At 51.4% G+C, this 49,811-nt stretch carries 46 protein-coding genes; 17 read left to right on the forward strand and 29 right to left on the reverse strand.

Translation table 11 applies throughout. The annotated features are described in order from the left end of the window. Window positions 1-124 precede the first annotated feature (124 nt). Complete coding sequence (locus QT231_RS20190; protein ID WP_308338600.1) at window positions 125-1,060, reverse strand: LysR family transcriptional regulator; 936 nt, start codon at window positions 1,058-1,060, stop codon at window positions 125-127. A gap of 250 nt (window positions 1,061-1,310) precedes the next feature. On the opposite strand from QT231_RS20190, the gene rhmD reads away from it, so the two are divergent. The 11 genes from rhmD to QT231_RS20245 all read left to right on the forward strand — a co-directional run bounded on the left by rhmD (window position 1,311) and on the right by QT231_RS20245 (window position 11,495). Continuing rightward, entirely contained in the window at window positions 1,311-2,495 is a 1,185-nt protein-coding gene (rhmD, locus tag QT231_RS20195) for an L-rhamnonate dehydratase (protein WP_308338601.1), read from the forward strand. Between the two features lie 72 nt (window positions 2,496-2,567). Beyond that, on the forward strand, window positions 2,568-3,572 hold the full coding sequence (locus tag QT231_RS20200; RefSeq protein WP_308338602.1) for a TRAP transporter substrate-binding protein: 1,005 nt from the start codon (window positions 2,568-2,570) through the stop codon (window positions 3,570-3,572). Window positions 3,573-3,592: 20 nt separating this feature from the next. Next, window positions 3,593-4,072 carry a TRAP transporter small permease gene (locus QT231_RS20205; RefSeq protein ID WP_308338603.1) on the forward strand — a complete coding sequence of 160 codons (480 nt, stop codon included), beginning with the start codon at window positions 3,593-3,595 and terminating at the stop codon, window positions 4,070-4,072. Further along, entirely contained in the window at window positions 4,069-5,352 is a 1,284-nt protein-coding gene (locus QT231_RS20210; protein ID WP_308338604.1) for a TRAP transporter large permease, read from the forward strand. The genes QT231_RS20205 and QT231_RS20210 overlap by 4 nt, the downstream gene beginning before the upstream one ends. 26 nt (window positions 5,353-5,378) lie before the next feature. Then, entirely contained in the window at window positions 5,379-5,714 is a 336-nt protein-coding gene (gene rhaM, locus QT231_RS20215) for an L-rhamnose mutarotase (protein ID WP_308338605.1), read from the forward strand. Further along, window positions 5,705-6,589, forward strand: coding sequence for an amidohydrolase family protein (locus QT231_RS20220; protein ID WP_308338606.1), 885 nt, complete (start codon window positions 5,705-5,707; stop codon window positions 6,587-6,589). Before rhaM ends, QT231_RS20220 begins: the two co-directional genes overlap by 10 nt. A gap of 30 nt (window positions 6,590-6,619) precedes the next feature. Further along, the gene (locus tag QT231_RS20225) at window positions 6,620-7,390 is read left to right on the forward strand and encodes an SDR family NAD(P)-dependent oxidoreductase (RefSeq protein ID WP_308338607.1); all 771 of its coding nucleotides are present in this window, start codon (window positions 6,620-6,622) and stop codon (window positions 7,388-7,390) included. 31 nt (window positions 7,391-7,421) lie between these two features. Next, the gene (locus QT231_RS20230; RefSeq protein WP_308338608.1) at window positions 7,422-8,219 is read left to right on the forward strand and encodes an HpcH/HpaI aldolase/citrate lyase family protein; all 798 of its coding nucleotides are present in this window, start codon (window positions 7,422-7,424) and stop codon (window positions 8,217-8,219) included. Between the two features lie 76 nt (window positions 8,220-8,295). Then, window positions 8,296-9,732: an aldehyde dehydrogenase gene (gene aldA, locus QT231_RS20235; protein ID WP_308338609.1), complete on the forward strand. Its 1,437-nt coding sequence runs from the start codon at window positions 8,296-8,298 to the stop codon at window positions 9,730-9,732. Between the two features lie 33 nt (window positions 9,733-9,765). Next, window positions 9,766-11,310: a hypothetical protein gene (locus QT231_RS20240; protein ID WP_308338610.1), complete on the forward strand. Its 1,545-nt coding sequence runs from the start codon at window positions 9,766-9,768 to the stop codon at window positions 11,308-11,310. Beyond that, window positions 11,310-11,495, forward strand: a complete 186-nt coding sequence (locus QT231_RS20245; protein ID WP_308338611.1) for a hypothetical protein — start codon at window positions 11,310-11,312, stop codon at window positions 11,493-11,495. Before QT231_RS20240 ends, QT231_RS20245 begins: the two co-directional genes overlap by 1 nt. A 73-nt stretch (window positions 11,496-11,568) precedes the next feature. Here QT231_RS20245 and QT231_RS20250 read toward each other — a convergent pair whose 3' ends face one another. From QT231_RS20250 to QT231_RS20275, 6 genes are all read right to left on the reverse strand, one after another. After that, window positions 11,569-12,405: a sugar phosphate isomerase/epimerase gene (locus tag QT231_RS20250; RefSeq protein WP_308338612.1), complete on the reverse strand. Its 837-nt coding sequence runs from the start codon at window positions 12,403-12,405 to the stop codon at window positions 11,569-11,571. Between the two features lie 138 nt (window positions 12,406-12,543). Continuing rightward, window positions 12,544-13,545: a TRAP transporter substrate-binding protein gene (locus QT231_RS20255; protein WP_308338613.1), complete on the reverse strand. Its 1,002-nt coding sequence runs from the start codon at window positions 13,543-13,545 to the stop codon at window positions 12,544-12,546. Between the two features lie 56 nt (window positions 13,546-13,601). Further along, the gene (locus tag QT231_RS20260; protein WP_308338614.1) at window positions 13,602-14,741 is read right to left on the reverse strand and encodes a glycoside hydrolase family 88 protein; all 1,140 of its coding nucleotides are present in this window, start codon (window positions 14,739-14,741) and stop codon (window positions 13,602-13,604) included. A gap of 30 nt (window positions 14,742-14,771) precedes the next feature. Then, window positions 14,772-16,070: a TRAP transporter large permease gene (locus QT231_RS20265; RefSeq protein ID WP_308338615.1), complete on the reverse strand. Its 1,299-nt coding sequence runs from the start codon at window positions 16,068-16,070 to the stop codon at window positions 14,772-14,774. After that, a complete protein-coding gene (locus tag QT231_RS20270; RefSeq protein WP_308338616.1) occupies window positions 16,067-16,558 on the reverse strand; it encodes a TRAP transporter small permease in 492 nt (163 codons plus the stop codon). The genes QT231_RS20265 and QT231_RS20270 overlap by 4 nt, the downstream gene beginning before the upstream one ends. Before the next feature lie 107 nt (window positions 16,559-16,665). Further along, on the reverse strand, window positions 16,666-17,406 hold the full coding sequence (locus QT231_RS20275; protein WP_308338617.1) for an oligogalacturonate-specific porin KdgM family protein: 741 nt from the start codon (window positions 17,404-17,406) through the stop codon (window positions 16,666-16,668). Window positions 17,407-17,672: 266 nt separating this feature from the next. On the opposite strand from QT231_RS20275, the gene kdgR reads away from it, so the two are divergent. Further along, complete coding sequence (kdgR, locus tag QT231_RS20280; protein WP_308338618.1) at window positions 17,673-18,482, forward strand: DNA-binding transcriptional regulator KdgR; 810 nt, start codon at window positions 17,673-17,675, stop codon at window positions 18,480-18,482. Window positions 18,483-18,573: 91 nt separating this feature from the next. On the opposite strand, the gene kduD is transcribed toward kdgR, so the two are convergent. The 4 genes from kduD to QT231_RS20300 form a co-directional block, all read right to left on the reverse strand. Beyond that, window positions 18,574-19,335 carry a 2-dehydro-3-deoxy-D-gluconate 5-dehydrogenase KduD gene (kduD, locus tag QT231_RS20285; protein WP_308338619.1) on the reverse strand — a complete coding sequence of 254 codons (762 nt, stop codon included), beginning with the start codon at window positions 19,333-19,335 and terminating at the stop codon, window positions 18,574-18,576. A gap of 16 nt (window positions 19,336-19,351) precedes the next feature. Beyond that, the gene (kduI, locus tag QT231_RS20290; RefSeq protein WP_308338620.1) at window positions 19,352-20,188 is read right to left on the reverse strand and encodes a 5-dehydro-4-deoxy-D-glucuronate isomerase; all 837 of its coding nucleotides are present in this window, start codon (window positions 20,186-20,188) and stop codon (window positions 19,352-19,354) included. A 175-nt stretch (window positions 20,189-20,363) separates the two neighbouring features. After that, window positions 20,364-20,612 (reverse strand): hypothetical protein, encoded by a 249-nt coding sequence (locus tag QT231_RS20295; protein ID WP_308338621.1) that lies wholly within the window; start codon window positions 20,610-20,612, stop codon window positions 20,364-20,366. Window positions 20,613-20,920: 308 nt separating this feature from the next. Beyond that, window positions 20,921-21,634, reverse strand: coding sequence for a response regulator transcription factor (locus tag QT231_RS20300; RefSeq protein WP_308338622.1), 714 nt, complete (start codon window positions 21,632-21,634; stop codon window positions 20,921-20,923). A gap of 169 nt (window positions 21,635-21,803) precedes the next feature. On the opposite strand from QT231_RS20300, the gene QT231_RS20305 reads away from it, so the two are divergent. Both QT231_RS20305 and QT231_RS20310 read left to right on the forward strand, forming a co-directional pair. Further along, window positions 21,804-22,319, forward strand: a complete 516-nt coding sequence (locus tag QT231_RS20305; RefSeq protein WP_308338623.1) for a molybdopterin-dependent oxidoreductase — start codon at window positions 21,804-21,806, stop codon at window positions 22,317-22,319. Between the two features lie 18 nt (window positions 22,320-22,337). After that, window positions 22,338-24,578, forward strand: coding sequence for an ATP-binding protein (locus QT231_RS20310; protein WP_308338624.1), 2,241 nt, complete (start codon window positions 22,338-22,340; stop codon window positions 24,576-24,578). Here QT231_RS20310 and QT231_RS20315 read toward each other — a convergent pair. From QT231_RS20315 to QT231_RS20355, 9 genes are all read right to left on the reverse strand, one after another. Beyond that, entirely contained in the window at window positions 24,542-25,738 is a 1,197-nt protein-coding gene (locus QT231_RS20315; protein WP_308338625.1) for an EAL domain-containing response regulator, read from the reverse strand. The two genes, QT231_RS20310 and QT231_RS20315, sit on opposite strands and share 37 nt — an antisense overlap. A gap of 132 nt (window positions 25,739-25,870) precedes the next feature. Beyond that, a complete protein-coding gene (locus QT231_RS20320) occupies window positions 25,871-27,541 on the reverse strand; it encodes a methyl-accepting chemotaxis protein (protein ID WP_308338626.1) in 1,671 nt (556 codons plus the stop codon). A gap of 193 nt (window positions 27,542-27,734) precedes the next feature. Beyond that, entirely contained in the window at window positions 27,735-29,603 is a 1,869-nt protein-coding gene (locus QT231_RS20325; RefSeq protein WP_308338627.1) for an ABC transporter ATP-binding protein, read from the reverse strand. A 154-nt stretch (window positions 29,604-29,757) separates the two neighbouring features. Further along, on the reverse strand, window positions 29,758-31,365 hold the full coding sequence (locus tag QT231_RS20330) for a gamma-glutamyltransferase family protein (RefSeq protein ID WP_308338628.1): 1,608 nt from the start codon (window positions 31,363-31,365) through the stop codon (window positions 29,758-29,760). A 45-nt stretch (window positions 31,366-31,410) separates the two neighbouring features. Beyond that, entirely contained in the window at window positions 31,411-32,925 is a 1,515-nt protein-coding gene (locus tag QT231_RS20335) for a tripartite tricarboxylate transporter permease (RefSeq protein WP_308338629.1), read from the reverse strand. 13 nt (window positions 32,926-32,938) lie between these two features. Beyond that, complete coding sequence (locus QT231_RS20340; protein WP_308338630.1) at window positions 32,939-33,409, reverse strand: tripartite tricarboxylate transporter TctB family protein; 471 nt, start codon at window positions 33,407-33,409, stop codon at window positions 32,939-32,941. Window positions 33,410-33,466: 57 nt separating this feature from the next. Beyond that, window positions 33,467-34,447 (reverse strand): tripartite tricarboxylate transporter substrate binding protein, encoded by a 981-nt coding sequence (locus tag QT231_RS20345; RefSeq protein ID WP_308338631.1) that lies wholly within the window; start codon window positions 34,445-34,447, stop codon window positions 33,467-33,469. Between the two features lie 123 nt (window positions 34,448-34,570). Continuing rightward, a complete protein-coding gene (locus QT231_RS20350) occupies window positions 34,571-35,101 on the reverse strand; it encodes a chromate transporter (protein WP_308338632.1) in 531 nt (176 codons plus the stop codon). Further along, complete coding sequence (locus QT231_RS20355) at window positions 35,098-35,667, reverse strand: chromate transporter (protein WP_308338633.1); 570 nt, start codon at window positions 35,665-35,667, stop codon at window positions 35,098-35,100. Before QT231_RS20355 ends, QT231_RS20350 begins: the two co-directional genes overlap by 4 nt. A 179-nt stretch (window positions 35,668-35,846) precedes the next feature. Between QT231_RS20355 and QT231_RS20360 the strand changes: the two genes are divergently transcribed. Both QT231_RS20360 and QT231_RS20365 read left to right on the forward strand, forming a co-directional pair. Next, a complete protein-coding gene (locus QT231_RS20360) occupies window positions 35,847-36,524 on the forward strand; it encodes an FCD domain-containing protein (RefSeq protein WP_308338634.1) in 678 nt (225 codons plus the stop codon). 75 nt (window positions 36,525-36,599) lie between these two features. Continuing rightward, window positions 36,600-37,169, forward strand: a complete 570-nt coding sequence (locus QT231_RS20365; protein WP_308338635.1) for a DUF1415 domain-containing protein — start codon at window positions 36,600-36,602, stop codon at window positions 37,167-37,169. Here QT231_RS20365 and QT231_RS20370 read toward each other — a convergent pair. From QT231_RS20370 to QT231_RS20410, 9 genes are all read right to left on the reverse strand, one after another. Next, window positions 37,166-38,821: a diguanylate cyclase domain-containing protein gene (locus QT231_RS20370; protein WP_308338636.1), complete on the reverse strand. Its 1,656-nt coding sequence runs from the start codon at window positions 38,819-38,821 to the stop codon at window positions 37,166-37,168. The two genes, QT231_RS20365 and QT231_RS20370, sit on opposite strands and share 4 nt — an antisense overlap. 345 nt (window positions 38,822-39,166) lie before the next feature. Then, a complete protein-coding gene (locus QT231_RS20375; protein ID WP_308338637.1) occupies window positions 39,167-39,661 on the reverse strand; it encodes a GNAT family N-acetyltransferase in 495 nt (164 codons plus the stop codon). 23 nt (window positions 39,662-39,684) lie between these two features. Then, window positions 39,685-40,677 (reverse strand): LLM class flavin-dependent oxidoreductase, encoded by a 993-nt coding sequence (locus tag QT231_RS20380; protein ID WP_308338638.1) that lies wholly within the window; start codon window positions 40,675-40,677, stop codon window positions 39,685-39,687. A gap of 140 nt (window positions 40,678-40,817) precedes the next feature. Next, window positions 40,818-41,504, reverse strand: a complete 687-nt coding sequence (locus tag QT231_RS20385) for an SDR family oxidoreductase (RefSeq protein WP_308338639.1) — start codon at window positions 41,502-41,504, stop codon at window positions 40,818-40,820. 120 nt (window positions 41,505-41,624) lie between these two features. Then, on the reverse strand, window positions 41,625-42,902 hold the full coding sequence (locus QT231_RS20390; RefSeq protein WP_308338640.1) for a nitrate- and nitrite sensing domain-containing protein: 1,278 nt from the start codon (window positions 42,900-42,902) through the stop codon (window positions 41,625-41,627). Between the two features lie 95 nt (window positions 42,903-42,997). Further along, window positions 42,998-44,350 (reverse strand): NarK family nitrate/nitrite MFS transporter, encoded by a 1,353-nt coding sequence (locus tag QT231_RS20395; RefSeq protein ID WP_308338641.1) that lies wholly within the window; start codon window positions 44,348-44,350, stop codon window positions 42,998-43,000. Window positions 44,351-44,739: 389 nt separating this feature from the next. After that, window positions 44,740-45,759 (reverse strand): patatin-like phospholipase family protein, encoded by a 1,020-nt coding sequence (locus tag QT231_RS20400; protein ID WP_308338642.1) that lies wholly within the window; start codon window positions 45,757-45,759, stop codon window positions 44,740-44,742. 102 nt (window positions 45,760-45,861) lie between these two features. Then, a complete protein-coding gene (locus QT231_RS20405; RefSeq protein WP_308338643.1) occupies window positions 45,862-46,986 on the reverse strand; it encodes a CZB domain-containing protein in 1,125 nt (374 codons plus the stop codon). A gap of 168 nt (window positions 46,987-47,154) precedes the next feature. Beyond that, window positions 47,155-47,877: a murein L,D-transpeptidase catalytic domain family protein gene (locus tag QT231_RS20410; protein ID WP_308338644.1), complete on the reverse strand. Its 723-nt coding sequence runs from the start codon at window positions 47,875-47,877 to the stop codon at window positions 47,155-47,157. Window positions 47,878-47,983: 106 nt separating this feature from the next. On the opposite strand from QT231_RS20410, the gene QT231_RS20415 reads away from it, so the two are divergent. Next, window positions 47,984-49,618 (forward strand): L,D-transpeptidase family protein, encoded by a 1,635-nt coding sequence (locus QT231_RS20415; protein WP_308338645.1) that lies wholly within the window; start codon window positions 47,984-47,986, stop codon window positions 49,616-49,618. Window positions 49,619-49,811 lie beyond the last annotated feature (193 nt).

A 49,811-nucleotide genomic window follows, 5' to 3' on the forward strand; every position in this document is an offset into this window, starting at 1 on the left:
AGGGACTGATCTCGATACTGGACGCGGTAAGATGGCTCAAGCGTTCTTCATGAACCGCCGTGGTACGGAACCGTATGCCCGGTGGTGTGAGAGGACAGGGGAGGCGACTCCCCTTCCTACTCGATTACTCCCACTGCACGGCATTGCGACGCAAAATATCGCAAAAGCCGGTCACCGGTTCGCCATAAAAAGTATCTTTTCGAGTCAGCAATCCAAACGGCGAAAGCGTTCGTCCAAGGGTCAGTGGTAGCATCTCAATAAGCCCTATATTGAGGTGATCTCTGAGAACGGATTCAGCCATTACCAATAGTGCATCGCTTTTTTGTACTAGCTGTAAGGCAGCAAAGATTGAACCGCATTCGATGATATCGCGTGGCGACATTAATCCTTCCATCTCCAACTCTTTCTCTAGCGCTTGGCGTGCAGGCGTGGTTAACGGTTGAAGTATCCAGGGCCAGTGTTCTAGTAGCTTCTCAAGGGGCGGCAAAGGAGCATCGGTTAAAGGGTGACCACGGCGTACCACAGTAACCATGTTTTCGTTACCCAGTGGCTCAAAATCGAACTGATTATGCTGAATAGAGGTCGCATAGCGAGCGATTGCGATATCTACTTTACCCTGTTCCAGTAGCGCTACTAATTGATCGCTAGTTTCACCCATCAAACGAATTTGTAACATGGGACGCTGGCGTTTCATCTCAATGATCGCCTGAGCCACCAAGTCAGGTGCGGCCCCCATAATGGCGCCAACGGTTAACTGCCCGCGTCCACCAAGCTGGTAGCGATGAACTTCTTCGGCGCATCGATCCAAACGGGTTAACGCGTTATCAGCAAATTCCACCAACATTTCGCCCACTTTGGTCGGACGCATTCCCTTTGCCATACGTTCGAATAACTGGCACGCAAACACCCGCTCAATTTCACTCAGCATACGTGTCGCGGCTGGCTGTGACATATGCATAGCCACGGCAGTTTGGTGTAGGTTGCCCACTTTGCCTAAGGTCGAGAGCATAAGAAGGTGCTTATAACGAAGCCTTGCTACCAGCATTTGAAAGCTTTCCATTCTCATCTCACTATTGAATTGATACCCAAACGGTATGGTGTTTGCGCTCCATTTGGCTGTGCGACATTAGTCTAGTTATTCGGATTCTTATTATTGATCGGTTTCGCGCAAGCTGGCGCCATTGCTGGCTTCACGCTATCTGATAACTTAAAGGTATCGGGACGAACCAGATAATCATTGGCTACCTTGCTCGCTTTTACTTAGAACTTCCTCAACAAGACTACGTTAACAAGCATAACGAGGAGTGCTTATGAGCGAGCCCACCATCAAGCAAGTGCGCGCCTATACCGTCCGGGGGGGCGGTGCTGACTACCATGACCAAGCCGAAGGTCACTGGATCGATTCCCAAATCGCCACACCCATGAGCAAGTATCCAGAGTACCGCATGACACGCCGAAGCTTTGGTCTCAACGTTCTGGGAACCTTAGTGGTTGAGATAGAGGCGAGCGATGGAACCGTAGGGTTTGCTGTGACAACCGGTGGCGAAATTGGTGCTTGGATTGTCGAGAAGCACCTTGCCCGCTTTCTTGAAGGGAAGCAGGTAACTGAAATCGAAAAAATGTGGGATCAGATGTTTAACGCCACGCTCTATTACGGTCGTAAAGGGGTGGTGATTAATACAATTTCCTGCGTTGATCTGGCGCTTTGGGATCTGCTGGGTAAGGTACGGCAGCTTCCGGTACACCAGCTATTAGGTGGCCCGGTTCGCGATGAATTGATGTTTTACGCTACTGGTGCACGCCCTGATCTCGCCAAGGATATGGGGTTTATTGGTGGCAAGATGCCCCTCGTTCATGGTCCAGCTGAAGGCGATGAAGGGCTACAGAAAAACCTGGATCACTTGGCGAAGATGCGTAGCGCCGTCGGTGATGACTTCTGGCTGATGTACGACTGCTGGATGAGCCTGGATGTTAATTACGCCACTCGGTTAGCTCAGGGAGCGCAGGCGTACGACCTGAAGTGGATCGAAGAGGCGCTTCCGCCCGATGATTACTGGGGCTACGCGCAGCTCAAGCGCGATGTGCCCAAGGGTATGCTGGTTAATACCGGTGAGCATGAGGCCACCCGTTGGGGCTTCCGCATGCTCCTGGAAATGGAGTGCTGCGATGTTATCCAGCCGGATGTGGGGTGGTGCGGTGGTATTACAGAGTTGATCAAGATTTCAGCACTGGCCGATGCCCACAATAAGCTGGTGGTACCTCATGGCTCGTCGGTTTACAGCTACCACTTTGTGATCACTCGACATAATAGTCCGTTCGCTGAATTCTTGATGATGGCACCGAAAGCCGATGAAGTCGTGCCTATGTTTAATCCGCTGCTGCTGGATGAGCCGGTGCCTGAAAATGGCCGTATGGCGGCTTCCAAACTGGACAAACCAGGGTTTGGCGTGCGCCTTAACCCTGACTGTGAACTTTCTAGGCCATATCAACATTAACATTGGCCTACCGCGCAATGTCTTTGCTAATAAGCAAGGACATTGAATTCTGTAATACCAGGGGAAACTACAATGATAACGAATAGCACCTCACGACGCTTTATCTCCAAAATGACCACTATTGGTGCTGCCGGGTTGCTCTTTATGATGCCCTTTGGCAGTGCTTATGCTGAAACGAAGATTCGTTTTGCACACCACATTTCGACTGACTCTGAGCAGCATTTAGCGGCAGAAAGATTTCGTGATCTGGTCGCTGAATACAGTGACGGTGAAGTACAGGTTGAGATCTTTCCCGCCGGACAAATGGGAGGGCAAAGAGAGATTATTGAGTCTGTTGAGTTTGGCGTACTAGAGATGGGGTACGGTGAGTCAGGTCTATATGCCAACTACGTTCCCGAATTTGGCTTATTGACGCTACCTTACCTTTATCGCGACGTTGATCATTGGGAAAACGTGGTGACAGGTGAAATAGGCGACCAGTTGATTGGACAATTGGTTACTACTTCCGGAATCAGGCCGCTTAACTGGATTCTGGCAGGCTATCGAGATACCTATCTAGCCGAAGGGCAAATTGATGGCCCCGATGATTTCAGAAACTTGAAGATTCGCGTACCAGAGTCTCCTGTATTTGTGGGCACCTTCTCTGCACTGGAAGCTCTGCCGACGCCTGTGCCCATGCCGGAGGTTTATACCGCGTTACAGGCAGGTGTTGTCGATGCCATGCAAGGAACCCCAGAAGTTGGTTACACCTTCCGCATTTTTGAGGTCGCTGAGTCACTGTCCAAAACACGTCATATTCTTTTCGATGGCAGTTTTGCCATTAATGAGTCCTTTTACAACAACCTTTCTGATAGTGACCGTGAAGCGGTAAACCGGGCCGCACGGGAAGCGGCCGAAATGCAGCGCAGTGAGTGGTTTGAGCGTGAGCAGTCCTGGTTTAGCCGGCTAGAAGAAGAGGGGATCGCTATCAATGAGGTGGATCCAGTGCCCTTCCAGGAAGCGCTGGCAGGCTTCCGTGAGGAGTTTGCTGGCAAGATTGGTGCCGTAGAACTCCTTGAGTCCATTGGCCAGCAGTGACTCTGATAAGGAGCTCGCAAATGCGTCGTTATCTGGATACTGCATTTGCCACCCTTGGCGCCATGACCGTCGCCATATTTGCGGCGATCATGGCGTTAATTTTCATACAGGTCATCAACCGGTTTCTCCTGGGTCTGCCACTTTTTTGGACAGAAGAAGTGGTGAGGATGCTGCTGGTTTGGTTGGTACTTATGGGAACCCCTGTGGTGGTTTACAAATGTGATGAAATAAAAGTGGAGCTGTTTCAGTTTAAGAGTGACCGCTTTGAAAAGGTAAGGCGTTTCGCAGTGGCAGCCATCTCAATTATTTTCTGTGCCTTTTTAGCTTACTGGGGATACTTGTTCACACTCCGCGCGTTGGGAACCATGCAGCCCTCGCTGGGTATTTCTAGAGCTTGGTTGTATGCCCCCCTGCCTATCGGGGCTGTGCTGACGATCCTTGCTTTCATTGTTCGTCGTGATGAAGCGAAAAACGCATCAGACGTAGAGAGGCCAGTATGATCGTTGCCTTGATGTTTGGATTATTTACAGCTCTCCTCGCTTTCGGCGTGCCCATCGCCTTCGCCATGGGGCTTAGTGCCATTGCTGTCCTGGTCATTGATGGCGGGGTGCCACTTTTGGTGTTGCCTCAGCGCTTTTTCAGTTCTCTGGATAGTTTCCCTTTGCTGGCCATCCCGCTTTATATCTTTGCCGGGAATCTAATGAATTATGGTGGTATCACCTCGTCAATTGTTGGCTTTTCCCGCTCCTTAGTGGGCCATATACGGGGCGGGTTAGGGCAGGTGAATATCATGACGAGTGTGCTTTTTTCAGGGATCTCAGGTTCGGCTTCAGCTGATGTGGCTGCGGTCGGCGGGATGATGATTCCTGCGATGAAAAAAGAGGGCTACAAGCCAGAATGGGCGGTAGTGATTACCGCCGCTTCGGCAATCTTAGGGCCCATTATTCCGCCTAGCTTACTTATGGTGATCTATGGAGCGATGACGGGGCTTTCCATTGGCACACTGTTTTTGGCCGGTATCGTTCCGGGCCTGTTTCTCGCCATGATCATGATGGCGTTGGTTTACTGGAAAGCTGATGAGATTGGCGCGCCGCGCCATCTTAGAGTAAGCCTAGGTGAAACCGGCAAAGTGTTTTTAAAAGCCGCTCCTGCGATGGTTATGCCGGTGATCATTGTAGGCGGTATCCAGAGTGGTTTGTTCACGCCTACCGAGGCAGGTATTGTGGCCGTCGCCTATGGGCTCGTGTATGGCCTGATTTCTCATCGCCTGAATGTCAGAAATACCTACCGGTTCGCTCTTCAGTCTGTCGTCACTTCCGCCAGTATTCTGATCATCCTAGGCAGTGCTGCCTTGTTTAGCTGGATTATTGCGCGAGAGGGCGTACCCGCCACATTAGCTACTTGGCTCTCTAGTATAACCAGCGAGCCAGCCATCGTACTGCTGCTTATCGTGCTGGTACTGATCCTCGTCGGCATGTTTATCGAAACAATTTCAGCGCTGATATTGATGGTGCCGATACTGACGCCGATTGCCCAAATGTTCGGGTTCGACATGATCCACTTTTCAGTCGTGGTCATTATTGCCCTGCTGTTAGGTTCGCTGACGCCACCAGTGGCTTTAATCGTTCTATTGGGGTGCAAGATCGCTGAGGTTGATTATATGAAGACAATGCGTCCACTCGTGCCTTTTTTCATGGTTCTCGTCATTGGGTTGCTTTGCATCATGTATTTACCCTTCTTAACACTTGGACTACCTGACCTGCTTGGGGCTTTTGACTAAAGCCACTGAAATAGAAGGAGCAGTTTATGCTAATCAAGGCACTGCGTATGACCCTCTATCCTGGTCAGGCAGATGAATATCGGCGTCGGCACGATGCGCTCTGGCCGGAACTTTCTGACGCTTTGGCCGATGCCGGCATTGAGGAGTACCGCATTTTTTTGGATCCACATAGTCACCACCTGTTTGCGATTATGACCATGCGTGACGATCACCAGGTCGATCAGCTTGCAGAGCTACCGGTAATGCAGCGTTGGTGGGCCTATATGGCAGACATCATGGAGACAGAAAACGATCATTCGCCGGTCAGTGTACCGCTTGATGAAGTGTTCGCCTTTTTACCAGGAGAGCCGCCGTGCAAGTAGTCGACCCGCACTTACATTTCTGGGCGCTTGGCCAGGGCAATCAGCCGTGGCTTGAGCACCCAACCACTAATTTGTTGGGGGATTATTCCCCCATGGCCCGCGATTTTGGGCCACCGACATTGCTTGAAGAGCGTGGTGATATTGAGCTGCTAGGGCTGGTGCATGTGGAAGCCGATGCTGTTGACCCTATCGCCGAAACTCAGTGGCTAACCGGTGAACTGGCTGAGCACAATAAGCTTAACTGGGCGCTAGTGGTAGGCGTGGATCTTTCCCAGTCCAATGTTCAAGCTCAGTTGGAGACCCAGTGCGCACTTTCTGAACGTGTGCGTGGCGTTCGCCAGATTCTGAATGTGCATAGCGACCCGCTGTATGACTATGTAGGCCGTCACTATATGCAAGAGTCCCAGTGGAGAGAGAATTTCTCACAGCTCGCTCGCCTAGGGCTCTCGTTTGATTTACAGATTTATCCCTCGCAAATGGCTCAAGCCGCCGCCCTGGCTGCCCGCCACCCTGAGACACAGTTTGTGCTCAACCATGCGGGTATGTACGTCGACCGTCAGGGAGTAGAAGGCTGGCGAGCTTGGCGCGATGGTATGCGTTTATTGGCCGCCCAGAACAATATCGTCGTTAAGCTGAGCGGCTTTGGGATGTTGGATCATCACTGGTCGCTGGGCAGTATTCGCCCGCTGATTCTTGAGTCGCTGGATGCTTTTGGTACCGAACGCTGCCTATTTGCCTCCAATTACCCCGTCGACGGCCTGTATGCGCGCTATGCAGATATTTGGCACGCCTATGCCGAAGTGATCGCCGATGCCAATAAAAAGGAACAGCACGCGCTGTTTGTGGGTAACGCGCAGCGTATTTACCACTTGTAAACAGAACCTATCACTGAAAAGGAATTGACTATGCTGCTGACCGATAAAAACGTCATTATCACCGGTGCCTCACGGGGCATTGGCCGCGCTGCCGCTCTGGAGTGCGCGCGGCAAGGGGCTAATGTCGTCATTGGCTATAGCGGAAGCCCCTCCAGCCGCTCAACGGTTGATGAACTGATTAAAGAAATTGAAACATTAGGGCAGAGAGCCGTCGCCGTTGGCGCCCCAGCGGGTGATCCGGAGACCGGTGAGCTACTGGTAGAAGCCGCCGTTAGCAATTTTGGCGGCGTTGATGTCTTCGTTAATAACGCGGGTATTTGTCCCTTTCACAGCTTTCTCGATATGCCGCGCGAATTGTACCTTGAAACGGTCAATACCAATCTTAACGGCGCTTTTTTTGCCGTGCAGGCGGCAGCGAATCAGATGAAACGCCAGGGCCGCGGTGGTGCCATCATCGCGGTCAGTTCTATCAGTGCTCTGGTGGGCGGCGGCATGCAAACCCACTACACCCCCACAAAAGCCGGGCTGTTATCGCTGATGCAATCTTGCGCTATTGCATTAGGCCCCTATGGCATTCGTTGTAACGCACTCCTGCCGGGAACTATCGAAACAGATATCAATAAAGACGACCTTGCCGATCAGGGTAAGCGCGATTACATGGCAAGCCGTACCCCCTTGGGGCGTTTAGGGCGCCCTGAGGATCTTGCAGGCCCTATCGTTTTCCTCGCCTCAGAGATGGCGCAGTACGTCACCGGTGCCTCGCTGCTGGTTGATGGGGGCATGTACGTCAATCTGCAGTAAACGGTTTTTATCGCTTTCAAGGAGTTACTGCATGCAAATGCCCGTTAATACATTTAAAAGCGCGTTGGCCAAAAGCGATCCCATGTGGGGTTGCTGGGCTGGTTTTGCGACTGGTTATGCCGCTGAAATAGTGGCGAGTACTGGTTTTGATTGGTTGCTGATTGATGGTGAGCACGCACCCAATACGGTGCCAACTATTTTAGCTCAACTACAGGCAGTGGCCCCTTATTCAGCTGCGCCGGTGGTACGTAGCGTTAACCAGGACGCTGCGTTGATCAAACAACTACTCGATATTGGTGTTCAGACACTGATGGTGCCCATGGTGGAAAGCGGTGAGCAAGCTGCAGCGCTGGTGCGTGCTACTCGCTACCCACCCCATGGCATACGCGGCGTCGGCGGCGGCTTAGTACGTGCAACCCGTTGGGATGGCGTGGATGACTACCTAAATCAGGCGCATGAGTCGCTGTGCCTAATCGTGCAGGTGGAATCACCTAAGGGTGTTGAGCAGGCGGAAGCGATTGCGACAACTGACGGCGTTGATGCGGTCTTTATTGGCCCGGCAGACCTCTCGGTGGGAATGGGGTATCCAGGCAATCCGGGGCATCCAGACGTTCAAAAAGCCATTGAGAAGGTTATTAAAACAGTGCAGACAGCGGGTAAACCAGTGGGCATTCTGGCGCCGCTTGAAGACGACGCGCGCCGCTACCAGTCGCTGGGCTGCCAGTTTATTGCGGTGGGGATCGATATAAGCCTGCTTCGCCAGGGAGCGCTGGCAACCGTTGCACGCTACAAGGGGCAATCCGCGAGCCAGTCTTCCAGCACTTATTAACGAAGCATTTCTTAACTCAGCTCTTACCAGCAGGTGGTCTCTGTGAGGCCAATATAATGACAATAGGAGAACTAAGATGACACAGCCAACCATTTATCAAAACTATATCAATGGTGCATTTGAAGCGGCCCAGCAGCACCTGGAAGTATTTAACCCTGCCAACCAGGCATTACTATCACGTGTTCCCGCCTCCAGTTCTGACGATGTCGAGCGAGCGCTAGATGCTGCGCGTGGAGCGCAAAAAGGCTGGGCAGCGACACCTGCCGTCGAGCGTGCTGCCTTTCTACACCGTTTAGCCAATAAGCTTCGTGATAACGTTGCCCATTTGGCACGTACCATTACGGAAGAGCAGGGAAAAATCAGTGGGTTGGCCGAAGTAGAGGTCAACTTTACCGCCGACTATTTGGATTATATGGCCGAATGGGGACGCCGCATTGAAGGTGAAATCATTCAAAGCGATCGCCCTAAGGAGAACATTTTCCTTTTCCGCAAGCCACTTGGAGTGGTGGCCGGCATTTTGCCTTGGAATTTCCCGTTTTTCCTGATCGCACGCAAGATGGCTCCGGCATTAGTCACGGGTAATACCATTGTGATTAAGCCCAGCGAAGAAACGCCTAATAACTGTTTTGAGTTTGCCCGTCTGCTCGATGAAGTTGACTTACCAAAAGGTGTCTTCAACGTGGTTAGTGGCACTGGAGCTGAAGCGGGTAACGCCCTCACGGCGAGCCAGCAGGTTGATATGATTAGCTTTACGGGCAGTGTGGAAACGGGGTCACGCATTATGGCCAATGCTGCTAACAACATCACCAAGCTCAACCTGGAGTTGGGTGGTAAAGCCCCTGCTATTGTGCTGGATGATGCGGATCTCGACCTAGCGGTGAATGCGATCCGCAGTTCACGGATTATCAATACCGGGCAGGTATGCAATTGCGCCGAGCGCGTTTACGTTCAGCGGGGCGTTGCGGATGAGTTTATTGCGCGTATTGCTAACGCAATGGAAGCCACACGCTATGGTGATCCACTAGCGGATAGCAATGTTGAGATGGGCCCCATGATCAACCGAGCTGGCCTGGATAAAGTGGCCCAAATGGTAGAAACCGCACGTGGGAATGGGGCTGTATTAATCACTGGTGGTAATGTCGCGGATCTTGGGGCCGGTTTCCACTACCAGCCTACGGTGCTGGCTGGCTGCAGCGAAGATATGGCCATTATGCGCCAGGAAATTTTTGGCCCGGTTCTGCCCATCCAAATCATTGATACCCTTGATGAAGCCATCGCACTGGCCAATGACTGTGAATACGGTCTTACCTCCTCGATTTATACCCGCAGCCTTAATAACGCCATGCAGGCCTGTCGCGAGCTTGATTTTGGCGAAACCTATATCAATCGCGAGAACTTTGAAGCAATGCAAGGCTTCCACGCTGGCGTTCGTAAGTCCGGTATCGGCGGGGCGGATGGTAAGCACGGTCTATATGAATATACCCATAGCCATGTAGTGTATCTGGAGGCCTGATACTCAACGCTAACAACAATAGAGGTACACGCTATGAGTAATGCAAATTACTTCGCCCCAGCGGCAGCAGCGCCTGCTGTTGGGGGTGGGGAGTACGAGCGTACGCCGGTGCCTGAAAAGGCCCGGCTGGGCTTCAAAAGCTTTATCGGTATGTACGCAGGAGAACACACTGCCGGTACCGAGTTGATGATTGGCCCGCTATTTGTTTTGGCAGGGGTAGCCGCTTTCGATGTGGTGATAGGACTGTTAATCGGTAACTTGTTGGCTGTATTAAGCTGGCTGTTACTCACCGCGCCGATTGCAACACGGGTTCGGTTAACACTGTATTGTCACCTCGAAAAAATTGCTGGCCGCTATACAGTCATACTCTATAACTTAGCTAATGGGCTGGCATTCTGCTTTCTGGCTGGTGCAATGATTACCGTATCTGCCACGGCAGTCGGTGTCTGGTTTGGTTTTCCCCTTCCAACACTGGCTGATTTGCTGCCCAACAGCCTGGGCTGGGCACTTAGCGTTGTAGCCGTTGGCATCGTGATTACCTTAGTGGCTGCCTATGGCTACCGCTTTGTTTCCTGGTTTGCCAACATCGCGGCTCCATGGATGGTGCTGATGTTTCTGGGTTTTGGAATTGTTTCTTTAAAGTGGTTTATTGATGCCACTGGCGCCGAAACAAGCTCGGCAAGCGATCTATGGATGCTGGCGGAGACGGCTATCTGGACGGGCGTTGAAGTGCCAGGTCAACCTAGCTTTTCAATTTGGCACGTGATCTTCTTTGCTTGGTTTGCCAATATGGCCATGCACGTGGGGATGTCTGATTTAACGATACTGCGCTTTGCCCGTAAGAGTTGGTATAGCATCGCCTCGGCCGCAGGAATGTATGTGGGCCACTTTATGGCTTGGTTATCGGCTTCGATGCTCTTTGCCTTTCAAATGTACGAGGCAGGCTTGACCAGCGATGCTGCGGTTATTGCAGCTTCTGAAGCGGGTCAAATCCCCAATCCTTTGCCAGGGCCGCTTGCTGACCAAGCGCTCGGTGTGGCTGGGCTAATCTGCGTGATCATTGCCGGCTGGACAACGGCGAACCCAACTATTTATCGAGCGGGATTAGCATTCCAGGCGGTTATACCCACCGTTTCTCGCTTTAAAGTCACAATAGGCACCGGCCTTCTTACTACCTTTGTAGCGCTATTCCCGGGTGTCGCAATGCAGCTATTAGGTTTCGTTGCTCTTTACGGCTTATTGCTGATGCCCATTGGTGCTGTGATCTTTGTCGACTATTGGATATTGCCAAAACTTGGCTTAAAAAGCTTTTACGCAGAGTATGCGGGCCATAAACTCACGGTGCCGGTGATAGGTACTTGGCTAAATACCTTGGTTATTTGTTTATTCATGGCGCAGTTTGCCGGTATTGAGATATTTTTTGTGGCCTTGCCTGGCTGGTTTATAGCAGCGGCTCTCTTTATTGCGCTCAGTTTTATCACGCAGCGCCAACGAGCTGGGCAAGTTGATAGATCAACGGTAAGGGCTGATCGATCTTCTGATATTGCCCCTACTGTATCAACACAGGAGTCAACTTAATGCGCACGCTGCTGCAGGTTATTTCAAGTTCAATGCTTATCTTAACGGTAGCATTTCCAATGCTTTATCTGTTCGATGTAATGGGTGAATCAACCATGAAAGGAACCATTCTGATGGTTACAGTCGTTTGGTTTGTCGCAACGCCCTTATGGATGAGATGGGAAGGCCAAGGCACGGTAGACTAAGAGAGCGCCAAATAACGTTTGTTGCCACTTAATCAGCGACGGATGGCATCCGTCGCTTTTTTAGCTCTGTAATTCAAAGAAATTTACTGTTTAGTTTTCTAATGAATTCAGAGCTTTTCCGTATATCATCCTGATCGATTTCATCCATGATAATATTCATATGCGGTTTTCTTGAGACAAGTCCCTCAAAGATATGATCGTAATCCAGCCAGCCTTGCCCTAAGGGCACAAAATGTAGATTCCCTTTTTCCACAATGAAGTCTTTGGCATGGAGAACGGCGACTCTATCGCCCCATGAGTCGATGGCCTCTTGAAGTATATTGTTTTGGTCAAGATAATTGTCACTTGTCAAAAAGTTGACGGGATCGAAGATTATTTGCAAATTGTTAGAATTTACCTCTGCAAGCAGTCGACTTACTTTCTTTGGACTATGAAGAGGGTGGTTAACACCAGGCTCTATACCCACAATCGCACCAAATTTTTCTGCCTCTGCTACCAGTTCCTTAATGCTCTCTACCATCGCCAGAAAAGGTGCTTCTGCAAAGTTTTCTTCAGTATAAATAATGTCAGCGTTTATGTTACCCGTTTCAGTGCCAACTATGCTGCAGCCAAAGTCGCGCACATATCGCAGGTGTTCTTTAAAGCGCTCTAAGGCTTGCCGCCTTTGATTGATATCAGGATGGATGATATTGACATAGCAGCCTAAAACAGCGATTTGAATATTAGCTTGGCGAAAAGCGCTACTAATATGATTTGCCAACCCTGGTGTTAAAAAACCAGGCTCCGTTTTAAAGTTAAATGATTTATTTAGCGCTAACTGTACTGAGCTAAGGTCTCGGTAAGAGAGGTCTTTCACAAGGTTTTCAAGTGACTGCATGGGTAAATCATGGGCTCTAATGCCAATGTTCATAAAATCTCCGAAATACAAGCACGCACGCAATAGTGAACCCTTTGATGCAGTTTGCTGATGGGAATCGTGAGAGGAACGTAATAAAAGTGGAGGAGGCATGACGCGATGATCCGCGCCACACCTTCTAGCCCAGTAGGGTTACTGAGTATTCACCGCTTTAATTTGCTGATAAATAGCATACTGCTCTGGCGTATTTTCAAGCTCTTTATACATGGGCTGTACGGCTTCTTGGAAAGGAGCGATGTCTACTTCGTTAATTTCGACACCAAACTCTTCTCTAATTTGAGTTCTAGCATTAGCAACGGCTTCCAACCACTGCTCAGTTTGGAACTCAGTCGATTCCTGGATGGCTTCCATGACCGCATCGTGTTGTTCATCAGAGAGTGACTCCAGCACTCTGTTACTAATGAGGATAATATCGGGAATACGCGTATGGCCATCAAGCGTGTAGTGATCGACGACTTCCCCATGTCGAGCAGTGGTAAGGGCAAATTCATTATTTTCTGCACCATCTAGAACGCCTTGCTGTAACGCGGTGTAAACCTCTTCTTGAGCCATAACAACAGGAGAGGCCCCAAGTAGCTTCATCGTGTCAATAGCGGTTTGGCTTTGCATAACGCGGATTTTCTTACCCGCCAGATCCTCAACGCTCTCTATTGGATCACCGGTAGTATAAAAGTTGCGCTGGCCTGAGTCGTACCAGCCAACCCCAACAAAACCTTGGTCTTCTGTGGAGTGATAAACATTTTGCATGATCTCCTCATCATTCATGACTTGGTAAAAATGAGCCTGATCATCAAATAAATAAGGCATTGAAAATACATCATAAAGGGACGAGAAGCTTCCCATTAGCCCGCCCGAAACCTTGGTCATATCAATAGCGCCTGCTTGGAGTAACTCAACCAGTTCGCTTTCGCCCCCTAATTGGCTATCAGGGAAATAAGATACGCTGATGGAGCCATTCGATTTCTCTTCGACAAGCTCTCCAAAGAGGGCTAAGGCATCTTTCACCGGCTGTGAATTTTGTGCATAGGCTAGCTTGAGATTGATATTGTCCTGGGCGTTTACAGCCCCAGCACCTAGTGAAAGTGCAGCAATCGCAGCAGTTAAGATTGTTTTTGCATAATGTGGCGTGGTCATGATCGACTCCTTGGTTTGATATTATTGGTGTAGAGCGTCCTATGGACTTACGGCAGTTACAGATATGTCCGCATATATTCAGATAAGCTCAAAATAGCCATGGCCTGACCATAAGGCATTGAAGTTAAGGGAATATTTCTGTAGTAATCGAGGTTTTCCCCCATCGCTGTTCCGAAGGAAACCTGTTCTAGTTCTCCTTCTGAATTGATATTCTCGATGACGCCCTTGACGGCTTTTTCAGCCACCTGGAAATGCGCTGCATCGATGTAGCGCAGCCGTACTGCCTTTAGAAGCCCATAAGCAAATCCTGCTGTGGCTGACGCTTCAAGATAAGAGTCAGGGTCGTCCAGCAGGGTATGCCAAAGGCCAGTGTCTGATTGCCACTTAACCAGCGCATTCACTTGAGATTCAAGAACTTGAATAAGATAACGGCGGAAAGAATCATTTTCTGACAAATCTAACAGTTCTAAAAATTCAGGGATAACAATAGTTATCCAGCTGTTGCCTCGAGCCCAAAGGGCATTGGCATAATTATGATTGCCGTTAAATGTCCAGCCGTGAAACCAGGCGCCAGTTTTTCTATCCATTAAATACTGGATGTGAATTAAGAACTGATATTTGGCTTCCTCGACATACTCAGGTTTATTAAGCAGGAGACCAATCTTAGCTAACGGGAGAACACTCATCATTAATGTGTCATCCCACATTTGCTGATGGTTCTCGTTGTTGTAAACAATATGCTGCAAGCCCCCTTTCTCTGTACGTGGCATTTCATACATCACCCACTCTGCCCAGGCCTGCAGGTAGGGGAGCCACTCCTTACGCCCTGTTTCTTCATAGCGGTAGGCAAGGGTCAGAAAAGGGCACACCGTGTTTACATTTTTTGTTGCCAACCGCTCGTTGAACCGCTCTTTGAACCATTCGTCAATAATGGCCAGGGCATTGTTATCACCAGTTTGCTCGTAGTATTTATAAATACCGTACAGACCAATGCCATGTGTCCATTCCCAACCAGCCCAACCTTTGGTATCAATGGTGCGGCCATCATCAAGATGCAGCAGGAATTCACCTGTTTCATCCTGTATGTTAACCAGGTTGTGAATGGTTTTATTGATGAGGTTAGTCACCTCATTTTTTTCCATAAACCGCTCGTCCTGCCTTAAAAGAGAACTGTGCTTTACACTAAATACTTGCATTGAATATGCTCCATAAATAATATTTTGAGATTAAAGGCCCATAAGTCTGGGTAGGAACAACGTAATTTGAGGAATGTAGGTGATTAAAAGTAGCGTTGCCATAATGACAAGATAAAAGGGTAAAAGCGGAATGATTAAGTTTTCAACCTTCTCTCTTGCGATGCCTGCGCCTACAAATAAACCAGTTCCCACAGGGGGAGTAATTGTTCCAATGCAAAGGTTGAATACCATTACAATGCCAAAATGAACCGGATCTAGACCTATCTGATTAGTGATGGGTAGTAGTATGGGAGTGAAAATTAAGATGGCTGGGCCGATATCCATGAAGCAGCCGATAGCTAACAGCATCAAAGTGATGACTAGCAATACAATGGCATGGTTATCAGATAGTCCAAGAATAATGCTGCTTAAGGCAGAGGGTAGCCCGGTAATCGACATGGCGAATGACATGGCGGCAGAGGCCGCCAGCAAAAACATAATAACGCCCGTCGTTTCCAGTGCTTTTATAAGCGCCATTTGAAATGCCGAAAAATTGATGGTTCTATAAAAGCAGATAGTAAGCAGCATCGTGTATATTACTGAAATAGCGGATGCTTCTACGGCTGTGAAAACGCCAAGTACGATCCCGCCAATAATTATTACAATCAAAAACAGGCTTGGAAGAGCATCCGTTATTATCTTTAAAACTGATGAGTTCCTTAAATCTATCTTGGTGGTATAGCCACGGGACTTAGCTGTTATATAGGCAACTAGCATACATCCTATCCCCCACAAGCAGCCTGCTACCAGGCCGCCTGCAAAGAGAGCAGAAATAGATGTACCCCCGCTTGCTAGCGCGTAAAGGATAAAAGCAGTGGTTGGGGGTATCAGCATACCTGTTGGTGCGGAAGCAATATTGGCAGCTGCGGAAAAGGGGCGACTATAGCCCTCTTTCTCACTCATGGGCACCATCACTCCTCCAATCGAGGTAGAGGCAGCAATCGCTGAACCTGAAATAGCACCAAACATCATATTACCCATGATATTAGTATGTGCCAGTGAGCCCGGAATCCGGCCACTGAATAATTTGGCAAAATTAACCAATCTTAAGGCGATTCCTCCATGGTTCATCAAAACCCCGGAAAGAATAAAAAAAGGTACTGCCAAAAGTGTAAAGCTATCTAAGCTTGATACCATTTTCTGAGCAGTCGTAAAAATTGCAATGTCAGGTGGTAAGGCAATTAGTATGGTTGCCATTGAAGAGACAGCAATACAAATGCCGATCGGTACGCCTATGATTAGCAGGCAAAGAAATGTTGCTACTAATATAATGCCAGCATCTAACATCATAGCGCCTGACTCCGGACAAAAAAGATATTTTTATAAATAAGAAGACAGTTGTTAAGACAATAGATGATGATAAGTGCCCCAGAGACGGGAAGTGATAAGTAAAGAAGGCCTTTGGGTATGTTGAGCATTGGATAAATTTGACTCATGCTGTTTGAGGTAGCTTGCATGCCTCCATAAATAAGTACCACAGCAGAAAACCCAATAAATAAAAGCTCCATCAAAAAATTACAACCTATTTTCCATTTTCCAGACAGCTTGTCTGTGAGTAACGTTAAGCTAACATGCTCTCGTTGCCCTGTTACATAAGCAATTGCTAACATGGATAGCCACACCAATGAAAATCTGAGCAGGGCCTCCGATACAGTACTGGGGCTGTTGAGTACATAACGTGCTATAACTTGCCAGCTAGCAACCCCGACCATAGATATAAAAAGCAGGCAACATATAATCTTTAATATTTTGTCCATGGCAGCATGTATCATTAGCATTGTAATTTCTCTCTTAGCTCTAAGCGTTTTTCCTATTTAGCTATCAATTTAGCTAGTCTGGAGATAATAGTCGGTAGGAGGAGTTAAACCTCCTACCTGTTTATACGCTAAAATTTATACTGATAGCCAATTAGCCAGGAGCTGTTACGTTGGCCAGGATCCATACCTGCATCTGAGCTATTGCGGTCTCTATGAACATAACCACCAAAGACAGTGTTATTAGCGTTCAAATGGTTGAAAACAAGCAATTCATGTTCTATGTAATCGCGATCGCCGGTGCCGAAGTTTGGGGAGCTACTTTCATGTTTGAAGTGGTAATGGGGGTTGTAGAGGAGCATCCAGTCGTCATTAACGTTATAGGTAGCATATAGATCAATGCGTCCCGCACGGCCCTCTATCGCAGTCTCATGGCTGGTGTCATGTTCGTAACGGTAGCGTCCTGCTAAGCCCCAGCCGTCTCCCTTGTAGCCTAATCTTAAGCCTGCAAGAGCGCGGGTTACGTTAGATCTGAATTTTGCCCCAATTTGAGGCGTTAACGACCATTGATTTTGCTGGTCGAGCTGAAACGAGGGGAAAGAGTAATTCACGAATGCTTCATCGTGTTTCGGCCAGCCGGTTTCATGAACGCCATCTTGCCAGAACCAAGACTTTTCGAACATTAATGATGAGGAGTCCTCAAATATCCGTGTGATAGCTATTTTGGGAAGTGTTAAAGCATGATCATTGGTCGTTTGCTCTAATTTCATAGTCAGGATGTTTTCTGCCGACCATGCGGTATTGGAAAGTGTCAGTGCAGTACAAGCTACCGCAATGCCCGCTACCCATTTCCCTTGGCGGAATATAGTCATATTTTCTCCGTTGTTAGTGTTATTAGATCGTGTCCGACCCCGTGGCGTAACCAAACATGATTAATGGCAATTCCATTTAATGGCCCGCAGGTTCGCATTAAATGTATCAGCGTATCTTTAAAATTGAAACGGCGTTTCTTTTATACTTTGGTCGTGTTTTCGTCTGGTTATGATCGGCTTGCTCACGCATGAAGATGGTAATTGGATGTTTTTTGGGGTAGATTCAGACCAATAGTCCAATTTTTATGAAACGAGGTATGAGATATATGGCCGCTTCGCAAAAGCCTGACAATGTGGCAGCCGTCATGAAGGTTTTCGCTATCCTTGAAGGACTTGCTGAGCAACCGAGCATAGGCCTTTCTGAGCTCTCGCAGCGCTCTTTTACTTCTAAAAGCACGGCGTACCGTTTTCTGCAAACCATGAAGGAACTAGGGTATGTGGTACAGGAAGAAGAGTCGGAAAAATATGCGCTTACTCTTAAGCTCTTTGAACTGGGGGGGGCTGCTCTCGAAAATGTTGATATGATTCAACTGGCTAATACCGAAATGCGGGCACTGTCTGAAAGCACCCATGAGGCTATTCATTTAGGCGCCCTGGATGAGGATGGTCAGCATATTGTGTATCTGCATAAATATGACTCCCATTTCAACCTGTGCATGAATTCACGTATTGGCAGACGTAGCCCTGTTTACTCAACGGCCATGGGTAAAACCTTATTGGCCTGGATGGATGAGAGTAAAGCACGCCAGGTTCTGGAAACCACAAAATTCATAGCACGTACTCCACATACGTTGACTAGCGCTGAAGCTGTTATGAATGAATTGCCTGAAATTCGTAGAACAGGTGTTGCTGAAGATCGTGAAGAGGCAGAATTAGGGGTACGCTGCCTTTCCGTGCCTGTATTCGATAGGTTTGGCAAGGCGGTGGCGGCGCTAAGCTTGTCTTTCCCTGTTGTTCGTTACGATGAGCAAAAGCGCGACGAGTATGTCCAGCTACTGTTTAAGGCTGGGCAGCGTGTTTCTTCTGGGTTGGGTTTTCATGAGTACACATTTTCTGGCCCAGTAGAAACTTCTTAAATTTAGTAATGCGGGAAGCAGAGCACATAACATCAAAATAATTAGGCGCCGACTTAATAGTTGGCGCCTTTTGCTTGAAGAAACGTTATGGCTAGCGGGCAAGCCAGCCGCCATCAACAGCGAGTGTATGGCCGTGTACATAATTGGATGCGTTTGAGGCCAGAAACACCGCAGCACCAGCAAGATCCTCGGGCGAGCCCCACTGACCAGCTGGAATACGGTTTAAAATTTCCTTACTGCGCTCTGGGTCATTTCTTAACGCTTCTGTATTGTTTGTAGCCATATAACCAGGGGCGATAGCATTAACATTTATGCCTAGATGGGCCCACTCATTCGCCATTAGCCGAGTGAGGCCCAGCACACCGCTTTTAGAGGCGGTATACGATGGCACCCGTATGCCGCCCTGAAAAGATAGCATCGAAGCAATATTGATAATTTTTCCCCGGCTTTTTCGTTGAATGCAGGCTTGCGCGAATGCCTGGGAAAGAAAGAAGAGGCCCTTGAGGTTCACGTCGAGAACGTCGTCCCAGTCTTTCTCAGTAAATTCCAACGCATCTGCGCGACGAATAATGCCAGCGTTATTAATTAAGATGTCGGCTGTTCCAAAGTGCTGCTCTGTTTGGTGCATGATCTCAGCGATAGGAGTGGTACTGCCCAAGTCGGCTTCAATCGCCAGAAATTTTACTCCCATCGCTTCGACACGTTGTTGGGTTTCTACTGGCGAACGTCGATTTACTCCAACAATGTTACAGCCTGCTTCTGCAAGACCTAAAGCCATGCCTTGACCAAGCCCTGTATTACAGCCAGTAATAATCGCTGTTTTGCCACTTAGGCCGAATAGTGTATTGCTCATGATTTCACCCCATGCATTAGCGCAAATCATCCATCGCAATGTGATCCATGTCGGAGAACGTCTGATTTTCACCCGCCATTGCCCAGATGAAGGTGTAGCTACCTGTCCCAACGCCGGTATGAACGGACCAACTGGGCGAAAGCGCTACTTGTCGGTTGCGGACGACCAAGTGACGCGTTTCTTGTGGCTCGCCCATCATATGAAAGACCACGCTATCGTCAGCCATATCGAAATAGAGGTAAGCTTCCATACGGCGCTCATGTGTGTGGCAAGGCATGGTATTCCAGAGACTGCCTTCTTCAAGACGTGTCATACCCATGAGTAGCTGACAGGTTGGCAATACATCAGGCACCAGGTACTTGTAGATAGTGCGTTTGTTGCTATTTGCGGCATTACCTAGCGTTTGGGGGGAAGCTTCGTCCAGAGTGACTTTACGTGTGGGGTAAGCCTGATGAGCCGGGGTGCAGCAGATATAAAAAGCGGCAGGGTTGGAAGTGTCGTTGCTCTCAAACGCCACCTCCCGGCTTTCCTTGCCAATGTAAAGTGCTTCATGGGTGTTCACCGAATACGTAGTACCATCCACGGTAATCTTGCCTGGCCCACCTATATTGATAGCACCAAGTTCTCTGCGTTCTAGGAAATAATCGGTGCCGGTATGCTTACACATGGTCGTAGATATAGGGACGGGCTGATCGACGGGTATTACACCACCCACGATAAGTCGATCAAGGTGGCTGTATACCAGTGTCAATTGATTTTGGACGAATAACTCTTCAATTAAGAATTGGTCGCGAAGCCCTTGGGTGTCTAGTTGCTTCGCATGTTCACTGTGGATAGCTTGCCGAAATTCCATAGATGCTCCGAATCGTTGTTCTCTAAAAATAGAAATGACGGTTCAAAATAACAAGACCTCTATTTTTTTTCAATGACTAGAGCGCGGCTGATTCTTTGCAAGCGTGGAGTAGTTCGCTGGTATGGCGGCTTAAAACTGAAAGCGCCCCGGTCATTTCCTGTGACCGGGGCGTTGGCTACGCCAAACTACTCCCGCAATGTGGACATTTCTCGTAGGCGTCGCGGGTTTCAGCCTGATGGCGCTGGTTGCGCTGGCTTGGCTCCTCTACACCATGAATGGATACCAGCTGGCCCTGCTCCCAGCGTAGGCCGATATCTTTCAGCAGGTGCGCGTCATGAAAACGTGGGTCTTCGTAAAAACGCCGTTGGGCGCGCGAGTGCTTTAACGCGTTGAGTAGCTTGCGAGTAATGGTTGCAATTGCCATGGGGTCGGTCTCCTGGGTTAGGAGGCCGGGCAACATCGCGATCAGGGAGTATCAAACGTAACGATAAAACAACATGGCCGCGACACCTGCCGCGGCCAGTTTTTCTCTACATGTCTGGCGCGCGACAATAATAAGTTGATACCGCATTATTAATAATGCGATGCAGCTTATTCATTCGTGTCGCGGGGATTTGCCAGCGCATGATGAGATCTCTAAAAAGTTTTACTTTAAGAACATTTCGTTAATAAAAAAGCTATCTTTTAAAGGCAGCTCTTATCTTTTAACCGATGTTTATGAGAGCGTCAACCCTAATTAGCCACTTGTTCTAAGTTGTTGGTTGGGCAGGTCTCCATCCGATATCCCGATTGGTAAACACTGCGCAGACGTAGGCCATGACGACCATCCAGTTCAAGCTTACGACGTAGGCGGCTTACGTGGGTGTCCACGGTGCGCGTCGAAACGTCCCCCTTGATACCCCACACCAGCTCTAGTAAATGCGCGCGGGTAATCAGCTCACCAATTTTTGAGAAGAAGAGCGCGGCTAAGCGATACTCGCGCTCGGTTAAATCAACGGCGTTGCCCGCGACGCTGATGTAGTGCTCCTCGGTATGCAGAGTAAAGGTCTCGGGGCAAGCCGGTGCCGGGCGCAGTGTGGCATACCCTGACCGTCTACCTAGTGCGCTTACTCTGGCAATAAGCTCACTGGGTCGAAGGGGTTTAGCGAGGAAATCGTCGGCGCCCTGTTCCAGTGCTTTAACGACGTCGTCTTCACCCTGGCTAGCGGTAATAAACAGGATTGGCCCCCGCCAACTGTCATGTTGGCGCAGATGGGCAACGACATCCATGCCGTCACTGTCTGGCAACCACCAGTCGATAATCAGAAAATCAAATGACCGTTGCTGGGTCGCGCGACGCAGCTCGTTGGCGCGGGTAAATAAAGAAACCTGGTGGCCTGCCGTTAGTAGACACTGCTCAATAAAAGCCTGCTGGTCGAGATCATCTTCAAGTACGCCAATATGCATGGTGATTTCCCGTATTATCGTCTTATAAGCGTCACACGCCTAGTAGCAACAAACTCATACGTTAAGTTTAGTTGATGATGGTGCGTTGACACAAAGGTTCACAGTTTGTCCGCAGACGGCCGATATATACTTCTTGCACTCTTAATCGCTAATACCGAGGTGCAGCTTAATGCGAGGTTCTCTGGTTTCTAAATGCAGGGTTTTAATCGCCGTAGTGGGGTTTGCCTTGCTGTCGCCCCTGGCTTGCGCTCTGGAAGTACCTGAAGGCCCAGTGATATTAGTGGTAAGTGGCAAGATTGGGCTGCCAAATGTGGGTAACGAAGCCCATTTTGATAAAGCGATGTTAGAAGCCTTGGGGCAGCATGAAACGATTACCCGTACGCCCTGGTACGATGGCATGACGCGCTTTTCTGGCCCATTGGGGCGAGCGATCTTGGAAGCTGCTGGCGCCGAGGGGGAAAGTATACGTGTGGTAGCGTTGAATGAGTACGCGGCCACCATACCCGTTAGTGATTTTGAGAATTACGATGTAATTTTTGCCATGCAGGCGAATGGCAAAGCACTACGTGTTCGAGATCAAGGGCCGCTGTTTGTTATTTACCCCTTTGATACACACCCCGAGCTGCTGAATGAAGAAATCTTCTCGCGATCGGTGTGGCAGGTGGCGCGTATCGTTGTCGAATAATGTAACCGGGTAATTGCTATGCTGGCCTTTTTTAAGTTCTATTTTTCCCGCAGCACGAGGGCCGCTACATTTTCGGCGATCCTTTTTTTTCTTTCCGCGCTAACCACCGGCGGGGTTATTTACCACCGTCAGCATGCGCTGGAAAATCGCCTGCTCGAAAACTTATTATGGGCCGGGTATCAGTTTGATCGTGAGGTGCGCGAGTTTCGCTTAACGTTAATGGAATCAAAAAGATCCGATAACGTGATGGTTGACGATGTATTGCTGCGTTATGAAATTCTCTTCAGTCGGCAGTCACTTTTTTTTCAAGGTGAAATAGGCAGGATTGTGGCGCAACTTGAGGATATTGAGGAGGTAGTTAAAGAAACTCAATCCCGCATTTTAGAGATGGAAACCCTACTCGAAACGCTATGGGATAACCCTGACGGGTTAAATAGCGCGCTAATAGCTACCCTCCTGCAGGATACGGTTGAGCTACAGCAGCTCACTGGTACCATTCTGGTCGAAACCAATGCCCATGTTTCACATATGCGCAGCGAAGAACGCCGCGTATTAACGCATCTCTACGGATTGGTGCTGCTGCTTATTATCTTGCTTATGTTTTCTGGTGGGATGTTAGTTCGCGCGCTGATTTTAGAAGGACGCTCCAGTCATCACAAAGCTCAAGCGTTAGAAGCCAAGGGGCAAGAGTTAAATGAGGCTGCCAAGCGAGCAGAGAAAGCGAGCCTCGCAAAATCAGAGTTTATGGCGGTCATGAGCCATGAAATTCGTACCCCGTTAAATGGCGTAGTGGGTATGGCGGATTTATTAAGCGAAGAGGTAAAAACACCAAGCGCGCAGACTTATTTAGCGGCTCTGAAGCGCAGTGCGGAGAGTTTACGTGCGGTAATTAACGATATTCTTGATTACACCAAAATCGAATCTGGGCGTCTTGACCTGGATGTTCAACCGTTCGATCTTTATCAGTGCATCGACCAGCTATGTGAAAACTACACGCTGCGCGAGCCGAAGGCAAAGGTCACCTTCAGTTACGCTATCGATCCCACTTTGCCTCGCTATGTGATAGGCGACGTCGCTCGTTTGCGTCAAGTAATGATGAACTTAATCAATAATGGATTGAAGTTTACAGAAGAGGGTTTCGTTAAATGCCAGGTAAAGCCACTGGGAGACGATAATATTCTCGTTGAGGTGCACGATACGGGCTGTGGAATAGCGGATGTGGATCATGCTCAGCTCTTTTCGGCTTTCTCGCAGGTGGATACCTCCATGGCGCGGCGTCACGAAGGTACGGGACTTGGGCTGGTGATCTGTAAACGGTTGGTCGAAGCCATGCAGGGAGAGATAGGGGTTAACAGCCAGCAGGGGCTGGGTAGTCGATTTTGGTTTACCGTTAGAATGCCTAGAACTGAACCTCTGGCTATCCACCAAACCGGTGAGAACCCGCTTGCACTCACCGCCGAGCACCAAATTTTAGTGGTTGAGGATAACCCGCTAAACCAAACGGTTGCTCGCGTCATGCTTGAACGCCTTGGCCAGCGGGTGACCATTGCTGAGAACGGTCTGGAAGCACTCGAACAGCTTAAAGTGGATCATGGTCGGTTCGATTTGGTCTTGATGGATATGCAGATGCCTAAGCTGGATGGAACCGAAACCACCCAACGCTGGCGGGATTACGAAGCCGTGCATCAGCTACCCCGGCTGCCGATTGTGGCGATGACCGCCAATGTTATGCCAGAGCACCGCGAACGCTGTATGCAAAGTGGTATGGACGATATGATCCATAAACCCTTTACTCGGGATGAGCTGAACCTGGTGGTCTGCCGCTATCTTTCTAACGATGAAATCTTAGCGGTTGATAACGTTGACGGTTATTCGCCTAAAAGCCACCAATCACTGGGTGACACCGTCGGCGCTGTTCAAGTACTCGATAAGCGCCTTTGTGAAGAGCTGAAAAGCACTTTTGAGCCAAGAGCGTTGGGGGCACTGCTGTCTACATTTTTAATGCGGCTTAGTGAGCGCAGTGCCCGTCTTAACGCCTACTGGCAGTCAGAAGATCGCTCTGCCTTGTGCCAAGAGGCGCACTCACTGAAGGGAGCCGCCTCTTCGCTAGGTTGTGCGGCGATTGCTGAACAAGCCAGCCAATTGGAGCAGGCAGCGCTAGAAGCCCCATTAAACGAATTGGCTATTTATCTGGAGCGTTTAGTTTCTCTCCAAGTCACTACTCAGCAGGCTTTAGAGCAAGAAAACATGCTCATTTGATGCGCTATTAGAGCAGAGGGTGAGTACTCGCGTAGCCATGTGTTGAAAGCGCCAGCGGTTAACGGGTGAGCAATACAGTAGCCTTGTCCAACCGTACACCCAGCTTCAGCAAGCAGGGTGAACTGCGCCGATGTTTCGATACCCTCGGCGACGACAGTCAATCCCAGGCGTCTGCCTAAGTCGATAATCGACTCGGTGATCACCAGTGCTTCTTGATCCCGGTCAATCTGCGAGACAAAGCTACGATCAATTTTGAGCTCGCTGAAAGGCAACCGATAGAGCTGCTTCAGCGAAGAGTGACCGGTACCAAAATCATCTAACGACAGTTTACAGCCTCTTTGTCGTAACGCTTTGAGTACATAGCAAGCGTAGCCCAAACACTCCACCCCCACCGTTTCGGTGAGTTCCAAGGTGATCTTGCTAAGAACAGCATTATGCACTTGGGTGAGTTGATCAAATGTCTCCAGGACGCCTTCTGCTTGAATAAAGGCCGCCGGTATATTAATCGAGATATTTAGATCCCACCCTTGCGACAGCCATTGGGCTTGCTGCTTCATGGCAAGCTCAATAACGTACCAGGTGAGGGGAAGCATCAGCCCGCTCTGCTCTGCCAAGCGGATAAAACTATCGGGGTAAAGCACCCCGCGTTGGGGATCTTGCCAGCGTACCAGTGCTTCGGCACTGATGACTTGGTTTTTTTGAAGGTCTATTTGGGGTTGATAGACGAGAAACAGCTGTTTTTCATGAATGGCTTTCGCCAACTCATTGCTTGTAGGCGCTTTGGGCGCTTTTTTGAATGGCTCAAGAAATGATGCTAGATCGGTGAATAGCTTTGCTTTGGGTAGAAAGCCGAGCATGTGAAAACCAAGCGCCTTGCCTGCTGCAATAGCCCGTCCTGCGGTATCTTGCGCACAGCTGCTGATGAGCAGAATTGATGCCTTTATGCGTAAATCGTAAAGGTAGTCGAGTATATCTAGGCCGGTAAATTCACCCAATCCAAAATCAAGTAGGATTAGCTCGGCATTGAGTAATGCAGGCTGGCGAACCAGCTCTCCCAGGCTACCCGCTGTTTGCACTTCATAGCCGTGTTGGCTTAGCAGTTCCTTGCCCAGCAGTTGAACCTCAAGATCATCATCAATAATTAACGCATTCGACAGCATAGAGATTCCTTTGATGATCCTTACTATTAGCTATTACGTGGCGCGGTAGTTGGAAAAGCAAATGCCTTGTAAGCAAGTGGCTAAACTCCTTGGGCTTTATAAGAGCCCAAGGAAGAAACAAATCGAGAATACTTAGAAAGACTCCCACTCGGGTGGCTGGGTACTCGCCAAACGGCGTGGTGCAGCGGGCGGGGATTTATTTGCCTTGGCGGTAGGTGCTGCTTTGCTAAGTGCCGGCTGTTGGCTGGCATTACTGAGCTTGAATGCACCCACTAGCACGCCCAGCCGGTCGGCTTGCTCTCTTAGCTCAGCCGCTGCAGCGCTGGACTCTTCCACCATAGAGGCATTGTGTTGTGTCATGCTATCCAGCTCATTGACCGCGTCGTTGACTTGCCCTATGCCCACACTCTGCTCTTTAGCACCGGCGCTAATTTCGGCGATTACATTGGCTACGCGCTCGATGCTTTTTACCATTTCCTGCATGGTTACGCCGGTTTGCTTGACTTGGTCAACGCCGGACTTTGTGCGGCTTAATGAGGTGTTGATCAGCGTGGCAATATTTTTCGACGCATCACTGGAGCGGCTGGCCAAGATCCGTACCTCTTGGGCGACCACCGCAAAGCCTCGACCATGCTCACCTGCGCGAGCGGCCTCTACCGATGCATTCAGCGCCAGGATATTAGTTTGAAAAGCGATGCTGTCAATCAGACTGACGATATTACTGATTTCAGATGACGAGTCGTTAATGGTATCCATGGTCTGCTCAACGCTATGCATGGAGTGTAATCCCTGCTGAGCGAGATCGCGGGTTGAAAGCGCCAGTTGGTCGGCCTGCTGGGCAGAGTCAGAGGCGTTGTTTACCACTGCCGCGATTTGTTCCATCGAAGCAGAGGTTTGCTGCAGATTGGCCGCGGCCTGCTCTGTGCGGGCCGCAAGCTCCTGACTGCCTTTGGCTATTTCACTTGACGCATGCTGAAGGCTAACGGTGCTGCTGCTAACTGATTGAAGCGTATCGTCAATGCGTTTGATAAAGGCATCGAACTGTTGTGCTAATTCACCAATTTCATCGCGGCGTTGGCTGTTAATACGGGCGGTTAAATCGCCATCACCTTCGGTGATCTCTTTAATACGTCCACTAATTTGCCGAATAGCTCGGGACATCATTAATGGCCCTAGTAGAGCAATAAGTGATGCGGCAATAAAGATGATTAATGCGATAATAATAGTAGATGTTTGTTGTACTTGAATTCTGTCGACAACGGCTTCTTCTGCTTGATAAGTAGCGGTTTCAACATTCACGCCCGAGAGGTCGTAGACATCCCTAAGAGTATTAAATCGATCTAGCGAAGAGCCCGATAACAGGTTTAAAGCTTGGTTGGTGTTACCGTTCTGGTGTAGTTGAAAAACTCGTGAGGCCTCTTGTTTCCAATCATTATAGAGCGTTTCGAAATTAGCTAACTGAGTGGTTAGCTCAGGGTAATTTTGCATCAGTTCGGCATACTGACCCATACGGTCGTAAGCTTGCTGAGCATTTTCCTCGAAGTCAGTGATTAGCACTGATGCGCGCTCTGAGTTGGGATCGGATAACAGGTACTCGATCTCAGCTACCCGTGCTTGGTAAAGGTCTCTATCCGCGTTGAGTACGGTAGAGGTGGCAGGAATATAATTGTTAATAAAAGTGTCTAGACGACTTTTCACCATGTTAACGAGCAGCGCATCGGCTACCACAGTTACTAATAGTGATAAGGCAACACTAATAAAGGCGATAGCATACTTAACTTTTATCTGATGGAGGCGGTTCATATGTGCTGCTCCTGTGGTGAAAAGACCATAGGAGCACACTACCTTTAAAGTATTAGCATGGTCGATAGCTTTGTGACGTTTGTCACTTTTGTTTACGTTCCGAATTTTAAGTGGCTATTTTTAAGTGGCTATTTTTAAGTGCTATGCAACCAATTAATAGTAGTTGTAATAATAATGATTGGTGTTTAGGTGGCTATTTGTAACCTGCCGCCTGTAGGTGAAATAGCTTGGCATAGCGACCTTCCGCTGCGAGCAATTCCTCGTGGGTGCCGCGTTCAATAATATGCCCTTGATCGATCACCAGAATCAGATCGGCGCTACGCACTGTTGAGAAGCGGTGGGAAATTAAAATCGCCATCTTATCGTGACTGTGCTCGCGAAAGCGGGCAAAAATTTCGGCTTCTGCGGCGGCATCCATGGCAGCGGTGGGCTCGTCTAGCACTAATATGTCGGCGTTCTCGCGCATATAAGCCCTTGAAAGAGCTATTTTTTGCCACTGGCCACCGGAAAGCTCTTGGCCATTTTTAAACCAACGGCCAAGCTGTGTTTGGTAGCCGTTAGCCATGCGGGTAATAAACTCATCGGCCATACCGTGGCGGGCGGCGCGTTGCCAGCGCTGCTCGTCGTTAAAGGCGTGGGTATCGCCAACACCCAGGTTTTCGCCCACCTGGAGTTGATAACGCACGAAGTCCTGAAAAATAACGCCGGTACGCTCGCGCAGGGCTTGGGTGCTCCACTCCCGCAGGTCGCTACCATCAAGCAGAATCTGCCCCTGGGTCGGGTGGTAGAGGCGTGTTAGCAGCTTAATAAGGGTCGTCTTGCCTGAGCCATTTTCGCCGACTAAAGCCAAGCTTTGACCAGGGCATAGGTGCAGCGAGATATCGTGAAGAACCGGATCTTGGAAAACAGAGTCGCCGCCAGGATAGGAAAAGCTAACGTGTTCAAAGCGCAACCCATCGCCGGGCAAAGCGCCCTGGGTGAGCGTACCGCTCTCTCCTTCCACCGGCTGCTCCAGATACTCATAAAGATTGGAGAGGTAGAGATTATCCTCATACATGCCACTAATAGCAGTCAGGCTGGCGGAGAGTGCGGCCTGGCCCTGCTTAAACACCATTAGGTACATGGTCATCTGGCCCAGAGTAAGTGCACCAGCAATGGTTTCAATCACTACCCAAGCGTAAGCGGCGTAAAAGGTGAGGGTGCCCAGCAATCCGAGCAGAAACCCCCAGCTTTCCCGGCGTAACGTTAAGCGACGGTCTTCGGCAAATAGTTGGGTAAAGATATCCCGGTAGCGCTTGAGAAATAGCCCCTCAAGGCCAAATAGCTTTACCTCTTTAATGCTGTCTTCCCGTGCCAGCACCGTTTCTAAATAGATCTGCATACGGGTTTGCGGTGAGCGCCAGCGGAACAGCCGAAAGGCATCGCCGGAGAATTTGGCTTCAGAGATAAATACTGGCAGGGCGCCGGCCACCAAGATCAACAGCGCCCAAGGGGAGAACTGCACCAGCAACACCCCGAAGCTGCCCAGCGAGATAGCATTTTGCAGCAGTCCAAAGGTTTTATTCACCAGGGCAAGCGGGCGCGTAGACGCCTCACGCCGAGCGCGCGTGAGTTGGTCGTAAAGCTCTGAATCCTCAAACTGGCTAAGTGACAGTTGGCCAGCTTTCTCCAGGATCATCACATTGACCTTCTGACCCAGCAGTGCCCGCAACAGCGATTGCTGGGCCGAAAGGCCGCGCTGGGCTAGGGCAATAAACGCAATAATCACGGCTTCAATACCCACCAGCTTTAGCACCGGTGCAATGGACACTAGCAGGTTGGGATCAGTGGCTGCTTGATGGGACTCCATCGCGCTCACTACGCCATCCACGATCAACTGGCCCACCCAGGCGGCCACGGCAGGCAGAACCCCAGCGACCAGAGTGCACAGCGCTAACCCAAGCATCATCCAACGAGAGGTTTCCCACACTAATCCGAGTGCGCGGCGGCTATAACGAAATACGCCAAAAAAGCCGCTTAGTGGAGAGGCGGAAGATGTGCGAGAAGAGGGCGGTGAAGACATAGTGAAAAAGGCAGAACCCTAATAAAAAAGAGCAGCCATAATGCGGTGATTGAGGGGAGATAGCTAGTCGAAATAGCTAGTCGAAATAGCTAGCTAACAACCGCCGGTTGCCTTCAACGGCAACGCGGCGGAGAGGCAGTTTAGTAGTGAGGTATTACCAGGGCAGCACAGCCCCATCGGTGCGTGGCTCGGTGCCGCCTTGGAGCACGCCGGTATCAGGATTGCGCAGAATGATTTGGCCACGGCCAAAGCTGATTGAATCGGCGACTTTAACGATGTCGTGGCCTCGGCGGGCCAGCGCCAGTGCTAAGTGATTGGGGAAGTCGGCTTCGACTTCGATTGTTTTGCCTTGAGTCCACTTCCAGCGCGGCATATCAAGCGCTGCCTGAGGGTTGAGCTGATCCTCCAGCATGGCCGTGACTACCTGCACATGACCCTGAGGCTGCATATAGCCACCCATTACCCCAAAGGGCCCAACGGCTTGGTTATCTTTGGTGATAAAACCCGGGATAATAGTGTGATAGGTGCGTTTGCCAGGCGCCAGCGCATTAGGGTGCTGCGGATCCAAAGAGAACGACCAGCCACGGTTTTGCAGGCTGATGCCGGTGCCTGGTACCACCATGCCAGAGCCAAAACCTTTAAAGTTGCTTTGAATCAGCGACACCATATTACCGTCGTCGTCTGCTGTGGCTAGATAAACGGTGCCGCCCTTAATTGGGTTGCCGTGTACGGGGTCAACGGCCTGTTCGCCGATCAGTGAAGCGCGTGATTTTAAGTACTCATCGTCAAGCATCTGCGCAATGCTGGGGCGCATGGCGTCAAGATCGGTAATATGAGCAAAGCCATCGACATAGGCCAGTTTGGTAGCTTCAATACGACGGTGAAGGATTTCGACTTGATCGCACCCCGTTTCGCCCAGGCGCTCCAGCATACCCAGCGCTTGTAGCGCAATCATGCCGCTGCCATTGGGTGGGATCTCCCAAATATCGTGGCCTTTGTAGCGCACGCTAATCGGGTCGACCCACTCTGGCTGATAAGCGGTTAGGTCTTCTTTGCGTAACAAACCGCCATGCTCACGGGAAAAAGCGTCAATGGCTTCGGCCAGCTCGCCTTCATAGAACGCTTTAGCATGGGTGTCAGCAATCGCTTTTAGGCTGTTTGCATGGCCTTCAGAGCGCCACAGTTCACCGGGCTCTGGTGCTCGACTTTCAGGTGCAAACGTATCAAACCAAGGTTTGAAAGAGGCATCACTATAAGCAGAGTACGTATTGAAAGCCTCCTTCCACATTTGATGAATAACGGGAGAGACGGGGAAACCTTCATCGGCCAACGCAATGGCAGGCGCTAGCAGTTCAGCAAATGGCAGCTTGCCGAAGCGCTCAGACAGCGCCACCCAGGCAGCCGGGGCTCCAGGGACTGTGACAGGCAGCATGCCGTGATTGGGCACTGCGTCATGGCCGAGTGCTTTCAACGCTTCAATGGTTGCCGCTCGTGGAGCAGGGCCACTGGCATTGAGGCCATGTAGCTTGCCGTCGACCCATACAATGGCAAAGGCATCGCTGCCGATCCCATTAGAAGTCGGTTCAACCACCGTCAAGGCGGCTGCCGTGGCAATGGCGGCATCAATAGCATTACCCCCTTGCTGCAGTATGCTAATACCCACCTGCGCTGCTAATGGCTGTGAGGTGGCGACCATGCCACGTTTACCGAATGTGGCCATACGGCGCGAGGCGCTGGGATAATAGAGTGCATCTTGTTGCATGCCAGAGTTCCTTTGAACGGAGTTGTCAAATAGCGTAGTGGTGTCTTAAATGTTTTCTCGTTGAGCGGCATTTTTTAACCGCTGAATCTTGCGATCCTGATAGAGCGAAAACAAAATTGAAGCGACGGCTAATGCCAGGAAAAGCGCAGAGAGCGGCCGAGTTAAAAACGTCAACCAGCTTTCGTTAAGCTCTAGGGCGCGGAATAGTTGACGCTCAAGATTGTCGCCAAGTACCACACCGAGTATCAGTGGCGTTAGGGGAACTTCCGCTTTCCACAGCAGGTAGCCGATAATGCCGAAGATAAATAACACCCAAATATCGAACAGGTTGTTATTCAGGGCATAAGCGCCAATGGCGCATAGCATTAGTACGACTGGAACGAGAATTTGCTGGGGAATCAACGATATTTTGGCGAACCAGCGCACTAGCAGCAGGTTGCAAAGCACCATGACCACCGCACCAATTAGCAGGCTGGCATAAATGGCACCAACCAATACGGGGTTCTGCTCAAACATCATCGGCCCCGGCGTAATGCCGTGCAGAATCAGTACGCCCATCATGATCGCCATGGGCAAATCGCCCGGTATCCCCAATGCGAGCGTGGGCACAAAAGCACCGCCCGCCACCGCACTGTTGGAGGCTTCAGAAGCCACAATGCCACTCGGCGTGCCGGTACCAAACTCTTCCGGATGACGGGAGAATTTTTTTGCTTGGTCGTAACTCAAGAAGTTGGCAACGGTGCCGCCGGTGCCAGGGAGCGCTCCCACTAGGCTGCCAATCAGAGAAGACCGAAGGGTGTTGAGTTTTTGCCCCGCCATATCTTTGAGTATTTGGCCGTAGGGAATAGTGACATTGGTGTCGATCTTTTTTGGGTCGCTTTTCTCATCCTTCAGTTTTTCGATATTTCCAAGCAACTGTGAAAAGGCAAAGATACCGATCATAACGGGCAGGATTTCAAACCCTGAGCCCAGAGCGGGTAGGCCAAAATCAAAGCGCAAGTTGCTGTTGCGGTCATAGCCAACAGTGGTGATCAAGAGGCCTAACGCCGCGGCCATCAGACCTTTGAGCAGAGCACCACTTGAAAGTCCTGCCACCAGCGTCAGGGCGAAAACGATTAATGCGGTGATCTCCCAGGGGCGGAAATTCATGCTGAAACTGGCAATCAACGGGCCGAAAAAAACCAGTACTGCGACGCTGATCAGCGTGCCTAGAAAAGACGATGCAACGCCGATGCCCAAGGCGCGGCCAGGCTCGCCTTTTTGTGCCATGGGGTAGCCATCATAAACGGTGGTAATTGATGAGGGCGTGCCAGGTATCCCCAGCATGACGCCAGACACAATACCGCCAGAGTAGCCACCCACAAACACACCGACCATCAGCGAGACGCCGCTTACCGGATCCATGGCAAACGTGAACGGGAAGACCACCAAGATAGCCATGGTGACGGTAAAACCAGGAATGCTCCCGCCAACAATCCCAAACAGTACGCCAATGACGATCAACCCCAAGACCGATGGCGAGCCGACCTCAGCGAGCGCTTGGAGGAAAAAGTTGGTCATTATTTGCTCCAGGTTAAGGCAGCCAAACATTCAGGCCATAGCGGAAAACGACAAATATCACGATAGCTAAGGTGCCGCTAAGAGTGAGATTAATCATCCATTTACGTCGCGTATTGAAGCCCATCAGTAGTGCAAGAGAGGCGACTAAGAAGCCAATAGTGGCTGCGATATACCCCACCACTGGAAGTAAGGCGGCATAAAGCCCGAACAGTAAAAACAGAGCGAGGATGGTGCGTCGGCGTTGAAACCACTCCTTAATGAGCTGTTTTGCGCCAGGCCGTTCAGGCACTTTGACCAATAAGGAACGCACCAAAATCAGCAGTGATAACAACCCAAGCACGACTAACAAAATGCGGGGGAAAAGCGCTGACCCATAAGGTTGCCAGCTGGTCGGCGGACGAATATCACCCGACTCCATCCACATGACAGCCACAATCAAGAGCAGCGCCAGCGCCAAGGCGCGGTCTTTAGTTAGCGTAAGCATTAGCGATGCCTCCGGCAGCTCTAGCCCCCGCATTAACAAGGGCTAGAGTGTGTGCCCTCAGTTCTGGAAGTCGATGTTCTCGGCAGCAGCGGATAGTGCAGCTTCGTTTTCATCCAGAAACGTTTGGTAATCATCACCGGCCAGAAAGCGAACAACAGAGCCAAATTCATTCTCAATACGGCTCTGGACTTCTTCATTTTCCAGGGCTTGGCCATAAGCATCAGCAATGGTATCGATCACTTCTTGAGGCGTGCCTTTAGGCGCGAAAATGCCGCGGCTGGTTGAGTGATCCATCTCGATGCCTTGCTCACGCAGGGTGGCTACATCGGGCATGCTATCAAGGCGCTCCGGATGAGCGATGCCGAGCGCGCGGAAGGTGCCATCTTCAAAAAACGCACCACCAGAGGGTAGATTGAACATTGCGAAATCAACTTCTTCCGCCATCAGTGCCGATACCTGTTCGCCAGTATCTGGGTAACCGACTAAGCGCACGTCGGCCATATCAATACCCGTCTCCTGAAAGAATTGTGCCCAGAAGAAGTGATCAGTGGAGCTAGGGATCATGCTAAAACGCACTTGGCCAGGGTTTTCGCGAACAAAGTCAGCGATTTCATCAGCGCTCTGTACAGGGTGATTAGCATGCGCAGTTGGAATATTAATGGTTTGGGTGAGTAGCGCGATGGGCTCGAAGGCATCGTACGAGTAGTCGACAGTGCCTGCTAGTTTGGAAAGCGCAATGGTGTCGTGGCTGCCAAGCAACGTGTAGCCATCGGGATCAGCATCTTTCACGTTGCGTGAACCCAGCGTTGCCCCAGCGCCTGCCATATTGACGGGCACAATGGATTCGCCTAGCGTTTTCTCAGCTTCCTGAGAAATCAGCCGGAACAGGATATCTGTTGCTCCCCCAGGCCCGTAAGGGATGATTAAGCGAATATCCTGCTCGGGGTAGTCAGCTTGTGCGGTGGTGGCAATTGCCAAACTAGACGCAAGTCCGATGGCGGCGAGGGTAGTGCTTAGAGTTAGTGTTGAACGCGTCATTCTTATACACCTTTATGATTTGAGGTTGGTGTTGTGGGATGCCGCCCTTACTGCAGCGGCGTGGTGAGCGCGTGATCCCGTTATCGGGTTCTTGTTGTTTTATGAATGCACCTGCAATGAGCGTTAGCCGAGGAAGAAACCTCCATAAACCAAGGCGCCCATGACCACAAAGGCGGGGTGCGTTTTGAAGCGAATCAATGCAATAGCGGCGACTATTCCAATGATCAGGGTGTGAATAGTGCCGCTGCTGTCCAAACTTTCGAGCAGAAACCCCAGGGTTAGCCACGCCATCATCATGGCGATGACCGGGCGAACCCACTGGCTCATGCGCTTAACCCTGGGAGAGTCGCGATGGCGGTAGAGTAGCCCCAATGCACCCAGCATTAGCAGCAGCGTGGGAATCACCGTGGCAGCTACGGCGATGAAAGCGCCGCCAACGCCTGCCACTTCATAGCCCACGTAGCCGGCCATTTTGGTTGCGATAGGGCTAGGCAATGCATTGCCAAGGGCTAATGTTTCCGCGAAAGTTTGTGCGGTCATCCAGCCGTAACGGCCCACCACTTCCGCCTCAATCAATGGAATAATGGCTGGGCCACCGCCGTAACCGATAATGTTGGGAATAAAAAACGCTAAGAAGAGATCCCAGTAAATCATGCCGCCCCCTCCGCTTTTTTCTTGCCGGCAGGGCGCAGTAGGGCGGCAACGAGAATGGCGCCGATTACCCAGCCTGGGTGAATGCCAAGCCAGTAGATTAGCCCGGCGGCAATAATGGCCATGGCAATACTGACCAGCCAGCCAAGGGCGGCCTGTGACTTATCGAAAAAATCCCAGGTGAGCTGTGCCATCATGACCATGACCACAGGCACCACCGCCTGGCCCATACCGCGAATCCATGCCACATCGCGGTAGCGGCTGAAAATGCCTAACATGACAATCATCGCTACAATCATTGGCACAATGATGGCGATGACGGCAGCGATACAGCCTGTTACACCGCCCACTCGGTAGCCAATGTAGCCGGGCATTTTGGTGGCAATGGGCCCCGGTAGGGTATTGCCAATCGCCAGCACGTCGGCAAACTCTTCATCGGTTAGCCAGTGGTGACGGGTGACGACCTCGGCCCGTACTAAAGGAATCATGGCAGGGCCGCCACCGAAACCGAAGATGCCAACGCGGAAAAAGGCCCAGAATAGTTGCCAGGAGACAGCAGGTGGTTTCATGGGCGCATAGTCCGCAAAGCCAGCGAGGGGAGTAAAAGCATACTCAAGCCTTATTTATCGTTTGTAGATTAAAAAATCGATTATCTTGTATAAAATAGAATATAGGTAGTGCCTGATCCAACGTCAACAACGAAAAATAGAATGGACAGCGAGAGCTGAGATAAATAAAGGACATCGCCATGAGTAATTCTTTACCGACACCAGCAGGGCCAGCAGGTACTGCATCAAGCCGTGTGTTTGATCATTTACGTAAAGATTTGGTGGGCGGGCGTTTTGTCGCCGGCGAAAAGCTCGCGATCAATGCGCTTAAAGATCGCTACCAAGTCGGTTTGAGCCCGCTAAGAGAAGCGCTCAATAAATTGGCGGCTTATGGGTTGCTGGTGCAGGAGAATCAGCGCGGCTTTCGGGTTCCGAAGCTGTCCCGGGATGAGCTGGATGATATTGCGCAGATGCGCTTGGAAATGGAGGGGATGGCGCTCGAACGGGCGATTACTAACGGTGACTCGCTTTGGGAAGCTGATTTGCTGGCTGCCGCGCACCGCTTGAAGCGGGCCGATATTACCCTGGATAAAGGCGAGGAGTGGGAGCATCTGCATACCCAGTTTCACCGAACGTTGGTCGCGCCCTGTGGGTCAGTCTGGTTATTACGGTTTATTGAGCAGTTGCATGACCAGTTTGATCGCTACCGGCGTCTGGGGCCGAAGATGCCGACGATTCGCCAAGAGCTTGACGAGCAGCATCACCAACTGGTGGAGCTGGCGCTGCAGCGTGATGCTAAAGCGGCGCGTGAATTAATGGACGACCATATCCATAAATCTTATGAAGTTGCCCTGAAGCGCTATCAAGAGCACGTGTAGTTGGTCATGAACAGTTGGTAAACTGCCGTGCTCAGTGTGTCGGTCATCGCCGACCAGATAAGTGAAGAGGGTGCTATGCACGCAGATAACCAACACGCAGATTACCAAGTAGCCGCGCAAACGCTGAACTGGGTGCGTACCTTCATTGTGGCGCATGATATTTGCCCGTTCGCTCAGCGGGAGCTGGCGCGTGAAACCATTCGCGTGGAGGTAGTGCGCTCCAAGAAAATTGAAGTGGCGCTTGAGGAGTTGATGGTTGAGGTGCAGTGGCTGGATGAGCATCCGGAAACAGAAACCACGCTGCTGGTATTCCCAACGCTATTCAAAAGCTTTGATCACTACCTGGATTTTGTTGAGCTCGCCGAAAGCATTCTTATCGACCAGGGATACGAAGGGATCTATCAGCTCGCCACTTTTCATCCTGACTACTGCTTCGACGGGGCTGAGCCCGATGATGCCGCTAACTATACCAACCGCTCCCCCTACGCCATGGTGCACCTGCTACGCGAAGAGAGTGTCGAAAAAGCGATTGAGTTTTACGGTGATACTGACGCTATCCCCGAGCGCAATATCGCCAAGTTAACGGCAATGGGCAGTGAAGCCGCTGAGCAGCAACTGCAGCACTGTTTTAACGTGAACGACTAAGGCTTGTGAATCACTAGCTGATGCTTGCCTTTGCTTTTGGCCGCATACAGGGCGTTATCGGCAAGTTGTAGCACCGTATCAATATGCAGGCCATGGCGTGGCCACCAGGCGGCGCCTAAACTACAGCCCACGTGGGCGCGCTTGTTTTCGGGTAACAAAATCGGCTGGGCGATAGCCGTAAGTAAACGCCTACTAACCTCGTGAGTAAGCATTTCCAGGTACTCCTGCTTGGTTTTGAGCACCATCACGAACTCATCGCCACCCATGCGCGCCACCACATCGCCACTGCGCAAAGCGTTTTTCAGGCGCTGAGAAATTTCAATAAGCAGCAGATCCCCTGCATGGTGGCCAAGCTCATCGTTGACCTGTTTAAAACCATCCAGGTCGATGTACATCACCACCATGCTTTGCTGGTTTCTTTCCGCTTCGGGAATGGCCAGCTGTAGGTATTGATTAAGAAACGCACGATTAGGCAGGCTCGTCAGCGGGTCGGTATTGGCCAAGTCTTCCAGACGGTTGATCTTTTGGCGCTGATCCAGTAATCGACCGACCATGTTGCGCATGGAGGTCGAAAGACGCTTCATTTCTGGAGAACCGTTTTCTAGAGGAATGCAGTCGGCTTGCTCGCCACCCTGTATTTGATCGGCGGCACTAGCTAAGCGGGTGAGAGGAGACACCATTCGGGATGCAATCACCCAACCAATCATTGCAAATAGCAGCGCCAGTAGAATGCCTATGCCCATAATCGCTGCTTGTAGCTCTTCGACAGGCGCAAAGGCGGTAGCTACTGGTTTACGGCTAACGGCAACCCAGCCTAGGCCAGGGAAGTCTTCAAAGCCGCTGCTGCGCGCATAGCCAGTGACAAACTGTTCGCCATTGGGCCAGGTTTCAATCGCCCATTGCGGCGATGTATTGGTAGGGCTAGGTAGGTGTTCAAGGCTATCTAATGATTTTCCCAACAGCTCCTCTGGCCCCAGCAGTACGGTACCGTTAGCTGAAAACAGTAGCATCTCAGCATCTTGCCGCTGCTGAGTAGGAGCGAACATGGATTGCTGAATATATTCGGCCCACTCCCAGCTTAGATGTACCGCAAGAACGCCTTGGAGTTTCTCATTGCGGTCATACACCGGGGTGGCAATATCGACAAATTTAAGCTCTTCACCGCTGGGGTTAGGCAGTAGCTGTGCGAGTAGCACTGCCTCATGAACATCACCCACCCAGAGCGCCTCACGCCCTTCAATAAATACGGGCCTTTGCGCGATTGAAACGTCCTCTAAAATCCCCCCGGTAGCCGCTTGAACAGTACCTTCCGGGTCGGTAAAGCCGATCCATGACACCACGTTGTGATTGTCTTGCAAGCGCTCTAACTGCTCCCTAAGCGCATTAGGACTTGTGTCAACGGAGAGGGCATGCATGCCGAGCAGCAGTTTGACCTCTTTAACGCGTGCGTCCATGTTGCGATCCAGCTTATCTATCATTTGATAGGCTGCTTCTGCGGCCGCATTACCAATATTATCTTCCATTTGCTGCGCCGATTCCCGCGATGCCACCCAGCCTAGTAGCAGCGTTGTGGCAAACACCAGCGAGGCAATCAGAACAATAAACCGCGAGCGCAGCGAAAAGCGAGCAAACAACCAAGCATCAGCAGACATAATTTGCCATCACAGAGAAGGGGTTACTTAATTTCATTGTCATTATGCGGGAAAACGTACCTTATTCTGTCAAACTTTGCATTTTACTAGTTGTTAATTTTTATTAACGTCAACGGCGGTTCTAGAAAAAAGGGCCAGCCGAGCTGGCCCCGAAGTGCGGTCTAAATCGCTTCTCTAAAATTCTTCCCAATCGGGTGTGGCGCTGGGCAATTGTTTAGATTGATAAGAGCGATTAGTTGCAAAAGTCCGCTGTGAGCTAGTGACGGCGGGGTTTGCCGTGCCACTGTTAGTGACGCGCTTTAGCTTGAAGGGGGTGGTTTTGAATTCAGGCTCTAAACATAACTATTAAAGCGTTTTATGCATCACATAGGTATCGACAAAACCAAGGCGAGCATGCCGGTAAGCGTTAGGAACGGTACCCACAATACTAAACCCAAGTTTTTGCCATAAGGCGACAGCGACGTCATTGGTAGCTACCACGGCGTTGTACTGCATGGCTAGAAACCCCAGTTCCCGTGCCTGTTGTTGGGAGTGTTCGCACATGGCACGCGCGACCCCTTTGCCCCGAGCGGCGGGGGTCACCATATAGCCACAGTTGCATACATGGTCACCGGGGCCAGCCGCGTTGGCTTTTAAGTAGTAGGCACCCAGTACTTGATCCTTTTCATCTTTGGCGACCACACTGGCAGCCGGTATTTTACACCATAGCTGACGGGCAGCTTCAAAGCTGATATCAGGATCAAACGCATAGGTCTCCTGCGCTGCGACAATGGCTTGGAACGTTGGCCAGAAAACAACAAAGTCATCATCCGTCATCGGAGAGAAGGTGAGTGTGGTCATAAGTATCCTGTACAGCGAACCGTTTATCTAGCGACCTCAGCCACAATCTCGTAGCTACGCAGGCGGTCAGCATGGTTATAAAAATCGCTATTAATCATCAGCTCATCGGCGCCAGTACGCGCTTGGAACTCTTCAAGCTCCGCCTTCACCGTCTCTGGCCCGCCAATAATTGCTGCGCCTAAAAACTGGCTGACTTGGGCCTGCTCAACCGGCGACCAGTCTAGTTGCTCAACCGGTGGCTGTGACTGCGTCGGCTTGCCGCGGATCAGGTTTAAAAACTTCTGCTGCGCGGTGGTAGCCAAATAGTGAGCCATCGCGTCGCTCTCTGCGGCCATCACGGGTAGGCCGACCATGGCGTGGGGCTTATCCAGGTGCTCCGAGGGGCGGAAGTTGTCGCGGTATAAACGCAGGGCTTCAAATAAGTAACCCGGGGCAAACTGAGCAGCAAACGCAAAGGGCAGGCCAAGCTTGGCCGCCAGCTGTGCGCTGTAGCCGCTGGATCCCAGTAACCAAATAGGTACATGAGTGCCCTGGCCAGGAACCGCTTTCACACGCTGTTGGGGCTCAGGATCGGCTAAGTAGCTGCGCAGCTCATTCAGCAGCTGTGGAAAGTCGTCGACCCCTGCATGAGCGTTGCGGCGCATGGCCTGCATAGTGGCGCCATCCGAGCCCGGCGCGCGGCCTAAACCCAGGTCTATGCGGCCAGGGTAGAGGGTTTCCAGGGTGCCAAACTGCTCGGCAATCACCAGAGGTGGATGGTTAGGCAGCATAATGCCGCCGCTGCCCACGCGGATAGTGGACGTTTGTCCGGCGATATGGCCGATCAATACGGATGTCGCCGCACTAGCAATACCGGCAATATTGTGGTGCTCGGCGAGCCAGTAACGGGTAAAGCCCAGCCGCTCGGTTAATTGTGCAAGGGCAACGCTATCGCGGAAGGTCTCTGCGGCACTGCCGCCCTGGCGGATAGGCGCCAGGTCGAGGACGGAAAGTGCCGTGGAAGTGAGTTGGCTCATGGATCACCTGCAAAAAGTCGTGGGCGCGTAGAGTGAAAAAAAATTACTTAGCGCGCTTGGTAATTACACGTTATGCGGCCAGTGCAGGTGAATTGCAAGGTGTGGATGGCAACAGGTGCTGCTCGCTATACCACAAATATTCACTCAAGCGGCGGGGTGGGGCGAATAAGAATTTCATTCACATCGACATGGGCAGGCTGCGCCAGCGCGTAAACCACTGCATTGGCGATATCCCGATCCTCTAAGGCGTGGGTCGGCGGTTGATCAAAAAAGGGCGTGTCGACCATCCCTGGCTCAATCAGTGTTACGCGCATGCCGGTACCGCGCAGCTCTTCACGTAAGTTATAGCCGATTCCCGTGACCGCCCATTTGGTGGCGCTATACATAGAGCCCGGAATGGTCGTGCGGCCTGCCGCTGAGCCAGTCAATAGCACATGGCCTTTGCGGCGTTTAAGGGCAGGCAAGCAGGCTTGGATTGTGAGGCCCACGCCATAGATATTGGTAAGGATCATCTCACGCCATGTGTCGTGGTCAGCCTCGCTAAAGCCCCCGGGTGAGCCGCCACGGCCAGCGTTGGCAAAGACGGCATCCAACCGACCAAAGGTTTCCAGCGTCTGATCGACCATGGCCTGTTGCTGCTCCATGTTGGTTACATCCAGCTCGCAGGTCAGCACATTTTCTGGCCCCAGCTCTTGGGCCAGTGCGGTGAGTTTGTTGCTAGAACGGGCGGCCAATACCAGTTTAAAGCCTTCACGCGCGGCTGCTCGGGCGGTGGCGGCGCCAATGCCGCTGGATGCGCCGGTAATTAATAGCACGCCGTTTTGCATGGGTTGCACTCCTTGCCTAATTAATCAAGTAAGCTTTTAGCATGGCTAAGGTGACGGCATCCTGCAAATATAGGCTTAAGCTGCTGGTGCAGTGCTGCTAAGTAATCATTAACGGCGGCTTTATATTTTTGCATCCTTACGTTTTAGCATCGCGGAGAGATCGAGAATAGCTTGAGCCATATCCGCCATGCTTTTGCTTTGATCCATCGAGGTCTTACGCAGAAAGCGATAGGCTTCCTCTTCGCTCATCTCCTGGTGCGCCATGATCAGGCCCTTAGCGCGTTCAATCAATTTGCGTTCACGCAGCGCTTTGCGGGTGTTTTCCAGCTCATCGCTCAGTCCCTGTAAGCGGCTAGCCTGGGCCTGGGTGAGTTCGATCAGCGACCGCCCCAGTGGAGAGGTGAGGGCGTTGGCGGTCAGGTCGCCTAACGCTTGACCATCATTGAGCGCCAGCAATTGTTCGCACGGCGCAGGGGGATAAGTACACGTCTGCGTTTTAGCTTTCTCTAATGCATCCTCGGCCTGGGCAATTTTGCGGTGGCAAAGCACGCTCAGCTGTGAGATCAGCGCATCTTCAACCATTTTCATTGAGTCTATACGCAGGGTGGTTAGTTCGTACCAGGTTTCACCCAGCTTATCAGGTGTCTCTTTGGGTAATGGTTGCGTTGCCGATGAGCGTTGGCAGGCGATATCGCGCAGGTGGCAAACACCCGACAGCGTGCGCGGTGAAAGCTCTTTTTGCCATGCCTGCTGCGCTTCGGGTGTCGCAAACTCTACAAAAGTGTCAAAACAGCGCTGCTGATCCTTCATAAGCTGGTTTAGCAACGCGCGGTGGGGCTCGTCGAAGTGGCCATGGGTAAAGCCAAAGGCGCCACAGGCGCGCTCTTGGCCCGCCAGCTCTTTGCCTTGCATCAAGTGGAAAATTGCCACTAGCGTACGGGTGATATCAGGGTCGATGGAGGTGTCGGCGGCTTCAAACACAATGGCCAGCAGTCCACTGGTCAACTGATTGAACGCCTGAGTCGCCGAATCGGGCGTGATCGCAAAGGTATCGATGGCTTGGCGAAGTGCACCAAGCTCGTCTAGCGCATACCAAACGGCGGCAATTCGGCGCAGTAAGCGCGCGGCGGCCTGGGGGCGGGCCTCCTCGCTGAGCGCTTCCAGCCGTTGGCGCATTAATGTTTCGGCTTGCTGACTGTGCTGTCGGTAGGTGTCGCGGCGGGTTTTGAAGCGCTGTCCCTGGGAAACCAGGTAAATCGTTGATGCGCCCCGCTCACGCTGGAGCATATGAATAAAGCGGCTAATGTCGCCGACAATATCGGCGGTGGTGGCAAGGTGGGTAAGGTTGTCGATATCGCAACGGATGGCGGTTAGAAGCAGTTGCTGCGCTGAAGACATAGAGATTTCCTTGAGTGACTCGCCGCCTAAAAATGAGCACTCCCGCTCTGCCGCTCTTAGCAGGAGGGGAGTGCTTGGAGTGTACTGGAAAGCGCTTAACGTAACGACAGAGCGCCTGCGCCTACATCATCACCTACTGCGTCGCGGTAGGCTTTGGCCTCTTCGGCTTCGGTAGCATCGCTAAAGCGCACCAGCAACACGCAGGAGGCCAGAACCAGTACGGTGAGGCCAAGATAGAACAGCCCTTGTTGGTAGGTCAGGCTTTCGCTGCGGAATAGAAAAGCAGCGCCCACCGCCCCCACATTACCGCCAGCGCCGACAATCCCTGCGACGGCGCCCAAGGCTTTTTTGTTAATAAACGGCACAACACCGTAGGTGGCGCCTTCAGCCATCTGCACAAATAGACTGAACACCAGCATGATACCAATCGCCAGGCTTAATACATGCATCTGAGAGAACGCCACCAGGGCAACACCTTCGCAAACCAAGGCAATAAATAGCCAGCGAACGCGGCCTTTCAAGCCCCCTTGCTTGGCGAAAAGATCCGAGAAAACGCCGCCCAGGGTTCGCGCAAAAATATTCATTAGCCCGAATAAACCAGCGATCAGACCGGCGGTGGCCAGGGTGAGATCAAATTTATCGAAGAAGTAGATGGCAGCAATATTGTTGATCGTCAGTTCCACACCAAAGCAGAGGCCGTAGACGACGAACAGTGCCCAAACACGGATATCCTTAGCGGCGGCTAAAAAACTTTGCGCGGCACCATTTTCGCCTGAAGCTTCAGGCAGTTCGCCGCGGGCGCGCAGTTCGCTGAAATTACCGTTAGGCGCATCCTGGGTGAAGAACCAGTAGCCAATACCGGTAAAGAACATCACGACGCCCGGTACCATCATCGCCAAGCGCCAGCCAAAGGCTTCGTTAACGCCCAGCATCAGCATGCCAGAGAAGATCAGCGGCATCAGAATTTGTGTGGTGCCGCCACCCAAGTTGCCCCAGCCCGCGCTGGTAGCGTTAGCGGTGCCAACCACATTGGGGGCGAACATCATTGATGTGTGGTACTGGGTAATCACGAAAGAGGCGCCAATCGCCCCAATGGCCAAGCGCGCTAATAGAAAGGTTTCAAAGCTATCGGCCAAGCCAATGCCCATCACCGGGATAGCGCCCAATAGCAGTAGCCCGGTATAGGTTTTACGCGGGCCGATACGGTCACACAGTACGCCAATGGCAAGGCGTACTATCACGGTGATCGCCACCGAAGCGATAATCGTATTGCCGATTTGAGTTTGTGTTAGCGAAAGATCTTCACGAACGATCGCCATCAGTGGGGCGATGCCGAACCAGCCAAAGAAGCAGATATGAAACGCGAACCATGAGAAGTGGAAAGCGCGCATCTGAGGGGTCGAGAAGTTGAATAACCGAATGCGGTTGGCTTTGTTGCGTATGTCCATGGGATGGCCTCACGGGGCATAAAACGAGTTGATCGCAACGCAACGCAAACGAGCTAACGCGTTACGCAAACAATTGACGAGAACATGCCTTCATCGTTGAAGGTCAGGTTCGACGCACTCGTACCCAGTTGGGCCTGGTCCACGCCTACCACCACTGGTAGGAGTTATGCAGGTAGTTTGCCAGTTGGTTGTTTGTTACTAAAAATCAGTATGTTAATTTATTTTTGCTGTGCGTGTGAGCGATGAGTGATCAAGGCTATGCTGCATGATTGGGCATGCAGTGCCGCATTTTGCGGCATCTTGGTGCTAGGCTTTGTACGAAAACTGCCTGCGCTCGCCGACTTTTCGTACAAACCCTAGAGGAGTTGTAAACGAAGGTGGGTAGCCCGCTATTCATGCAAATAGACGGCGTCTATATCAAGCGTGGAGTAGCTGCCGATGGCATCGAAGTGCTCACTTAGCCAGCTCTCGGCAGCTGCTTGGCCCTGTTCACATAGATGGCATAGAAAAGCCCACTCGGAATTGGATTTGCTGGACACTGAGAGCCCCTCCAGCGCCTGCTCACCGCTGATACGGTGGAACAACGCCTGCTGGTAGCAGTTTTCAATACCTTGCTCTTCGAGGGCATGCTTGAGCAGGGCGATCATGCGGATCTCTTTAATCAGCGCTGAGTTAAAGGTGATCTCGTTGAGGCGGTTCATAATCGCTGACGCGGAGGTGGGTACTTCATTGCGGCTGATTGGATTAATTTGTATCAGCAGAATATCTCGTGCGCTGCACTCCTCCATAAGTGGGAACAGCGCGGGGTTGCCCATATAACCGCCATCCCAATACGCCTCGCCATCGATCTCCACCGCCTGGAACATAAAGGGTAAACAGGCAGAGGCCATCACAGCATCAACGCTCATCTCTTCACGGCGAAACACCCGCTGTTTACCTGTGCGTACATTGGTTGCTGCAACAAATAGCTTAAGCTGCTGGCACTGCCGCACCCGCTCGAAATCAATGTGATCAGCCACGATATCGCGCAGAGGATTGATGTTGAGCGGGTTGAGTTGATAGGGGGAGGCCACGCGGCTTAACAGATCCATGGCAATAAAACCGGGAGAGTGATCCAGGCTCCAGTTGCCGGTCAATATATCCAAGGGAGAGCGGCGGATGGGGCTGGCCATGCCCGCGCGACTCACCGCTTGCCAAAAGTCGTGCAGCGCTTGCCGCGCGGTCTCTTTATCACCTCTGGTCAGCGCATCGGCCATCACCACGCCATTCATCGCCCCTGCGCTGGTGCCACTGATACCCTCAATTTCAATACGATCATCAGCCAGTAGCCGATCGATAACACCCCAGGTATACGCCCCATGAGCGCCGCCGCCTTGTAGTGCGAGGTCTAACTTTTTGACCTTTGCCATATGCTTTTCCCATTGCCGCTGGTGAAGAAATTGGTTCCAGTAAAACCAGCATGGCATAGGCGGCCAGATAAGACGAAAGGCTATTTAGCGCACAGCGGTTATTTAAGGCGCCCCTGCAAGCGGTGAGCGATGGTTGGTTGAGTATGGCGCTTCAAATATAGCGTGCTCCATAAGGTTGTCCAGTTGAAGGGCGAGCTGCTGGCTGGCTTCTTCCATGACGCCTAAGGCAGCTAGTTGACCATTGCGATCGCCCAAGCGGGCAAACGTAAGCGCTTCAGCACCACTGTCGTGCATGCGGCGATGGGGCGCCGCCAGGGCTCGATAAGCATCGGTACGAGCGTAGCATTGGTGGCCCTCTCCCTGTTGGTGCCAGCGGCCCAAACGGCACTGGTGGTGATCCTCTAAGGGCGTGTCTGTGTTGGCAGATAGGAGTTGCTTATAAAGTCGGCACTTCCATACTGCATGATCGAGCTTTGCGGAGTGTAAAAACGCAGCGGTGGCGCTGTGATGGATTACCTTATGCATATGCTGGGATTGGTCAGCGAGTCGATGCACTGCCTGCTTGGCTGTTTGCGCCGAGCGGGCAATCTCATCGTCGGCCAAACGCTTTTTCACCACGGCCTGTGAGTGCTCTCTTACCTGGCTATTAACTTGCTCCATCAGTTGGCTGAGCTGGTGACTTAAGCGGTGCATAGTCAACGCTAGGCGGTGCATGTCATCAGCAATGGCTGCCAACCCTGGTGACTCCTGGCTAGCCGAGTCCGCGCTACCCATTAGACCCTGACTATGAGCCGTTTCCAGCGCCGCGCTCACCGCTAATGCTTGGGCGTGGCCTGCATTGCGGGCGAGGGCGACTTGTAGTTGGCTTAGGGCATGTAAGGTTTTGGCCAGCACTAACGGGGGTAACGCTTCGGTATGCTCAGTGTCGAGACAGTGCTGATCAAGGGTATCGACCGCCTGTTCAGCGGCGGCAATTAAATTGGCCGTCTCGGTTAGAGTGGCGCGCTCGCCGGCAAGCTGGTCAGCGTACTCCTGAATGCCGCTATTGAGAGACGTCAGCATATCTGCACCTCTCGCCTGCAGTATGCTGATGGATTGCGCCGGTTTCATCAGGTTTAGCAATCGGCAGCTGGGGGAGGGGGTAGCAGCGTCAAGCTGAGTGCGTAGCTCGGCAACTTCCTGTTCCAGGCGCCGGATTTTTTGATATGGGTGCATAAAGGTGAACATGGCAGCGACACCTACGGCAGATAGCAACACTTTGTGTTAATTTGTCACGAAGTATTGCAGAAGGTTCCCTCTCGCGCCTGATTTAGCGGCCGTAAATGATGAAATTGAGCTACCAATGATCTCTAAGACTGAGGTTGTTAACGTTCACTTTTACCAAAAGCCTCGATATTAGCGCCGGGCAAGCTGCGCGGCCTCGGCTGTACAGCCTAGAAACGTTGAAGTAGCCAGCCATTCCGCATCGGGATAATAGGCGAATACATACTGATCCTCTTTGAGGCTATTGATCAGTGGGTAAGTCACGTCTTCACGCACGGCCGGGCAGCCATGACTGCGACCGAGCCGCCCCGTTTGGGTGATGAACGCATCGCTCACGTAGTCCGCGCCATGGATCACAATAGCCCGTTCAAACGCCAAGTCGTTGACGTTCGGTTCCAGCCCTTCCAGGCGCAGGGAATAGCCGTTGCGGCCGTAATAACTGTTCATGGTACGAAATAGACCAATGCTGGATTGATGGCTGTCGGGAGTATTGGAAAACGTTTCGGCCTGGGCATCGCCAGACCCCTGGCCGTGGGAGACCAGCTCTTCAAAGAGCAGCTTGTGCTGACGCAAATCAAACACCCACAGGCGCGGCTGGGTAGACGGCAAAGAGTAATCGATCACCGCCAGACGCTCGGCATCTGGTTCGGCACAGTTAAGGGCTTGAGCGGCTAAACGCAGTGCATCGGGAGACGCTTGGGGGGCGAGCTGTTGCAACTGATGGTTTAAAGGCAGTACGCCGCGGGGGGGCGTTGAATCAACCTGGGCAAAGAAACTGGCAGCGTGTAGCGGTAATGTAAATAATGTAAAAGGTAGGGAAAATATTAACGTGGCAACATTTAAACGAAGAGCCATAAAAGTCGATCCTACAAGCAATATCAGTCATTATGAAGATTAGCCGACTAAGATAAAAAAGCAGGGTCGGCGATGTGGAAGACTATAGTAACGCAAGGAGAGGGCGATGAACGAGATACAGCCACTAAGACAATGGGCGATAGGGGTCGCTCTATGTCTCACGCTTACCCATAGCCCTTTCGGTATTAGTCAGGCGTATGCGGATTCAGTGCCGTTACAGCAGGCGCTGTCCCAGCAGTTAAGCAAGGTGGAAGCGCACCGACTACCCATTGCTGAGTTTTATCAACTTCGCGATGGTCAGCCCGCTTGGCAGTCAGCCAGGGCGGTTGAATCATTGGTAGCAGCACTGAACAGTCTGGAAACCGACGGTCTAGCACCCGAAGACTACCACGCTGATACGCTACTGGGTGAGTTTCAGCGCAGTCAGGCAGGCGCAGAAGCCACCCAGGCGACGTTTGATATTAAAGCGACCCGCTCGCTTCTGCTGGCGCTGGATCATTTAGAACGGGGCAAAGTGAACCCTCGTGATATCGAGCCCCAGTGGGACGCGCCACGCCCCGAACGTGGTTATTCGCTGCTGCGCGTTGTGCATGCTGTCGATGATCGCGTAATTGATAACGCTATCGCCCTGGCTCGGCCCTCATCCCCTGAATATCAGCAGTTGCGTGAGGCCTTGAAGCAGCATTATCAGCTGGTTAACTTGGGCAGTGTGCCCTTCTTGGCCGCACGGGATGAATCGCTTCGGCCAGGCGATGAAGACGACGATGTGAGCGTACTGCGTCAACGGTTAGCGCTGTGGGGTGAAGCTGATTTACAAGTGGCTGACAGCAGTGCTTATCCAATGATTGGGGTACAGACGGCGTCTAATCGGCGCACCTTTGATGCACCGCTAGAAGCTGCGGTGAGGCGTTTCCAACGCCGCCATTTGCTGCGGGAAGATGGTGTGGTGGGCGAACAAACCCGCCTGGCGTTGAATACCTCGGTGGCGTCGCGAATCGATCAACTGCGGGTCAACTTAGAGCGCGCGCGGTGGATCCGTCCAATGCAGTCTGCCGAGCCACGGGTATGGGTTGATATTGCAGGCTACCGGATGCACTACGTGCGCCCTAACGGTCAGCATTGGGATTCCCGGGTGGTGGTAGGTACGCCACGTCGCGAGACGCCGATTATTCACTCCACGATCAGCCATTTGACCATTAATCCCTCCTGGACAATCCCGCCGACGATAATGCGCGAGGATGTGTTGCCCCAGGTGCGCGCCGATATTGATTACTTATCGCGTAAAAATATCCAGGTGGTGAGCCTCTCGGGTGAGCTGCTAGCGGCCGAGGAGATTGATTGGCAGCGCCCAGGCGGCGTTATGTTACGCCAAGTAGCAGGATCGGCTAACCCTTTAGGTCGCGTCGTGGTGAGGTTTCCCAATGATGACATGATCTATTTGCACGACACCCCCGCGCGGGGGTTATTCCAACGTGATCAGCGTGCACTCAGTTCAGGCTGTATACGGGTTGAAGGCGTGGCTGAGCTGGCACAAATGCTGCTGCAAGACACTGGTAGTCGCTACCAAATGAGTACGCTGTTAAATGGTGGGAGCGATCGCAACGTGAGTTTGACCCAGCGTATTCCCATTGCGCTGCACTATTTAACCGCGTGGCCGAATGCCCAGGGTGAGGTGGAGTTTAGACCTGATATCTACCGCCGTGATGCAGCGCTACTAGCTGCATTGCAGCGCCCAGTGTAAGGTTGAGTATTTAAAGAATAATGCACACCAACGAAAAACACCGCCTAGTTGAAGGCGGTGTTTTTCGTAGTGCGCCAGGCATGGCGCGCAGCGCCTTGACTGGCGCTGTTCCTGGGGGTGGTGCCTCAGGATGACTTGGGGGTGAAAGTCCCCTGCACGCCCGGCAAGGGGAAGTGCTAGCCGACGGCAAGGG

Source organism: Halomonas sp. SpR1 (assembly GCF_031010175.1).
GTDB lineage: Bacteria > Pseudomonadota > Gammaproteobacteria > Pseudomonadales > Halomonadaceae > Vreelandella.

What these genes read in the sequence shown, in the direction of transcription:
- QT231_RS20190 (WP_308338600.1), bottom strand. Translation starts at nt 1,060, where the DNA reads ATGGAAAGCTTTCAAATGCTGGTAGCAAGGCTTCGTTATAAGCACCTT.
- rhmD (WP_308338601.1), top strand. Translation starts at nt 1,311, where the DNA reads ATGAGCGAGCCCACCATCAAGCAAGTGCGCGCCTATACCGTCCGGGGG.
- QT231_RS20200 (WP_308338602.1), top strand. Translation starts at nt 2,568, where the DNA reads ATGATAACGAATAGCACCTCACGACGCTTTATCTCCAAAATGACCACT.
- QT231_RS20205 (WP_308338603.1), top strand. Translation starts at nt 3,593, where the DNA reads ATGCGTCGTTATCTGGATACTGCATTTGCCACCCTTGGCGCCATGACC.
- QT231_RS20210 (WP_308338604.1), top strand. Translation starts at nt 4,069, where the DNA reads ATGATCGTTGCCTTGATGTTTGGATTATTTACAGCTCTCCTCGCTTTC.
- rhaM (WP_308338605.1), top strand. Translation starts at nt 5,379, where the DNA reads ATGCTAATCAAGGCACTGCGTATGACCCTCTATCCTGGTCAGGCAGAT.
- QT231_RS20225 (WP_308338607.1), top strand. Translation starts at nt 6,620, where the DNA reads ATGCTGCTGACCGATAAAAACGTCATTATCACCGGTGCCTCACGGGGC.
- QT231_RS20230 (WP_308338608.1), top strand. Translation starts at nt 7,422, where the DNA reads ATGCAAATGCCCGTTAATACATTTAAAAGCGCGTTGGCCAAAAGCGAT.
- aldA (WP_308338609.1), top strand. Translation starts at nt 8,296, where the DNA reads ATGACACAGCCAACCATTTATCAAAACTATATCAATGGTGCATTTGAA.
- QT231_RS20240 (WP_308338610.1), top strand. Translation starts at nt 9,766, where the DNA reads ATGAGTAATGCAAATTACTTCGCCCCAGCGGCAGCAGCGCCTGCTGTT.
- QT231_RS20245 (WP_308338611.1), top strand. Translation starts at nt 11,310, where the DNA reads ATGCGCACGCTGCTGCAGGTTATTTCAAGTTCAATGCTTATCTTAACG.
- QT231_RS20250 (WP_308338612.1), bottom strand. Translation starts at nt 12,405, where the DNA reads ATGAACATTGGCATTAGAGCCCATGATTTACCCATGCAGTCACTTGAA.
- QT231_RS20255 (WP_308338613.1), bottom strand. Translation starts at nt 13,545, where the DNA reads ATGACCACGCCACATTATGCAAAAACAATCTTAACTGCTGCGATTGCT.
- QT231_RS20260 (WP_308338614.1), bottom strand. Translation starts at nt 14,741, where the DNA reads ATGCAAGTATTTAGTGTAAAGCACAGTTCTCTTTTAAGGCAGGACGAG.
- QT231_RS20265 (WP_308338615.1), bottom strand. Translation starts at nt 16,070, where the DNA reads ATGATGTTAGATGCTGGCATTATATTAGTAGCAACATTTCTTTGCCTG.
- QT231_RS20270 (WP_308338616.1), bottom strand. Translation starts at nt 16,558, where the DNA reads ATGCTAATGATACATGCTGCCATGGACAAAATATTAAAGATTATATGT.
- QT231_RS20275 (WP_308338617.1), bottom strand. Translation starts at nt 17,406, where the DNA reads ATGACTATATTCCGCCAAGGGAAATGGGTAGCGGGCATTGCGGTAGCT.
- kdgR (WP_308338618.1), top strand. Translation starts at nt 17,673, where the DNA reads ATGGCCGCTTCGCAAAAGCCTGACAATGTGGCAGCCGTCATGAAGGTT.
- kduD (WP_308338619.1), bottom strand. Translation starts at nt 19,335, where the DNA reads ATGAGCAATACACTATTCGGCCTAAGTGGCAAAACAGCGATTATTACT.
- kduI (WP_308338620.1), bottom strand. Translation starts at nt 20,188, where the DNA reads ATGGAATTTCGGCAAGCTATCCACAGTGAACATGCGAAGCAACTAGAC.
- QT231_RS20295 (WP_308338621.1), bottom strand. Translation starts at nt 20,612, where the DNA reads ATGGCAATTGCAACCATTACTCGCAAGCTACTCAACGCGTTAAAGCAC.
- QT231_RS20300 (WP_308338622.1), bottom strand. Translation starts at nt 21,634, where the DNA reads ATGCATATTGGCGTACTTGAAGATGATCTCGACCAGCAGGCTTTTATT.
- QT231_RS20305 (WP_308338623.1), top strand. Translation starts at nt 21,804, where the DNA reads ATGCGAGGTTCTCTGGTTTCTAAATGCAGGGTTTTAATCGCCGTAGTG.
- QT231_RS20310 (WP_308338624.1), top strand. Translation starts at nt 22,338, where the DNA reads ATGCTGGCCTTTTTTAAGTTCTATTTTTCCCGCAGCACGAGGGCCGCT.
- QT231_RS20315 (WP_308338625.1), bottom strand. Translation starts at nt 25,738, where the DNA reads ATGCTGTCGAATGCGTTAATTATTGATGATGATCTTGAGGTTCAACTG.
- QT231_RS20320 (WP_308338626.1), bottom strand. Translation starts at nt 27,541, where the DNA reads ATGAACCGCCTCCATCAGATAAAAGTTAAGTATGCTATCGCCTTTATT.
- QT231_RS20325 (WP_308338627.1), bottom strand. Translation starts at nt 29,603, where the DNA reads ATGTCTTCACCGCCCTCTTCTCGCACATCTTCCGCCTCTCCACTAAGC.
- QT231_RS20330 (WP_308338628.1), bottom strand. Translation starts at nt 31,365, where the DNA reads ATGCAACAAGATGCACTCTATTATCCCAGCGCCTCGCGCCGTATGGCC.
- QT231_RS20335 (WP_308338629.1), bottom strand. Translation starts at nt 32,925, where the DNA reads ATGACCAACTTTTTCCTCCAAGCGCTCGCTGAGGTCGGCTCGCCATCG.
- QT231_RS20340 (WP_308338630.1), bottom strand. Translation starts at nt 33,409, where the DNA reads ATGCTTACGCTAACTAAAGACCGCGCCTTGGCGCTGGCGCTGCTCTTG.
- QT231_RS20345 (WP_308338631.1), bottom strand. Translation starts at nt 34,447, where the DNA reads ATGACGCGTTCAACACTAACTCTAAGCACTACCCTCGCCGCCATCGGA.
- QT231_RS20350 (WP_308338632.1), bottom strand. Translation starts at nt 35,101, where the DNA reads ATGATTTACTGGGATCTCTTCTTAGCGTTTTTTATTCCCAACATTATC.
- QT231_RS20355 (WP_308338633.1), bottom strand. Translation starts at nt 35,667, where the DNA reads ATGAAACCACCTGCTGTCTCCTGGCAACTATTCTGGGCCTTTTTCCGC.
- QT231_RS20360 (WP_308338634.1), top strand. Translation starts at nt 35,847, where the DNA reads ATGAGTAATTCTTTACCGACACCAGCAGGGCCAGCAGGTACTGCATCA.
- QT231_RS20365 (WP_308338635.1), top strand. Translation starts at nt 36,600, where the DNA reads ATGCACGCAGATAACCAACACGCAGATTACCAAGTAGCCGCGCAAACG.
- QT231_RS20370 (WP_308338636.1), bottom strand. Translation starts at nt 38,821, where the DNA reads ATGTCTGCTGATGCTTGGTTGTTTGCTCGCTTTTCGCTGCGCTCGCGG.
- QT231_RS20375 (WP_308338637.1), bottom strand. Translation starts at nt 39,661, where the DNA reads ATGACCACACTCACCTTCTCTCCGATGACGGATGATGACTTTGTTGTT.
- QT231_RS20380 (WP_308338638.1), bottom strand. Translation starts at nt 40,677, where the DNA reads ATGAGCCAACTCACTTCCACGGCACTTTCCGTCCTCGACCTGGCGCCT.
- QT231_RS20385 (WP_308338639.1), bottom strand. Translation starts at nt 41,504, where the DNA reads ATGCAAAACGGCGTGCTATTAATTACCGGCGCATCCAGCGGCATTGGC.
- QT231_RS20390 (WP_308338640.1), bottom strand. Translation starts at nt 42,902, where the DNA reads ATGTCTTCAGCGCAGCAACTGCTTCTAACCGCCATCCGTTGCGATATC.
- QT231_RS20395 (WP_308338641.1), bottom strand. Translation starts at nt 44,350, where the DNA reads ATGGACATACGCAACAAAGCCAACCGCATTCGGTTATTCAACTTCTCG.
- QT231_RS20400 (WP_308338642.1), bottom strand. Translation starts at nt 45,759, where the DNA reads ATGGCAAAGGTCAAAAAGTTAGACCTCGCACTACAAGGCGGCGGCGCT.
- QT231_RS20405 (WP_308338643.1), bottom strand. Translation starts at nt 46,986, where the DNA reads ATGTTCACCTTTATGCACCCATATCAAAAAATCCGGCGCCTGGAACAG.
- QT231_RS20410 (WP_308338644.1), bottom strand. Translation starts at nt 47,877, where the DNA reads ATGGCTCTTCGTTTAAATGTTGCCACGTTAATATTTTCCCTACCTTTT.
- QT231_RS20415 (WP_308338645.1), top strand. Translation starts at nt 47,984, where the DNA reads ATGAACGAGATACAGCCACTAAGACAATGGGCGATAGGGGTCGCTCTA.